Source organism: Planctomycetota bacterium, assembly GCA_016207825.1.
Classification (GTDB): domain Bacteria; phylum Planctomycetota; class MHYJ01; order JACQXL01; family JACQZI01; genus JACQZI01.
Map to the genome: position 1 here is coordinate 1 of JACQZI010000039.1, position 57,671 is coordinate 57,671.

Annotated in this window: 52 protein-coding genes (1 of these 52 running past the window's edge); 13 read left to right on the plus strand and 39 right to left on the minus strand. The window is 46.8% G+C overall.

Annotated elements, in window-relative coordinates; all coding sequences use genetic code 11:
- The 5 genes from HY811_11900 to HY811_11920 form a co-directional block, all read right to left on the minus strand.
- The coding region (locus tag HY811_11900; protein ID MBI4835505.1) for a putative Ig domain-containing protein at positions 1-1,003 on the minus strand (1,003 nt) is incomplete at its 3' end.
- Positions 1,004-1,067: 64 nt separating this feature from the next.
- Positions 1,068-1,478 (minus strand): response regulator, encoded by a 411-nt coding sequence (locus HY811_11905; protein MBI4835506.1) that lies wholly within the window; start codon positions 1,476-1,478, stop codon positions 1,068-1,070.
- 400 nt (positions 1,479-1,878) lie between these two features.
- Complete coding sequence (locus HY811_11910) at positions 1,879-3,093, minus strand: M48 family metallopeptidase (protein ID MBI4835507.1); 1,215 nt, start codon at positions 3,091-3,093, stop codon at positions 1,879-1,881.
- 100 nt (positions 3,094-3,193) lie between these two features.
- Positions 3,194-3,769: a LemA family protein gene (locus HY811_11915; protein MBI4835508.1), complete on the minus strand. Its 576-nt coding sequence runs from the start codon at positions 3,767-3,769 to the stop codon at positions 3,194-3,196.
- A gap of 58 nt (positions 3,770-3,827) precedes the next feature.
- On the minus strand, positions 3,828-4,220 hold the full coding sequence (locus HY811_11920; protein MBI4835509.1) for a zf-TFIIB domain-containing protein: 393 nt from the start codon (positions 4,218-4,220) through the stop codon (positions 3,828-3,830).
- Between the two features lie 170 nt (positions 4,221-4,390).
- Here HY811_11920 and HY811_11925 point away from each other — a divergent pair, with 170 nt between their 5' ends.
- On the plus strand, positions 4,391-5,767 hold the full coding sequence (locus HY811_11925) for a hypothetical protein (GenBank protein ID MBI4835510.1): 1,377 nt from the start codon (positions 4,391-4,393) through the stop codon (positions 5,765-5,767).
- A 48-nt stretch (positions 5,768-5,815) separates the two neighbouring features.
- On the opposite strand, the gene HY811_11930 is transcribed toward HY811_11925, so the two are convergent.
- From HY811_11930 to HY811_11960, 7 genes are all read right to left on the minus strand, one after another.
- The gene (locus HY811_11930; GenBank protein MBI4835511.1) at positions 5,816-6,376 is read right to left on the minus strand and encodes a CPBP family intramembrane metalloprotease; all 561 of its coding nucleotides are present in this window, start codon (positions 6,374-6,376) and stop codon (positions 5,816-5,818) included.
- Between the two features lie 222 nt (positions 6,377-6,598).
- Entirely contained in the window at positions 6,599-6,928 is a 330-nt protein-coding gene (locus tag HY811_11935) for a 4Fe-4S dicluster domain-containing protein (protein MBI4835512.1), read from the minus strand.
- A 17-nt stretch (positions 6,929-6,945) separates the two neighbouring features.
- Positions 6,946-8,025, minus strand: a complete 1,080-nt coding sequence (locus tag HY811_11940; protein MBI4835513.1) for a nickel-dependent hydrogenase large subunit — start codon at positions 8,023-8,025, stop codon at positions 6,946-6,948.
- A gap of 25 nt (positions 8,026-8,050) precedes the next feature.
- Positions 8,051-9,832, minus strand: a complete 1,782-nt coding sequence (locus tag HY811_11945) for an FAD-dependent oxidoreductase (GenBank protein ID MBI4835514.1) — start codon at positions 9,830-9,832, stop codon at positions 8,051-8,053.
- Positions 9,829-10,281 (minus strand): NADH-quinone oxidoreductase subunit NuoB, encoded by a 453-nt coding sequence (nuoB, locus tag HY811_11950; GenBank protein ID MBI4835515.1) that lies wholly within the window; start codon positions 10,279-10,281, stop codon positions 9,829-9,831. The genes HY811_11945 and nuoB overlap by 4 nt, the downstream gene beginning before the upstream one ends.
- 50 nt (positions 10,282-10,331) lie before the next feature.
- Entirely contained in the window at positions 10,332-11,189 is an 858-nt protein-coding gene (locus tag HY811_11955; protein ID MBI4835516.1) for an NADH-quinone oxidoreductase subunit H, read from the minus strand.
- 17 nt (positions 11,190-11,206) lie between these two features.
- A complete protein-coding gene (locus HY811_11960) occupies positions 11,207-13,132 on the minus strand; it encodes an NADH-quinone oxidoreductase subunit L (protein ID MBI4835517.1) in 1,926 nt (641 codons plus the stop codon).
- 324 nt (positions 13,133-13,456) lie between these two features.
- Between HY811_11960 and HY811_11965 the strand changes: the two genes are divergently transcribed.
- Together HY811_11965 and HY811_11970 are read left to right on the plus strand one after the other, a co-directional pair.
- On the plus strand, positions 13,457-14,722 hold the full coding sequence (locus tag HY811_11965) for a serine/threonine protein kinase (protein ID MBI4835518.1): 1,266 nt from the start codon (positions 13,457-13,459) through the stop codon (positions 14,720-14,722).
- Between the two features lie 36 nt (positions 14,723-14,758).
- Entirely contained in the window at positions 14,759-16,447 is a 1,689-nt protein-coding gene (locus tag HY811_11970; GenBank protein MBI4835519.1) for a YgiQ family radical SAM protein, read from the plus strand.
- A 128-nt stretch (positions 16,448-16,575) separates the two neighbouring features.
- On the opposite strand, the gene HY811_11975 is transcribed toward HY811_11970, so the two are convergent.
- From HY811_11975 to HY811_11985, 3 genes are all read right to left on the minus strand, one after another.
- The gene (locus tag HY811_11975; GenBank protein MBI4835520.1) at positions 16,576-17,814 is read right to left on the minus strand and encodes a peptidylprolyl isomerase; all 1,239 of its coding nucleotides are present in this window, start codon (positions 17,812-17,814) and stop codon (positions 16,576-16,578) included.
- A gap of 75 nt (positions 17,815-17,889) precedes the next feature.
- Positions 17,890-18,879, minus strand: coding sequence for a hypothetical protein (locus tag HY811_11980; GenBank protein MBI4835521.1), 990 nt, complete (start codon positions 18,877-18,879; stop codon positions 17,890-17,892).
- 65 nt (positions 18,880-18,944) lie between these two features.
- On the minus strand, positions 18,945-19,199 hold the full coding sequence (locus tag HY811_11985; protein ID MBI4835522.1) for a hypothetical protein: 255 nt from the start codon (positions 19,197-19,199) through the stop codon (positions 18,945-18,947).
- A 237-nt stretch (positions 19,200-19,436) separates the two neighbouring features.
- On the opposite strand from HY811_11985, the gene HY811_11990 reads away from it, so the two are divergent.
- The 7 genes from HY811_11990 to HY811_12020 all read left to right on the plus strand — a co-directional run bounded on the left by HY811_11990 (position 19,437) and on the right by HY811_12020 (position 26,010).
- The gene (locus tag HY811_11990; protein MBI4835523.1) at positions 19,437-20,855 is read left to right on the plus strand and encodes a HEAT repeat domain-containing protein; all 1,419 of its coding nucleotides are present in this window, start codon (positions 19,437-19,439) and stop codon (positions 20,853-20,855) included.
- Between the two features lie 53 nt (positions 20,856-20,908).
- Positions 20,909-21,448 carry a DUF502 domain-containing protein gene (locus HY811_11995; GenBank protein ID MBI4835524.1) on the plus strand — a complete coding sequence of 180 codons (540 nt, stop codon included), beginning with the start codon at positions 20,909-20,911 and terminating at the stop codon, positions 21,446-21,448.
- 131 nt (positions 21,449-21,579) lie between these two features.
- Positions 21,580-22,641 carry a 4Fe-4S dicluster domain-containing protein gene (locus HY811_12000; GenBank protein ID MBI4835525.1) on the plus strand — a complete coding sequence of 354 codons (1,062 nt, stop codon included), beginning with the start codon at positions 21,580-21,582 and terminating at the stop codon, positions 22,639-22,641.
- Positions 22,642-23,484, plus strand: a complete 843-nt coding sequence (locus HY811_12005) for an FAD/NAD(P)-binding protein (GenBank protein MBI4835526.1) — start codon at positions 22,642-22,644, stop codon at positions 23,482-23,484. It begins immediately after the preceding gene.
- Positions 23,481-24,224: an NADH:ubiquinone oxidoreductase gene (locus HY811_12010; GenBank protein ID MBI4835527.1), complete on the plus strand. Its 744-nt coding sequence runs from the start codon at positions 23,481-23,483 to the stop codon at positions 24,222-24,224. The genes HY811_12005 and HY811_12010 overlap by 4 nt, the downstream gene beginning before the upstream one ends.
- A complete protein-coding gene (locus HY811_12015) occupies positions 24,221-25,516 on the plus strand; it encodes a Ni/Fe hydrogenase subunit alpha (GenBank protein ID MBI4835528.1) in 1,296 nt (431 codons plus the stop codon). Before HY811_12010 ends, HY811_12015 begins: the two co-directional genes overlap by 4 nt.
- A gap of 20 nt (positions 25,517-25,536) precedes the next feature.
- A complete protein-coding gene (locus tag HY811_12020) occupies positions 25,537-26,010 on the plus strand; it encodes a hydrogenase maturation protease (protein MBI4835529.1) in 474 nt (157 codons plus the stop codon).
- A 97-nt stretch (positions 26,011-26,107) separates the two neighbouring features.
- On the opposite strand, the gene HY811_12025 is transcribed toward HY811_12020, so the two are convergent.
- Both HY811_12025 and HY811_12030 read right to left on the minus strand, forming a co-directional pair.
- Positions 26,108-28,159: a right-handed parallel beta-helix repeat-containing protein gene (locus HY811_12025; GenBank protein MBI4835530.1), complete on the minus strand. Its 2,052-nt coding sequence runs from the start codon at positions 28,157-28,159 to the stop codon at positions 26,108-26,110.
- A 165-nt stretch (positions 28,160-28,324) separates the two neighbouring features.
- Complete coding sequence (locus HY811_12030) at positions 28,325-31,033, minus strand: hypothetical protein (GenBank protein ID MBI4835531.1); 2,709 nt, start codon at positions 31,031-31,033, stop codon at positions 28,325-28,327.
- Between the two features lie 244 nt (positions 31,034-31,277).
- On the opposite strand from HY811_12030, the gene HY811_12035 reads away from it, so the two are divergent.
- Both HY811_12035 and dnaK read left to right on the plus strand, forming a co-directional pair.
- Positions 31,278-31,691 carry a MerR family transcriptional regulator gene (locus tag HY811_12035; GenBank protein ID MBI4835532.1) on the plus strand — a complete coding sequence of 138 codons (414 nt, stop codon included), beginning with the start codon at positions 31,278-31,280 and terminating at the stop codon, positions 31,689-31,691.
- Between the two features lie 25 nt (positions 31,692-31,716).
- Positions 31,717-33,636: a molecular chaperone DnaK gene (gene dnaK / locus HY811_12040; GenBank protein ID MBI4835533.1), complete on the plus strand. Its 1,920-nt coding sequence runs from the start codon at positions 31,717-31,719 to the stop codon at positions 33,634-33,636.
- Between the two features lie 845 nt (positions 33,637-34,481).
- Here the strand turns inward: dnaK and HY811_12045 are convergent.
- From HY811_12045 to purF, 8 genes are read right to left on the minus strand one after another with little or no spacing between them, the layout of a single operon-like run.
- Complete coding sequence (locus tag HY811_12045) at positions 34,482-35,096, minus strand: cyclase family protein (protein MBI4835534.1); 615 nt, start codon at positions 35,094-35,096, stop codon at positions 34,482-34,484.
- 8 nt (positions 35,097-35,104) lie between these two features.
- Positions 35,105-35,383: a hypothetical protein gene (locus HY811_12050; protein ID MBI4835535.1), complete on the minus strand. Its 279-nt coding sequence runs from the start codon at positions 35,381-35,383 to the stop codon at positions 35,105-35,107.
- 6 nt (positions 35,384-35,389) lie between these two features.
- On the minus strand, positions 35,390-35,857 hold the full coding sequence (locus tag HY811_12055) for an OB-fold domain-containing protein (GenBank protein MBI4835536.1): 468 nt from the start codon (positions 35,855-35,857) through the stop codon (positions 35,390-35,392).
- A 15-nt stretch (positions 35,858-35,872) separates the two neighbouring features.
- Positions 35,873-38,053 carry a hypothetical protein gene (locus HY811_12060; protein ID MBI4835537.1) on the minus strand — a complete coding sequence of 727 codons (2,181 nt, stop codon included), beginning with the start codon at positions 38,051-38,053 and terminating at the stop codon, positions 35,873-35,875.
- Positions 38,054-38,057: 4 nt separating this feature from the next.
- The gene (locus HY811_12065; GenBank protein ID MBI4835538.1) at positions 38,058-39,257 is read right to left on the minus strand and encodes a thiolase family protein; all 1,200 of its coding nucleotides are present in this window, start codon (positions 39,255-39,257) and stop codon (positions 38,058-38,060) included.
- A 21-nt stretch (positions 39,258-39,278) separates the two neighbouring features.
- Positions 39,279-41,204, minus strand: coding sequence for a trypsin-like peptidase domain-containing protein (locus HY811_12070; GenBank protein MBI4835539.1), 1,926 nt, complete (start codon positions 41,202-41,204; stop codon positions 39,279-39,281).
- 2 nt (positions 41,205-41,206) lie between these two features.
- A complete protein-coding gene (locus HY811_12075; GenBank protein MBI4835540.1) occupies positions 41,207-42,568 on the minus strand; it encodes a PDZ domain-containing protein in 1,362 nt (453 codons plus the stop codon).
- 34 nt (positions 42,569-42,602) lie between these two features.
- On the minus strand, positions 42,603-44,051 hold the full coding sequence (purF, locus tag HY811_12080; GenBank protein ID MBI4835541.1) for an amidophosphoribosyltransferase: 1,449 nt from the start codon (positions 44,049-44,051) through the stop codon (positions 42,603-42,605).
- A 128-nt stretch (positions 44,052-44,179) separates the two neighbouring features.
- On the opposite strand from purF, the gene HY811_12085 reads away from it, so the two are divergent.
- A complete protein-coding gene (locus HY811_12085; protein ID MBI4835542.1) occupies positions 44,180-44,536 on the plus strand; it encodes a DMT family protein in 357 nt (118 codons plus the stop codon).
- Here the strand turns inward: HY811_12085 and HY811_12090 are convergent.
- The 14 genes from HY811_12090 to HY811_12155 form a co-directional block, all read right to left on the minus strand.
- Positions 44,499-45,374, minus strand: coding sequence for a RimK family alpha-L-glutamate ligase (locus tag HY811_12090; protein MBI4835543.1), 876 nt, complete (start codon positions 45,372-45,374; stop codon positions 44,499-44,501). The genes HY811_12085 and HY811_12090 overlap by 38 nt on opposite strands.
- 323 nt (positions 45,375-45,697) lie before the next feature.
- Complete coding sequence (locus tag HY811_12095) at positions 45,698-46,015, minus strand: hypothetical protein (GenBank protein MBI4835544.1); 318 nt, start codon at positions 46,013-46,015, stop codon at positions 45,698-45,700.
- A gap of 248 nt (positions 46,016-46,263) precedes the next feature.
- Positions 46,264-47,667, minus strand: coding sequence for a hypothetical protein (locus tag HY811_12100; GenBank protein MBI4835545.1), 1,404 nt, complete (start codon positions 47,665-47,667; stop codon positions 46,264-46,266).
- 20 nt (positions 47,668-47,687) lie between these two features.
- On the minus strand, positions 47,688-49,427 hold the full coding sequence (ptsP, locus tag HY811_12105; GenBank protein ID MBI4835546.1) for a phosphoenolpyruvate--protein phosphotransferase: 1,740 nt from the start codon (positions 49,425-49,427) through the stop codon (positions 47,688-47,690).
- A gap of 4 nt (positions 49,428-49,431) precedes the next feature.
- A complete protein-coding gene (locus tag HY811_12110) occupies positions 49,432-49,701 on the minus strand; it encodes an HPr family phosphocarrier protein (protein MBI4835547.1) in 270 nt (89 codons plus the stop codon).
- Positions 49,702-49,707: 6 nt separating this feature from the next.
- Positions 49,708-50,178, minus strand: coding sequence for a PTS sugar transporter subunit IIA (locus HY811_12115; GenBank protein MBI4835548.1), 471 nt, complete (start codon positions 50,176-50,178; stop codon positions 49,708-49,710).
- 18 nt (positions 50,179-50,196) lie between these two features.
- Positions 50,197-50,571, minus strand: a complete 375-nt coding sequence (gene raiA, locus HY811_12120) for a ribosome-associated translation inhibitor RaiA (GenBank protein MBI4835549.1) — start codon at positions 50,569-50,571, stop codon at positions 50,197-50,199.
- 8 nt (positions 50,572-50,579) lie between these two features.
- Positions 50,580-51,365: a metallophosphoesterase family protein gene (locus HY811_12125; GenBank protein ID MBI4835550.1), complete on the minus strand. Its 786-nt coding sequence runs from the start codon at positions 51,363-51,365 to the stop codon at positions 50,580-50,582.
- A gap of 55 nt (positions 51,366-51,420) precedes the next feature.
- Complete coding sequence (locus tag HY811_12130; protein ID MBI4835551.1) at positions 51,421-52,593, minus strand: glycosyltransferase family 4 protein; 1,173 nt, start codon at positions 52,591-52,593, stop codon at positions 51,421-51,423.
- Positions 52,590-53,138, minus strand: a complete 549-nt coding sequence (locus HY811_12135; GenBank protein ID MBI4835552.1) for a CvpA family protein — start codon at positions 53,136-53,138, stop codon at positions 52,590-52,592. Before HY811_12135 ends, HY811_12130 begins: the two co-directional genes overlap by 4 nt.
- 5 nt (positions 53,139-53,143) lie before the next feature.
- Positions 53,144-53,953, minus strand: a complete 810-nt coding sequence (gene truA / locus HY811_12140; GenBank protein MBI4835553.1) for a tRNA pseudouridine(38-40) synthase TruA — start codon at positions 53,951-53,953, stop codon at positions 53,144-53,146.
- Between the two features lie 1,380 nt (positions 53,954-55,333).
- On the minus strand, positions 55,334-55,759 hold the full coding sequence (locus tag HY811_12145; protein ID MBI4835554.1) for an RHS repeat-associated core domain-containing protein: 426 nt from the start codon (positions 55,757-55,759) through the stop codon (positions 55,334-55,336).
- A 101-nt stretch (positions 55,760-55,860) separates the two neighbouring features.
- Positions 55,861-56,427 carry a hypothetical protein gene (locus HY811_12150; protein ID MBI4835555.1) on the minus strand — a complete coding sequence of 189 codons (567 nt, stop codon included), beginning with the start codon at positions 56,425-56,427 and terminating at the stop codon, positions 55,861-55,863.
- A 15-nt stretch (positions 56,428-56,442) separates the two neighbouring features.
- On the minus strand, positions 56,443-57,671 hold the 3' portion of the coding sequence (locus HY811_12155; protein MBI4835556.1) for a DUF2380 domain-containing protein. 841 nt of this gene lie beyond the right edge of the window; 1,229 of the gene's 2,070 nt are visible here — the last part of the coding sequence; the start codon falls outside the window, past its right edge; it ends in the stop codon at positions 56,443-56,445.

The window sequence follows — 57,671 nt, forward strand, 5'->3', positions numbered from 1 at the left end:
GAAGCCAGCCTGAGAAATGGTTATTTCCCTGGTCATACCAATCCTCTGCCGAACCGCTGGCGTTATTGGTAACCAATGCCATGGAAGGCGGAAGATTTCCCGCGGCAAGCTCCCAGCGATAACCCGAACCGGCTGACCAATTGCCATATTCTCCGTCCACCACGGTGGATTGAACCAATGTCCCATCGGCGGCGTTAACAACGGTTAAGTATGGCGCATAGATATAAGCTCCGGGTAATTGGTTCGCGGTGCTGATAGAAATGGTCGGCGCGATATAGATTGATAAAGCCTTAGTTGCGGTTTGGCTGTCGTTAGAAGTTACCTGGACGGTAAAGTTCGATGCGCCGGAAGCCGTGGGCGTCCCGGCAATTAATCCGGTAGAAGAATTCAAGGATAATCCGGCAGGCAGGCTTCCGTTTGTAATTGACCAGCTGTAAGGCGTAGTGCCGCCGGTGGCAACTACTGTTGCGCTATAGGCATAATTTATATCGTTTGGCGGTAAAGAAGCGGTGGTAATATTCAACTGGTTGGTGCCGACGGTAATAGCAAACTGTTTGCTTACATTTGCCCCGCCGAAACAGTGGGCGGTCAAGGTGAAAGTGACAACTCCGGTCTGGGTGGGCGAGCCTACTATTTTTATCTGGCCGGGCAAACGCGCGGTATAATAATTATAGCCCTGGTCATACCATTCAAAATCACCTGTGCCGTTCGGGTTGGTGGTTTGGAGATTCATCCCGGCAGGCAAAGCACCGGCGGAGATTGTCCAGTAATAACCTGAGCCCGCGGGCCAATCGCCGTATTCGCCGTCAACTACCGTGGCGTTAAACACTGTGCCGTCTGCGGCGTTAACTTGTGTATTATATGCAGTATTAAGCAAGGCATCAGGCAAGGGGGAATTTGTGGTGATGGTTGGGTCTGCAAAGGCGAGATTTACGGTGGCTATACATATTAATAAGGCGATGCCGAAAGCTCCTATGTTAACGGCGCGGTTGTTTTTCTGCATAACAATCCTCCTTATTTATTGTTTGATACTATAACTTTTATTAATCTCTTTGTCAAGGGCAAATTTATTTATTATCAATATTTCTTTTCAGCGACACAGTAATACTCTTTTCTAAATCGTTTAGATGAATGGGTTTTTCCAGGTAATCTGAAATCCCGTATTTCTTTAATGACTCGAACGTTTCCGAATCAGGCAGTCCGGTCATAACCAAAACTTGCAGGTTGGGCTTTAATTCCTTAGATAATTTAATTAATTCTATTCCGCTTATTTCCCGCCCATTAGGGCGAGGCTCGCCAACGGCGGCCGTCATGTTTAAATCTGCCAGCATCAAGTTAACCTGATTAGTTTTGAGGTATTCTAACGCCTTCTTAGGTTCGGCAAAACTGATTGCCTCATAATTCTTTTTCCCCAGGAATCTCGTTAAAAAGTTACCGACGGACTGGTCATCATCCACCACCATTATTTTAGGTATCATTTTCCCTGCGATAAAATGGAAAACCATTTCAGCGGTTGTCGTATCATATCAATCTATTTTCTATTTTTCGCTGCCTCCTTTTATCTAAACGGTTAAGATATAAAAGCAACATTTACTTTTCTTATGCCCAATAAAAAAAGGGCAAGGAACCACTTGCTGGGTTTATGCCCTTCGTCGGCTAAGACTCTTGACACGACCAGCGTCGCGGAACCCCGCCCCAAAGGCAGAGTCCACGCATCAAGAGTATTACATTATTAGCCGACGAAAGTACTTTATTTAACTTGACCTGATTTTATAAGTTTAGCTTAGACTTGTCAAGCGAAAAATGATAAGATAATTGGCAAAATATTTTTAATCGTAATGGCTGTTGTTTGATACAACATCAGCCATCGTTTTTAAGCTACTTCTGCGGCTTGGTGAGCGTGTTCATCCTGCCGCAGTGGGGACATTGGATTTCCGGACGGCTGAAGGTGGGCGGTATCTTCATCTTTGTCCCGCATAAACACGTGATAAATATATAGTTGCTCATCGACCATAAGAGGTCCGTAGTCTGCCTGACACGCTCTTTTTTAGTGGGTTCAGGTTTTGCTTCCGCACCAATGGCGCCGCGTAATGCCACGCTTTGGAGTGACTTAAGCCCCGAAGCAGGGATGATATTCGCCGTGCTCCTGGTAACCTTTTTCCAGGCGGCGTTGAAATCCACATAACCTGCCCCGCCTGCCATGCTCCTCAATATTTTCACACGTTCTTCAATCGGCGGATGCGTGGCGGAAAGAGAGGCCGCCTCGGCTTTCAATGGATTAATGATATACATCGGGGCGGTTGCCCGGTTGGCGGATTGCAGTTGATAACGCCCGGAAGAAGCGCCTATTTTTTCGAGAGCGCTAGCCAATCCTTCCGGATACCGGGTAAATAATGCCCCTGAGGCATCCGCCAGGTATTCGCGACGGCGCGAGATGGCAAAGTAAATCAATTGCGCGACGATGGGCGCCAGGATCGCCAGGACCAAGCCGATGACGAGTATGAGCGCCTGTGCCTGCCCCCCGCCGGAAGAGCGGCGGCTCCTGCCCCCGCCCCACCTTAAAGAGCGCAGGAAAATATCCGACATAAGGACTATGACGCCGAGCATGATGCCTATCATAATCATAAAAAGGATATCGCGGTTTTTGATGTGCCCCATTTCATGGGCGATGACGCCCTGGAGTTCATCGCGGTTCAGGATATTGAGAAGACCCGAAGTTACGGCAACGGCCGAGTGTTCGGCGTCGCGTCCGGTGGCAAAGGCGTTGGGAGAGGGGTCGTCTATGATATAGACATCCGGCGCCTTGGGTAAGCCGGAGGCGATTTTCATCTCCTCCACGATATTGAAGAGCATCGGGTGGTCGGCGTGCTCTATTTTCCGGGCGCCGCTTATGGCGAGCATGATATTGCCGCCCTGGAAATAGCTGATTAAAGAAAGGATTACCCAGAGTATTATGGCGGCGGCTATCCCAAGCGTTCCGCCTCCGGGCGCGATGAATTCTCCGAAGACCAGCCCGATAAGGAGCAGTATTCCCAGTATGAAAAACGCCAGGAAGATGGATTTATTCTTGTTTGCTCTGATTTGTTCCCACATAATCTAATGAGGGATTTAGAAGGGATAAGAAGGCTTAAGAGGGCGGCCTTTTGCCGTCTTTCTCTTCTCACCCCGTTTTAATCCTCTTAACCCGTCTTGTTCAAAAACTAACTTTCGGCGCTTCTTTTTCCGCCGCATTCGCTATTTCAAAGAAGACTTCTTTCTTAAATCCGCCCAGCGCGGCAACGATATTGGAAGGAATCTGTTCCACCAGATTATTCATCTTAAGGACGGTATCGTTATAAAACTGGCGGGAGAAGCCGATTTTATTTTCCGTGGAGGTTAGCTCTTCCTGCAAAGCGAGGAAATTCTGGTTTGCCTTGAGCTCGGGATATGCCTCGGCAACGGCAAAGAGGCTCTTTAACGCCTGGGTCAGGAATCCTTCCTGCTTGCCCAGTTCGCCGATATCGCCGGAGGCGGATGCCTTCATGCAGGCGGAACGCGCTGCGGCAATATTTTCAAAGGTTTTGTTTTCGTGCGCGGCATAGCCCTTGACCGTATTGACCAGGTTCGGGATGAGGTCGTAGCGGCGTTTCAGCTGGACATCAATCTGCGACCAGGCGTTTTTAACTTCGTTGCGGCTGCGGACGAGCCCGTTAAAGGCGCCGATAAACCAGAGAATCAGGATAAATGCCAGCACCCCGGCAACTATCAGGACAATTCCCGTTGTTCCCATGTTTCTTCTCCTTTGCCACAGATTACACAGATTATCTGCGAATCATCAGGCTATTATATTATTTAATGAAAATCTCACCGAGAAAAGATATCACCCTGTTCTGGTCCTGGCAGCCTTCCGGAAGGCATTGGGCCATGACTTTTCCGAGTTCTCCCCCGTCGAACCATAAGCCTTCCTTATTGATACAGCGGTCGATGATGATTTCCGGGTTTTTACCGAGGGCGATTTTATCCATTTTCCGGCGGCATATCGGGCAGGGCCGGAGTTGTTCCCGTATTTCTTTAGCCGGAAGCGCCATCAGGTCGTCCAGTTTTTTTAGGTCTACAGCTTCAAAGAGGAGTTCGAGCTCGCCCGAATCGAACCAGGCGCCTTTGCACTCGCTGCAGTAATCGAGTTCAACGCCTTTGTGCTCGACCACAATCATCGCCTCGTTGCAGACAGGGCATTCCATATGGTAATAAATAATCAAATATGTTTTTAGCGGTCAAGAAATATAGAAAGTAATACGATATAAAGCAGGGCGGCAAAGGGGGCAATTTTTTTACATATTATTTAACAAAAAGTTGACAGGGGAACAAAAAGAGGGTATATTAAAATCAATAGGTAATGGAGGCGTTTTTTATGAGTAAAATTAAAGTCATTACATTATTGTTAGTGTCAGCCATTGCGCTTTTTTCCCTGAATGCAAACAAGGGTTGCTGGGGACAGAAAATCATTGATTTCGAAGATGCCGAGGTAATAATGACCGGCAGCAGCGGAAGCGGCGGCGGCGGTTCAGGCGGCGGAGGAACAGTGGCGAGCGGATGGGCTATTTCCGCTTATTTAAATGCCGGAGACACCGGAAATGCTACAGATGTTACTTCAGATTCAACATATTTGTATATCACAGGCTGGTATCTGGCATCAGGAGGAACGGCTACCGTATGGAGAATAGAAAAACGGGAAAAGACGACCGGTGCGCTGGTAATAAATTTCGGCAGCAGCGGCGCCTTGACATCCACCGGAAACGCCGCGGCGATTGCATCTCCGATGGATATTGTAGCTGATGCCGATTATTTGTATATTGCCGGTTATGATACATCATCCGGGGCAGCGGTAAGTGCCGAGTGGCGCGTTGAAAAAAGGACTAAAGATACCGGCATTTTAGTGAGCAGTTTCGGGACAAACGGCGTGGTGGTAAATAATATTTCAGCGGCAAGCGATATTGCTTATGCGATAGCTGTCGACGATAATTTTATATATATTGCGGGACAGGCTTCCGGGACAAGCTGGAGAATCGAAAAGAGAAGCAAGATAACCGGTGCGTTGGATACGACCACCGGATTCGGGACGGGCGGGGTGATTGCAGGGACTACAGGGTCGCCTTCCTGCATGATTTTAGAGGGTAGTTATCTTTATATCGGAGGGTATGATAACGTTGGTGGCGGGCGCTGGCGGTTGGAGAAACGCAGCAGTACTACCGGGTCAACAGTCGGTGGATTTTTCGTGGGTGGAGTTATTACAGAAGATATAAGCGTCGGGGCGGACAGTATTAATAAGGTTATCAGCGACGGCGGATTCCTGTATATCGGCGGGTATGATAATACAGGCGGTAATAATCAATGGCGCGCGGAAAAAAGGGATACATTAGGAGGCTCTTTTGATGCTACTTTCGGACCGACGGGCATAATGACCAATAACCCCAGTTCCAGTGACGATACCATGTTTGCTTTGACTTCAGATACAACTTATATATACGCGGTCGGTTCAGATACCGCGGCCGGGCGCTGGCGCATAGAAAAACGATATAAAACTAACGGGGTCTTAGAATCAAGCTTTGGTTCGGACGGTTTAGTGGCGGAAAATTTTAGCTCCGCCTCTGACGAGGCATTCGACGTGCTCAGCGATGATAATTTTATTTACATCGTCGGGTATGATACCACAGGCACCGGCAGCGGTGCTACAACTGTGCAACAGTGGCGTATAGAAAAACGTTTTAAATCATCAGGCAGTTTTTAAGCCATCTTTTCTGGTGTATTGATTCGATATGCTAGGCATGTTTTAAACTTATCCCCCGATATATACCGCGATTAACCCCAAAAGATTAAAGAAGGAATGGATAATCGCGCTTGTCATCAGTGTTTTGGTTTTTTCAAAGATAATTGCACACGTTACCCCTACCATAAATATCGGTACCAACGAAGAAAGGTTTTGGTGCATAAGTGCGAAAACAAGTGAGCTTAAAATTATTCCCAAAAGAACGCCGAATCTCTTTTTAAGTGCCGAATAAAAACATGCCCGGTAAACTATTTCTTCCATGATTGGGCCAAATCCGCACACCATAAGAAACGCCATGAGTATTTCAGCTTGCGATTCTGTTTGAGATACCATGGTTACCACTTCCTGTTGCTGAAGTTCTATACCCAGGGCGGTCGAGATGATAACATACATCAAATTAAAAGCGTAAAGCCCGATTGTTGCTGCTATGATTATCAATAGCCATTTAGGTTTGAAAGGCGTTTGCAGCGCCCAGCCGCTTTTGACGCTTCCGAAATAACGTATGGAAAGCCAGCCAAGCCACGACAATATTAAAATGCCGGAAACTGCGTAACCGATAAATATTGACAAGGAATCCCCTAGTTTTAAGGGTAGTATGATTTGGTGTACGATTCCCATTAAGAATGGTGTTAAAAGGATTGATAATAAGACAATCAGGATGGGCCATCTATTTGAATATCCAGTTTGAGTTTCCATAAGAAGGGTATTATAGCCAAAGAGATATGATTGGCAATAAAATTATAAGGTAAAAACGCCGGACAGCTTTTGTAATTTCTATGTGATGATAAGAGCTTATTTCTTAACGACTATTTTTTCTTTTTTATAGTCAGGAGATTTATAGCCTTCCTCGGCTTTAATGGCTTTCTGCAGGCAGTTTTCCGCGCAGACCCAGCAATAAATACACCTGAAAGGGTCGTAGGTGATTTGTTTGGCCTTTTCTTCAACGAATATGGCACCAGCCGGGCATAGTCGCTGGCAATCGCCGCAATGGTCGCATTTAGTCTGGTCAAAGGTGATTTTGCCGCGGGAACCCTTAAACGGGTCGCGTTTTTCAAACGGGTATTTGCGGGTGGCCGGCTTGGAAAACAGGTTCTTAATAATTGTCAGAAGCATTTTACTCATTTTATTCTCCTTTTACGTTATCTTTCCGTGCAGGAAATGCACGGGTCAATGGATAAAACGATAACCGGTAAATCCGCCATGCTTGCGCCGGGAAGCATCACTAAAAGGGTTGGTATGTTGGCGAAAGTCGGGGTCCGGATTTTGAGCCTTTCCAGATTCCTGGTGCCGTTGCCTTTGATATAATAGAAAACCTCGCCCCTGGGCTGTTCGACTCTTTGAATCGCCTCGCCGTTCGGCCACGATTTTACCGGGACGCTAAGTTCTCCTCTGGGGGCGGCGTCAAGCGCCTTCAGGACTATTCCGATGGATTGGTAGATTTCTTTTGTCCTTACCAGGGCGCGGGCGTAACTGTCGCCGGCGGTTTCGGTAATCGGTTCGAATCCGAGCTCGTCATAGGGCAAATAATTAAGCGATCTTGAATCCTGCCGGACTCCGCTGGCGCGAGCGGTCGGGCCGACTGCGCCGAGGGTCATGGCCTGCTCCTTGGAAAGCATTCCAGCGCCGACAGTCCTGGCTTTAAGCGAATAATCCTCCAACAGAACCGGGAGCATTTCATCAAGCGCTTCTTTTACGGATTGCAGGTCTGTTTTTATCTTCGAGGCCATCTGGTCATCAATATTCCTTCTGACTCCGCCGATGATACAGGCGGATTGGATGACCCGCTGCCCGGTGGTTAATTCGAACAAATCCAGGATGCTTTCCCTGATTTTCCAGAACTGCATGAATAGCGATTCGAATCCGATGGCATCCGCCAGAAGCCCCAGCCACAAGAGGTGGCTGTGAATCCTGGAAAGTTCAGACCAGGCGACCCTCAGGTATTTCGCGCGGGGCGGAACTTCCATTTTCAGGAGGTCCTCGATTCCCTGGGAATAAGTCAGGGCATGGATGAAACTGCAGATACCGCAGGTCCGTTCAATCAAATGAAGGGTCTGCTGGAAATCCTTTATTTCTCCGCCTTTTTCTATTCCGCGATGGATATATCCGATATTGGGAATGACCTCAACTATTTTTTCCCCTTCGCAAACCAGTTTCAACTGGATCGGTTCCGGAAGAACCGGATGCTGGGGACCGAACGGGATAACTGTGCGATGGCTCATATTTATCTCCTATCTAATAATCCGTTTAACATTCAGTCCAATTGCAACGCCAGCAGCGCATGGCTTCTGTCAGTGCCATGTCTTCGGTCAGGCCGCATTCAACTTCCTTGAAATTATCCGACCGTTTATCGGCCTTGAGGCAGGGATTTCCGACCTGCTTACATCTTTTTAACCTATCTTCAAGGTCGATGCGTTTGATAAATTCAGGATTGCCGGTTTTAGTTTCTTTCAGTATGACGCCGTCACCGCCGAGGAATTTATCGATTGACGCGGCGGCTTCACGGGCGGTCCGGATTGCCTCGACCACCGAGGTCGGCCCGGTCACCAGGTCTCCGGCGGCGAAAACGCCATTCTTATTAATCTTATCGATTTTACCGCCTTTAGCCAGGGTGATGCCCATCTGGGGAGAAAGTTCCGCAGATTGCCCGATAGCGGCGATAAGGGAATCGGCTTCGATAGTGAATTCGCTGCCCGGAATCGGTTCCGGCCTGGGGCGCCCGCTTGAATCCGGCGCTCCGAGTTTCATCCGGATATTGGTTATTTGCAGTTTGTTATTAGCGCGGCTGATTTTAGTCGGCGCGCAGAGCGCTTCCAGTTTTACGCCTTCCTCAAGCGCTTCGTGTATTTCTTTTGGAGTAGCGGGCATTTCTTTTTGCGTCCTGCGGTAAAGCATGGTCACTTCCTTGGCTCCGGCGCGCAGGGCGACCCGGGCGGCGTCTATGGCGGAGTTTCCGCCTCCGACGACAAACACCTTGCTGCCCAGGTTTACTTTCTGTCCCAGATTGACTTCCCTCAAGAATTTGACGCAATTCAGAACGCCTTCGACCTCTTCACCCGGAACGCCCAGCGGCATATTTTTGTGGGCACCGGTTGCTACCAGAACGGCGTTAAAGCCCTGCTGGAATAATGTATCAACGTTATCTATCCGGGTATTGGTCTTTATTTCCACGCCCTGGTCCTGGATAATTTTAATTTCTTTGGCGAGAATGTCGCGCGGCAGGCGGTATTCCGGGATTCCCACCCTCATATATCCGCCTGGTTCGGGCAGCGCTTCGAATATTGTTACCGAATGGCCTTTGCGGGCCAGGTAAAATCCGGCAACCAGTCCGCCCGGTCCTGAACCGATGATGGCGACTTTCTTGCCTGTTTTCGGGGCATTGGGCTTCGGAATGCCGATGCCGACTTTATCCGAGACGAATCTTTTAAGGAGACGTATCATGACGGCCTCATCCTGTATGGTCTGGCGGCAGTTTATCTCGCAGGGCGCAAAGCAAACGCGGCCGCAGATTGCCGGCAGTGGATTATTTTGATAAATGACTTCAAGCGCTTCTTTGTATTTGCCGTCCGAGATAAGGCGCACGTAATTAGGGACATTAATGCCGGCCGGGCAGGCATCGTGGCAACGGGCTTTTTTCTGGACGGTGCAGATTCCGATATCCGTGGTTAGTTTATTAAGCGTAAGCCTGGGAGAATCGCCCGTTATCAGGAATTTCTGCTCGTAATCAAGCGCGTTTCCGGTGAATTCCACTCCGAACTGGTCGTGAATTTCGTTTTCAATCAGCGTGGCGGCCAGGTATATCTGCGAAATCGAAGGGATAACTTCGCCCTTTTTCGTCAGAAGCCGGACATTGGACAGCTTGCTTGACTCATCGGCGAAATGGTAAATGATTTCGGTCTGGTCTTTCCTGTCTATGCAGGTGGCGGTGGTAAAGCGCATTTTAGCCTGCATCATTTTCTGGATTCCGGAGATAAGTTCGGCTTTGGTTACATTAATTTCAACCACATCTTTCATAGAATTTGATTTCATGCTCTAACTCCTTCTTTTGCCTTAGCTTTTTTTTCGGCCAGTTTACCCAACGCCAGGACCGCCCCATCAATGATTGCCTCCGGTTTAACGGCGCAGCCCGGGATATAGACATCGACCGGGATGACTTTATCAACGCCGCCCAAAATATTGGGGCATTCGTTAAATACACCGCCGGTGCAGGCGCAACTTCCGATGGCGATAACGACCTTTGGTTCAGGCATCTGTTCGTAAAGATTTTTCAAGACCCTGGCATTACGCCGGTTAGCCGAGCCGGTAACGACCAGGACATCGGCGTGCTTGGGGTTTCCCATATTGACCATGCCGAATCTTTCGATATCATACATCGGAGTCAGGCAGGCCAGTATTTCGATATCGCAGCCGTTACAGCTGCCGCAATCGAAATGGAGAATCCAGGGAGATTTAACTCTTGAATTGGTCACTAATCCCATAATCACCTCCTCGCCTCGCTTCCCCGCCTTTGGCGGAGAGCGGGCAATCATCATTTACGAAGCAGATAAATACCCAGAATATTGAGAATTACCAGCCCAATGCCGAAAGTCCAGGTGAATTTTAAAAGTATCGGCCAAGTAAGTCTGGCAAAAACGTTATCTATAATCAAGACGATGAAATAAACCGCCAGCGCGAGAATGATTCCCGCCCAGAAAGGCATAGCCCAGAACATGGCCAATATTGCCAGGAGCAGGACCATTTCGTACCATTCCGCCAATTCAATCAGCGCGAGGTATTTGCCGGAGAATTCCGTAACCGGGCCGCGCACGATTTCCTGGTGGGCATGGTGCGAAAGCGAAATATCAAACGGGGATTTCCTCATCTTTATCACCATAACGATTACCATGGCGATAAATGCCAGCGGCAGTGAGTATATCAAAGGCGTCCCCGATGCGATAATTACATTTACATTAAAACTGCCCGTTGACAGGAATACCGCCAGGGCGATGAGGAAAAGCATCGGCTCGTAAGCGAGCATCTGGATGAGTTCCCGGTTGCCGCCCAGATGGCTGTATGGGGATTTAATGCTTAACGCTCCCAGGACCAGGCATACCCCCGCCAAAACCAGGACGAAAAGCATCATCAGTATATCCCTGCCCAAAGCGAACACCAGAATGCTGGTAATGATAAACCCGAAATACCCGTAAGCCCAGATTAATTGGTTTTTATGGGTGATATTTTTTTCCTTGTTCCATAATTTAATCACGTCATAAAACGGCTGGAGAATCGGCGGCCCGATGCGGCTTTGCATCCGGGCGGTCATTTTTCGGTCAAATCCTCTCAGCAATCCTCCGATAATGGGTACCGCTAAAATACTGGCAATCGCGATTAATATCTGGTTTGTCATACTTTTTTATCCTTTACTTATCTTAATATTATCCAAAACAGGGCGACCAATATAAAAACACCTATGGATGTGCATACTTTTTCCATGGTGCTTTCGCATATAATATCCATAAAGTACAATCCGCCGGTTTGTAACGGCTCGTTTTTATCGGCCATGGTGCAGAACGCGCAATCGTCGCCCGGGGCGTTTTCGCCGCACATATAAACCGGCACCACGCTTTCCTTAGGCGCTTTTAATAGCAATAAAGGCAATACCAGGGCGAATCCGAAGAGGATAAACAACGGCCAGGTGGCGAAAGAACCGAACTCGGTGAACAGGCTGGCGCTGCCCGCGGTAAGAATCAAGTCGTAATTAAGCTGTTTGACCGCCGGGATAATTATTGCATTATAGAATGGAATGACCAGAACGCTTAAGGAAATCGCCAGAATAACCAGCGAAATCAACGGGAATTTGTAAAGGAAAGCCAGCGGCGTCGGGGCGCTTTCCTTGGGCGCGATGGGCTTGTTAATCAGGCGTCCCAAGTATTTAGTCCAGAATACCGTGGTGGCCGCGCTTCCCAGGACGAGCATAATGACCGCGATAAAGGCAGAGGTGGATTTTACGCTCATCAACCCTTCGGTTGCCGCCCATTTGCCTACCAGCAGCCCGAACGGCGCCAGGAACATGGTGAATATCCCGATGACGGTTATATTTGTAAGCAACGGAAGCCGGGTAATCAATTCGGCCATGCGTTCTATCTCGCGGCTGTGAATAAAGGTTTCTATTGTGCCGACGCACATGAATAAAAGCCCTTTTGATATGGCGTGGAAGACCAGCAATATCAATGCGGCGGTAATGGATAGCGGAGTATTAATGCCGGCGCACATGATAATCAGGCCGAGGTTGCCGATGGTTGAATATGCCAGGAGACGTTTGGCGTTATCCTGGGTCAGGGCGATGATTGCCGTAACCACGAAACTGAAAGCCCCGACCAGCATGACCATTTTAGAAAGCGCCGTGCCCTGGAATGCCGGAGCAAAGCGTAGAATGAGGTATACTCCGGCTTTGACCATGGTCGAAGAGTGTAGCAAGGCGGAAACCGGGGTAGGCGCCACCATCGCGCCGAGCAGCCAATTCTGGAACGGCACTTGGGCGGATTTGGTGAATCCGGCCAAACATAATAATGAAAGCGGGATTAAAATAGCCGCGCCGGACGGGTTCTTAATGATTTCTTTAACCGATAATAAATTAGGGTCGATATTGAACAGAAATATTATAGCGAATATGAAACCGACCCCGCCGACCAGGTTCATCCACAATGCCCTGATGGCGTTAGCCTTGGATTCCGTATTAAGGTCGTGGCGAATCAACTGGTAGCAGCAGAGCGTGGTTACTTCCCAGAAGAAATACAACCACAAGAGATTATTGGAAAATACCAGCCCGTTCATCGCGCCCAGGAATAGTATGAAGAAAAAGAAGAATACCGGCTGGCGTGATTTGGAAAGCTTAAGGTGTTCTTCGTGGTCTTTCATATATTGAACCGCGTAGATGGCGGTCAGCGAACCGACGATTGAAATAATCAGGCACATGATAATTGCGGTTTGGTCTATCATGATTGACGGGGTTACGCTGAGCGAATGGCCCTGGGTATATTCGAAATAAGCCAAAGGCCCTATTTGTAAAAGGCTTAATACGATTATTGCGACATGGCCGGTGCGCAGCCCGATAAAAAGGAAATAGAGAAGTATTGCGAAATCGCAAATGGTAATTGCCTTGTTCCAAGATTCAGAAGGCGTAAACTCAAATCCGCCGTTTTTAAGTAAGAATACGGAAGCTATAATTAAAAGCAGCGCATTAAAAAGTATAATAAGCGAACGGAAGGTTTTTTCTCTTATGAGGTAACATAAAATTCCGCAGAAGATAGGCATTAAAATGAGAATGGTCAGCATGGTTTGTTGTGTCATATTATATTCTCCTTACATTATCATAATATAATAGGGACGTTTTGATGAAAATGTATATATGGGCGGCATTTATTCCGGAGCCGTTTGGTGTTGCGCGGCAATTTCCCGATAAGTTTCTGCCGGTTTTCTTAAGCATTTCAATATCTTTCAAACACAGACGCATTAGTTTTATATCGAACCAGCGAACCGCGTACCTTAGCATTAATTTACTGTTTTGTCCAGAAATTACCGTATATTAAAATAAAAATATTTTCCATCCTGCCTAAGCATGTCTTCTGTCCATATTTTCTTGCCTAATAGTTTAAAATAAGCTTAATTTATGCCATGCAAAAAGAGAAAAGCGATTTGGTAGGCGTTTCTTTCCATTCAACATCAACTTATACGCTCGTTGATGAAATAGGCCGGGGCGGGATGGGAATAATCTTCCTGGCGGAAAAGCATACCGAAGGGGTAGAGGATAAAGTCGTCCTAAAGACGGTCAAGGCTCTTTCTACGGAACATGAAGAGCGTCTTAAGGAAGAAGCTAATGTGGCGACCAGCTTGCGGCATGAAAATATCGTTAAGACATACGGGCTGGAATCACTTCCCTTGCACCTGCTTCCGGAAGCGTTCCGCCAGGAAATAGATTCGCTTTCCTACGCAAAGCCGCACAGGCGCTACGAGCATTATTCGCCGATTGCAAAGCTTTTGCATAAGAACAGAAATTTAATTATGGTGTCTTCGGTAAAGCCGGAATTGCATAAAGACCAGCGGAAGCTGTTTTTTATCGCTATGGATTATATCCAAGGGCCTGATTTGAGCACTTTGCATCATGAGCATGTTCGCAAAGGCCTGCTGATTCCGAATGAATTGATTGGCTTTGTCATCAGCCGGATATGCCGCGCGCTTGCTTACGCCCACAAATACATCATTCACCGTGATATTTCCCCGGAAAATGTTTTGATTGACCATCACGGCGTATGCAAGCTTTCGGATTTCGGCGTGGCCGCCCGGACAAAAGAGGAAATGCAGATGCTTGCCGGCAAACTCTCCTATATGTCGCCGGAACAAATCAGGATGGAAGAAATAGACAAGCGTACGGATATATTTGCGCTTGGACTGGTGGCGTATGAGATGCTAACGGGCATCCGTCTTTATTCTCATCCGTGGGATTTGCCGTTTGGCGAACAGCGTATGCATGTTCTTAAACAGATGGAAAAAGAAATCATACCGCCCCACCAGTTCAGGACCGATATACCGGAAATATTATCGTTGATAGTCATGAAAATGCTTGCCAAAGACAAAAACCAGCGTTATGAAAATATGTATGATGTCGGAGATATGCTTGAACAAAAATACCTTTATGCCAAAGGATTTGGTCCAACTAATAATAGCCTTGCTTCTTATATAAGCATGTTTTACAGCAATTTTGAGAAATATACCAATGAACAGCTCCGGCAGTTGAACTTTCTCAAAGGGGCGGAAGGCAAACTGGTCTTGAAACGCAAGATTGAAGCGCGTTTTTATACTCCCAATGGCTTGAAACTAGTTATGTCCCGCCCGGAATCAACGCTTGCAAAGCATATTTCCAAGCAAATGGCCGGCATGTAATAAGATATTCCTGGAATATTACCAGGCTAAAAATGTATGTTTTTACCCACCACCGCTGAAGAAATTGCTCAATTAGGATGGAATACGCTGGATATTATACTTGTTACGGGCGATGCCTATCTAGACAGCTCGTTTATCGGCGTATCTGTCATTGGAAAAGTACTTTTGGATAAAGGCTACAAAATCGGCATAATCGCACAGCCGGATGTTAAAAGCGGAACTGATATCATGCGCTTAGGCGAGCCGGCTCTGTTTTGGGGCGTAACCGCCGGCGCGATTGATTCGATGGTCGCCAATTACACCGCTTTAAAGAAAAGAAAGAAGCAGGATGATTTTACCGCTGGTGGAAGTAATATTGCCAGGCCCGACCGTGCTTCCATAGTTTATACTAATCTCATCAGGAAATACTTTAAAAACACCAAACCGATTGTCCTGGGCGGAGTGGAGGCAAGCCTGCGGCGTATTGCTCATTATGATTACTGGGATAATGCCATACGACGTTCAATCCTCTTTGATGCCAAAGCGGATATCCTGGTCTATGGGATGGGCGAAAAGGCAACACTTGAACTGGCTGAAAAGCTTAAAAACGAGAAAGATTACCGCGATATCCGCGGCATATGTTATATCGCGCCTGAATGTAAAAATGGTTTTATAAACCTGCCTTCTTACGAAGAAACCAAAAAGGACAGGCAGAGCTTTGCCGGAATGTTTAAGCTCTTTTATGAAAATACTGACCCGATTACCGCCCACGGATTATGCCAGAAACAGGATACCAGATATTTAATCCAGAATCCGCCGGCCCAACACCTGACCATTAGTGAGTTGGACAACATTTATGAACTTGATTACGAAAGGAATGTGCATCCTTATTATCTTGATAAAGGCATAGTTAAGGCGTTGGATACCATAAAGTTTTCCATAACAAGCCACCGCGGTTGTTACGGTGAGTGTAATTTCTGTTCCATTACCGTTCATCAGGGAAGAACCGTAATTTCGCGCAGCGAGGATTCTATTATCAGGGAAGCTAAAAAACTAATTGCCGCTAAAGATTTTAAGGGATATATTACAGATATCGGTGGGCCAACCGCGAATATGTACGGAATAGAATGCGCCCAAAAGATGAAATCCGGCGCCTGCCGCGATAAACGTTGTATTTATCCGGACTATTGCCGGGCTGTGGATATCAGCCACAAGCGCCAGATTGCATTGCTTGGAAAACTGCGCCGCCTTAAAGGCATTAAAAAAGTTTTCATAGGCTCCGGCATACGCCACGATATGGTTCTGGAGGATAAATTATGCGGCATGGCTTATCTGGAAGAGCTGATTAATCATCATATTTCGGGCCAGTTGAAAATAGCGCCTGAGCATGTTACCCCGTATGTCCTTGATTGCATGGGGAAACCAAATAAAGAATATCTTCAAAGATTCAAAGAATTATTTAATAAGCTTAATAAGCAATCCGGCAAAAACCAATTCCTGACTTATTATTTTATTGCTGCACATCCCGGATGCCGTTATCAAGACATGGAAGAGCTTAGAGATTTTATCAGGAAAGAAATACGAATAAATATCGAGCAGGTACAGATATTCACTCCGCTTCCCTCCACCTACTCCGCCCTGATGTATTATACCGGGCAGAATCCGTTTAATAGAAGGCAGTTGATTGTGGAAAAAGACCTACGCGGGAAAGAAACACAGAAATTCCTTGTTGTGGCAGGAGAATAATCAAGATTTTAATAGATACCCACGCCTGTAAAGGCGTGGGTATCTATTTTTTCGTGATATATTTGGTCTGTTGATGTCAGTAATATATAGGGGCTTTATTTCAGCGGCTTGCCGACCATGGCTCCCGGCTATTCCGCCTTTTTTATCACGGTCTTTTCCGTCAGGTTAATGTCGCCGGATTTAAGGCCGGAAATCTTTGCCGTAAAGATTGCTTCCCCGCTTTTTTCGGCCTTGGCAATGATTATCCATTTGGCTGATTCCCCCTCTTTAAGGTTGCCTAAAGGCTCGAAAATCAGCTGGCGCGTGTTTTTGGAATCTTTTGGTTTTGTCCTTCCCGTGGAATTTACAAAGGTCAATTCATCCGGCAGAGTGCATTCAAGCTTGATATTTAAAAGCGGTTTGTCAGACTGATTGGAAAGCGAGAGAATATATTTCACTTCCCCGCTCTTCTTGACCGTGTCGAAGAGGTCATAAAACTCTATTTCCGCATTGCCGTTTTTTACAATTGTCTTTTCCTTATAAAGGCGGATTGACTTTATTTTTATATCGGTTTCCGGTTTGCAAGCTTGGTTTACTTTTGTCTCGCCTGCTTTTTCCACCACTTCTATTCCCTTTATGACCTTGCCGAAGACCGTATGTTTTCCGGCAAGCCAGGGAGTATCCTTCATGTTAATGAAAAACTGAGAGCCGTTAGTATTAGGTCCGGCATTTGCCATGGCGAGTGAGCCTTTTACCGGTTCGTGTGATTTAAACTTGTCGCTGTATTTATAGCCCATGTTTTCGTAGCATTCCTTGATAGTTAGCTCGCTGATTCTCTTGTTTATTTCTTCTTCTCTTTTTTTAAGTTCTTCATCGCTTGTAATTCCCATGCGTCTAACAAGCGGTGCGGCAACTAGCTGCAGAAATTCTTCCTGCGAGCGTACCATTAGCCTTGGATCGACATTTCCGGTTTTAGAATCTATAACCTTTATTTTATCAAGGCCTAATAACGCGGCGTTGATTTCATCCTCAAAGTGATATCCCGGCCCGCCCGTACCGTCGCCGCTCGGGCAGCCGCCCTGCATCATAAAATCCTTGATTACCCGGTGGAAAATAAGGCCGTCATAAAACGGCCGGGTAATTGATAAATTAGTTTTAGGGTCTTGAAATTCCTTTGCTCCTTCGGCTAGCTCTATAAAATTACTAACGGTCTTGGGTGCTTCATCGGCAAAAAGCTCGATGTAAATATCCCCCATTGAGGTGGAAATTATGCAAACAGGGTCGTCCGGGTATTCCTTTTCAAATATTTCCATTTTATTTTCATCCTTTGCTATGGCTAAGGCATAACCGGATAAAATCGCTATACATATAAATAATGCGCTTTTCATGATTTGCTCCTATAAATTAGGTGGCCATATGGAAAGACAGTATAATATGAATTGATTGATGTCAAGTAAACTATCTTATTTTCCATTGTTCGGGATATTAAATATTTTAAAAGCGTCTTCTCTGCTGGTTAGGATAAATTGGTAACTGTATCCCTGGGCGTTTATTTTTAAAGCGTTCCGGCTGCTATCAAGCCATCCGCATACTTCGCACTCTGAAACCGTTCCGGTGAACTTGTTGCATTTGATTTTATTCCCTTTGTAGGAAATCGCATCTTCTCCGATGAATCTGACCGGAGTAGTGGACAGCATTTCAAAACCATGGACAGGACAAAGGTAAAAGATGGTATATGGAAACGTTTCGTTTTCATCCATAGGGAGAGCCGTTGCCCACATAAACCCGGTTTCCCATGTGATGGTGTTCTCAGGGATATCCACCACTTGGTTAAAAGGAACTGTTATGCCTAATTTAGTTACGTTAAGCGTTACCGAGCCTCTGCCGTCTTTGACCTTCATATTAAAATCACAATTTGCTTCACTGCTTGCTATCTTTGCTTCCTCATAGATCGGGGAAAGGTATTTGTTCTTTTGGGTATAAGCGGTCAGGTGCATTTCTCCTTCAATCATGTCATTGCTTATCCATTTGGAAGTTACTTTAAAAACTGGTTGTTTTTCGTATTCCGCATCCTCAATTTTTAAGTGCATATAACCTATTATGTCAGTTCCTTTTACCCATGTATAATACCGCTCATCGAAAGTTTTGGGCAGGTTGTAAATGCGTTCAAGCCATTGGATATCCTTTATTGCTTTCTTAGCACGTATCTTGATTTCCGGGTCTGTGGATGTTTCAACCGCGGTGCTTAGGGCATCTAAAGCCGTGGTGCCGATTTCTTCGAGTTCTTTTTGGGCTTGTTCCCTTTCTTGCCAATCCTTAGCGCCTAATTGAGCAATTAGGTTATCGATTTTTTGCTCTGGTTCTGTTCTAACAGTTTTTGGCTCTGGTAGAGAACTGCAGGCAAGGCATGTAACTATTAGGCATCCGATCAAACCTAAAAACAGTTTATTCATTTTAGGCGAACGATATTTAAAGTGGTTTATTCTCAGAAAGTTTTGTTAATCCGTGTAATCCGCGGTCAGTTATTCTCCGGGTCGTTTCGATACTCCGGGTTGTTGTAAAGGTCATCCAGTGCGGCAAAGACTTGCCTGATGATTCCCTTTCCTACCCCGAACATGACTTTGTCATCCATTTTATAAGCGGCTTCCACGGCCTCTTCGCACGACCCGCCCAGGATATAAGCAAGATAAAGATTCTTCGCTTGTTCAAACGTCAGTACAAATCGCTCGGCTAATACCTTAACGACTTTGTTATCGATTTCCGGTTTGTTCATAATATTTTATCTCCTTTTCGTTTTAGCCCGCTTGATCGGCTGATTGCTGCAGTCTATTCGTATTTGATTTTATTATACTATCCTATTCCCAGATGTCAAGGGAATAATTTACAGGGAGTTTTATCAAAGAGTCACAGAGAACGCTGGAAAAACTATTGGCTCGTTTTTTCTGCGTTTCTAGAACAAAAAGATATTGACAAATAGCAGCCTACTATGTTACAGTCAGTCGTAACATAAATGAGCATCAAATTTGCCTGTCTTTGCGGCAAGCCTATTGAAGTCTTGGATGAATTAGCCGGTACTTCTTACAAATGCCGCGCCTGCGGGGCTAATGTCAAGGTGCCTTCTTTCAAGCAGGCGTCTTCCACGGCAAGTGCGTTATCAGAAAAGAAATGTTATCTTTGCAAGCAGAATATGCCGGCTGATGAAATCGTTTGCCCGCACTGCGGATGGGATAGCAATAAAATGGAACGCACTTGCCATGCGTGCGGCGGAAAAATCGCTCTTTTACCCGGTAGCGGATTAAACGCGCCGCTATTAAACTCAGCCGTTATTTTTGCGAGTTTAATCTGTGGGTTTCTTTTTGGATTTATCGGCGCAATGGCTTTCGGATTGGCTATCCTGGCTTTTGTTAACCTGTATACGGCGCTTACATTGGGATACCAGTGCAAAGGTTGCGGGATGGATATTCCCGTACCGTCCGTTTTGGAAAATAAGATCGAGCAGGATTCACGCCGGTTCAAACGGGCTGCGCATTTTATCGGGGTTGGCGCCGCCGCCGTTGGCTCGTTGGTTTTTGGCATTATCTGGATTGTCAGCGTCCTTTCCTTTTCAGGGATGGATTTAAAAGGCGCACTGCCTGATATCAAAGCGCTTGAGGCAAAAGGGCTTTCCGCCCTACCGGAGCTTATTCAGGCACTTAAAGATGACCGGGTTCGTGTTGAGGCTTCTCAGGCAATTCAGAAAATGGGATGCACGTTAACTCTCGGCCAACTTAGTGTTGCCTTAGAAGATAGCGACCGTAAGTTACGGTACGATGTGGCAAACATTATCGGTTTTTACAAAGAAGAAGCCGCGGCAGCCGTGCCGGAACTTCTCCAGGCGTTAAAAGAGGAAAAAGAATATACCTATCCGTTTTCCGAGGCATTGCAAAAAATCGGCTTACCTGCTGTTAAGCCGCTGGCCGGTGCTTTAAAAGATGAGGATAGGAAATTCCGCGCTAAAGCGGCATATGTCCTGATGCACCTCGGTAAAAAATCCGTGGATGCCCTTCCTGCGCTTACCGAAGCGCTTAAGGATAATGATGAAGATACCCTTGCATATGTTTTAGATACCTTGGGCAGGCTTGGTTCTGGTGCATCCGCGGCAATTCCTGAGCTCTCTTTAGTCTTAAAGCATAAAACAGCTCTTATCCGTTCACTGGCCGCCAAAGCAATCGGTCGCATCAGGCAAAACGCATATTCGGCAGTGCCCCATCTTATAACCGGGCTTAAAGATGCGGATGCAGGAGTTCGCCATGCTTGTGCCGAGGCGTTGGGCTCTCTCGGACCGGATGCCAGTGAATCGATTCCGGCTCTGACCGAGGCATCAAATGACCTTGATGAATCCGTCCGCCGGGAAGCCAAACAAGCTTTGAAGGCAATACAAAAGCAATGAGACAGACGAGTCGTTTAAAAGTGATATGAGTTGAAAGGAGCTGAAAACGGTCTATGAAAAAATTAGCCGGTTATTTCCTGAAAGGGTTGCTCTTCACTATTCCACTGGTTATAACTATTTATGTCGTCTATGAATTGTTCCTGAAAATCGACGGTATTTTAAATATCCCGATTCCAGGATTGGGATTCATTGTAACGCTTATTTGTATAACTATTATTGGTTTCATGGTTTCTACTATCCTTACAAAGGGATTATTGTCTTTTATAGACAGGATATTTTACCGGCTTCCTTTTATCAAATTGCTGTATTCTTCCTTAAAAGACCTTATGAACGCCCTTGCCGGCGATAAGAAAATGCTCGATAAGCCGGTCATGGTTAAATTGTCAAACCCGGATATCAAGGTTTTGGGGTTTATTACTGCTGAAAGTCTGGATATTATTAACGTCAAGGATCATGTGGCCGTTTACCTGCCGCAGGCGTATAATTTCGCGGGGAATCTTATCATTTGCCCGAAAGAAAATGTCATTCCCATAAATAAGGACGGCGCGGAAATGATGAAATTTATCGTTTCAGCCGGTATAAGCGGGAAATAAACTGCCTAAAGTCAAATCAAAATCCTATTCATCCCCCGGACGGTCCATAATTTTCCCGAATTAGTTTGCATCATTTTACAATAATCATCATAATACTGAGTTCTTTAGTTCTAAATATTTAGGAGAATGACATGTCAAAATCCGAATCCGGGAAATTCAAAATCATCACCAAACCCAATTTCGCCAAATTCGTCAACGCCCTGATTAAAGGCGCCAAATACCGGGTTGTCGGGGTAAAGGAAAAAGACGCCGGATACAAAAAATACGCGTTTGATGATTTGGAAAACGCCTCTGAACTGAGGCTTGATTACGATTTAACGGTCCTGCCGCCTAAAAAATATTTCTATCCGCCGAAGGAATCATATTTGAAGTTTAATCTGGGCGGCCCGGCCGCACCGACACCGATTCTGGAAACCAAGCCTGTTGCCATAATCGGCGCGCATCCTTATGATATCAGGGCAATCGAGCTTATGGATAAGGTGTTTTCCGAAACTTTCCCCGACCCTAATTATTTATCCAGGAAGGAAAATTCGGCCATCATCGGCATCCATTGCCTTAATCCGTACGGAAAGTCGTTTGCCAAAAGCATGGGCACCACTACGGTTGAACGCGGATTCGACCTGATGTTGACCGATCTCGGCGCGAATTACCTGGTCGAAATCGGCACGGTGAAAGGCGAAAAACTCCTGGAAAAATACGCCACGGTGAAAAAGGCCGCAGAAAACGATATCTCTTCAAAAGATAAAGCCATGGCCAAAGCCGCCGGTAAATACAAATTATCAATAGATGGCGGTGTCAAGGCGTTTTCTTCGCTCGTCGAAAAATCTTACGACCATTCTTACTGGGCGGAAATTGCCGAAAAATGCTTTGCCTGCAGTTCCTGCACCATGGTCTGCCCCACCTGCGTTTGCTTTGATGTCCGCGAAGATGTCGGCATCAACCTTAAGGAAGGAACGCGGTCCCGCAATTGGGACAGCTGCCTAGTCGATGATTTCGCCAAGGTCGGCACGGGCGAGAATTTCCGTGAGAATAAAAGTTCGCGCACCCGCCACCGGATGCTGCGCAAGGGGAAATATATGCTCGACCGCTTCGGCATCCAGGGATGCGTCGGATGCGGACGCTGTATAACGGCGTGCCTGCCGGATATCGCCAGCCCGGTCGAAGCTTATAAAAGATTAAAAGGAGAAAAATAAATGCTTTCAGAAACTAAAATCGATAAGAACCTTTACGCACCGCAGATTGGCACCCTTAGCCGTGTCTGCAACCTGACGGAAAAAGAAAAGCTCTTTGAAGTGAAATTGAATAACGGCAAAGAGCTGGGCCACCAGCCCGGGCAATTCGTCGAGGTCTCCGTTTTCGGCATAGGCGAAGCGCCGATTTCTATCTCATCCTCCCCGACCAAAAAAGGAAGCTTTGAGCTCGGCATCCGTGCGGTCGGCAACGTGACCAACGCCATACATAAGTTAAAAGAAGGCGATACCGTCGGCATACGCGGCCCATTCGGCAACGGATTTCCCGTGGATGAACTTAAAGGCCGGGATATCCTCTTCGTCGCAGCGGGCATCGGCTATTTTCCGCTGCGTTCGCTTATGAATTACGTTTTGGATAAAAGGGATTCATTCGGCGAAGTAACTGTTTTCTGCGGGACCAAAAGGGCCTGCGACCGCCTGATGCCGGATGAATGCAACCAATTATCCTGCAGAAGCGACGTAAGATTCCATGAGACCGTGGACGTGGGCGATGACAGCTGGAAAGGCAATGTTGGCTTAATCACCACCCTTTTCCAGAAAAATATAAAATTCAATCCGGCAAAGACCACGGCCATAATCGTCGGCCCGCCGGTCATGTATAAATTCGCCATCGCGGCCGCCCAGAAAGTCGGCATACCGGATAAGGAAATAATCCTTTCCCTTGAACGCAAGATGAAGTGCGGCGTGGCCAAATGCGGACATTGCCAGATGAATAATATCTATGTATGCAAGGAAGGGCCTGTATTCAGGTATAATGAAATTAAAAATATCAGGGAGGCATTATGAGCAATAAACCCAAACTGGCGTTTTTTGATATCACCAGCTGTGAAGGCTGCCAACTGGAGTTTCTCAATTGCGAACAGGAGCTGCCCCATATCATCGCGAATACGGAAATCGTCAATTTCCGGGAAGCCTCCAGCGACCGGCGCGATGATTACGATATTGCCTTTATCGAGGGCAGTGTCACAACCGAAGAAGATATGGAAAGGGTTAAAGACATCCGGGCGAAAGCCCCGGTTCTCGTTGCCTTCGGCGCCTGCGCCTCTATCGGAGGCGTTAATTGCATGAAGAATAAATATTCCATGGAGGAAGTCAAACAAATCGTCTACGGGAAAGACGCCAAATTATATTCGACCATTCCCACCCGCCCCATCAATGCCGTGGTTAAGGTGGATTATTATATCCGCGGTTGCCCGCCTTCCAAGAAAGAAATCCTTAAAGTGGTCAAGGCGCTGCTTCTGGGTAAAAAACCGGAAATCCCGAATGTGCCGGTGTGCTATGAATGCAAGCTCGCGGAAAATGTCTGCATGTTCGAAAAAGACGCCTTCTGCCTGGGTCCGGTTACCCTGGCCGGATGCACGGCAATCTGCCCCACCAATAACGAAGGCTGCTGCGGATGCCGGGGTCTGATGGATAAACCCAATATCAATGCGGAAAAGGGCGTCCTGGAAAAATACGGCTTGACCGCCGATGAAATTATCGCGCAATATAAAAAATATAACGGATGCACGGAGGTGATAAAATGACAGTGACGAAAGACTTGAATATTGATGTCCACAAAATTACCCGTGTTGAAGGCCATGGTAATATAACCGTTAACGCCAAAAACGGCCGGATAGAAAAAATCCTGTGGTCTGTCCCGGAATCCCCAAGGTTTTTTGAGGCAATGGTCCGGGAACGTTCCTATAAGGAAGTCTGCTCAATCGTTTCCCGGATATGCGGTATCTGCTCGGTCGGCCACCAGATGGCTTCTTTGGAAGCAACCGAAGATGCGTTCGGCATTACCCCATCGGAACAAACCGTGATGCTGAGGAAACTCATCCTCCACGGGGAAACTATCCAGAGCCATGTCCTGCATTATTATTTCCTGGCCGCGCCGGATTTCCTGGGCGTCAACAGCGTATTTCCCCTGGTCAAAACGCATCCGGATGTGGTCTTAAGGGCGCTCAGGCTTAAAAAACTCGCCAATGATATCGTTATAACCATCGGCGGGCGCGCCATCCACCCGATTAGGCTCGTGGTAAAAGGATTTTCCAAGCTTCCCACGGCAAAGGAATTGAAAAACCTGCAGGCAGAAATTAAATCCGCATTGAAAGACTTCGATGCGACGGTCAAATTATTTGCCACCCTGAAGCTACCGGATTTCCAGAGGGAAACCGAATATATTTCCTTGAAAAACACCAAGGAATATGCATTTTATGACGGCAAGATTTGTTCCTCGGATACCGGTTTGGTTCCGGCCGGCCAATACCGGAAAATCACCAATGAATATTGCGTGTCCCAGTCCACTGCCAAATACACAAAGCATAACCGCGAATCGTATTTTGTGGGTGCTTTGTCAAGGTTCAATAATAACTTTAAGCAGCTTTCGCCTTTGGCGCAAAAGGCCGCCAAAACTTTGGGCTTAAAAGCGCCCTGCCATAACCCTTATATGAACACCATCGCCCAGGTCGTGGAATCCATCCACGCGGCTGAGGATGCCATCCGCCTTATCGATAAGATTCTTAAAAAAGGAATCAAGGCGGAAACGCCTAAGGTTAAGGTGAAGGCCGGCACCGGAGTCGGCGCGGTAGAAGTGCCCCGCGGCATTCTCTTCCACGAATATACCTACGATAAAAAAGGCATCCTGGTGAACGCCAATTGCATTATCCCAACCAACCAGAATCACGCCAATATCCAGAAGGATATGGAAGGTCTGGTCCCCAAGATTCTGGATAAATCCAAGGAGGAAATAACACTTGGCCTGGAAATGCTTGTCCGGGCATATGATCCTTGCATCTCCTGCTCTACCCATATGCTGAAAGTGGAGTTTGTATAAATCCCGCGGCAGTTTGGAATATGCCTAAAAAGAAACCGGTTACCAAGCATCCTGTCCTGATTCTCGGCATAGGTAACACCCTTCTTAAGGATGATGGGATTGGGATTCATGTCACGAGGAAACTGGAAAAACTACCACTCCATAAAAACGTGACGCTTATGGACGGCGGAACCGGAGGCCTTAATTTATTTGAGGCGATAACAACACACAAAAAAATCATTATCATAGACGCGATAGATTTGAAATCCGTTCCCGGCACGATTAAAAGGATAAGCCTGGATGAAGCCCGCCTTATCCTGGATGAAACGCACAGTTCAATGCACCAGAACAGTATTTCCGAGGTCTTTAAGCTGGCGGAATCATTAGGGAAGCGCCTGGATGTGGTCATATTCGGGATTCAGCCCAAGGAGGTAGCGGCGGGATTGGAACTGACACACGAGCTTAAAGCCGTTATTCCGGCTGCCATCCGGCAGATATTGGCGGAATTAAGATAGAGGTCTTAATCTACCGCGGTTCTTTTCCCCCCACTCCGCCCCGCAAGGCGGGACTGCGGGGGCGCCCAAATCTATTTTTCTTGTTGGGCACCCTCCATTATTTATTTTTAATTATCCCGATTTTATCGATCGGGATTGGTTCAAAGCCGAGTTTTAAGGCCGGGGATTTCGGGTTAAGCGTAAAATCGTATTTCTTGGGATTAACAAAGAGCGGGTTTTCGATTAGAGAGTTTGTGTCCATTCCTTTTCCCTGCCAGGCTTCCCATGGAAATCCGCCGAAAACGAATTTCCCTGCGTTTTCATTCCAGTAGATATTTTTGTCAAAGGCGAATTGGAAATCGCTGATATTGCCTTCGATAAGCTTGCCGCCATTCCAGTAAATGATGTTCTTTTCAAAGGTGAATCTCAGGTGCGGCTCCGGCCGGGTGAATTGCAGTTGCTGGTCGCGTCCAAAAGCGAATATATTGTTTCGTATGATGTTTTCTTTTCCGTAATGCTGGTGGAATCCGCCGTGCGTGGTGTTATAAACGATATTCTTTTCTGCCACGATGCCGGTGCTTCCTTCATCAAAGTAAATGCCCCAGCCGCCATACTGAAGTGCGCCGATATCATGGAACAGGTTATTTCTTATTACGGTGCCGGGCTGGATACCGAGCGTGTAGATGCCGGCCATATCGCTTAAGATGGGTGTGGCTTCTCCTGATTTGATGCCGATATTGTGCACATGGTTAGACTCCACTTTGTTATTGTTAGCCAGTGATTTGCCATAACCCCATGTCCATCCGATGGAGATGCCGGAATAATAAAAATCGTGAATCAGGTTATGCTTAAGCGTGTTATTATAACTTTGCCCAATCCATACGCCGATAGCGCTGTGGAAGATTACTCCCCCATCATGGATACGGCAGTTAGAGATTCCAGTATCATGGGTCTGTTCAGCAGGGTTTTCCCGGCAACCACATTCGCCTATTTTTATTCCGCCTGCGCCTAAATCAAAAATATCACAGTTTGTGACTACGTTATTCGCATTACCGCGGGAGAATTCCAGCCCATAGGTTCCGATATGTGATATCTCACAGTTTTCAAACCCGCAGTTCTGCATTCCTTCCGCGTAAACGGCGCCGGGCACACCGAAAGCCGCTTGGCAGAAGCCGCTCGTTTCCGGCGCCAGCCGCCATTCCGTATGGCTGAAAGTCAAGCCGGAAAAGGTAATATGCCGAATAAATTTGCCGGATTCTGGATTTCCCGACAATTTAACGAGTTGCGGAATGACCGGTGCAATCACCGCAGCATTATTAATGTCTTCGCCGGGCAAGGGATAATAGTAAAGAATTCCTCGTTCGCGGTCAAGATACCATTCGCCCGGAGAATCCAGTATGTCAGGAGAGTGTTCGACATAATAGAGGTCGTTTACATCCGGCAGGAATACGGTTCGGGCGGTAAAAGTGATTAGGTTTTTCTCATGGTCAATGGCTGAAACCGGTAGATGGGATTCTATCCAGCGGTTCATCAGGAGTACTTCAGTATCCTTGGTGTTTTGGATGGTTTTCAGGTCGTCGTGATGGAACCCGAAGGAAATTTGCCCGTCTGTCCACTGTGACTGGGGAGTTTTGTTCGGGACGGACGCTAATTTAAGGTAGCCCTTGTCCGGATAACGCGCGCGGGAGCGGCGTTGGCCATTTATCCAGAGTTGATGGAAAAACCATTTGCCGGATTTGACGTCGGGAATTTCTGTCATCGAGATATCTTTTCCGTTTAAGGCGGCTTTCTTCCATCCGGTAATAATCCGCCCGCCGCTTATTATAGGCTTTTCATCCATGTAGGCATTGAATGTAACCGGTGACTCATCAGCGCCGGAATCTTCCGGGCTGAAAACCAAAGGTTCGGATAGGAAGTAGGTTCCGTTGCGGATTGATATGGTAACAGGGGAATCCTGGTTCTTTTTGGTTTCGCGCAGGGCATTGCATGCCTTTTGCAGGGTGGCGAATGGGCCGTCTGTTTTTTCCTGGTTAGGAGAAGCAATTTTACCGGACCAGGCGTCATTGCCGTCCTGTGCCACGTAGAATGCCACAGTTGCCGATTTAGGTTTATCCGCTATTGCCAGGAGTATAATACAGAAGGTCAACACGCTCCAGATAACTTTTCTCATCTTTAATCCTTAAATCATCACGCGAGTAACCGTATTTTATGAATGGTTTAATGATTAGTCAATATATAGTGCTAATGCTGATGCGCAAACGTGTTAAAATCCCGGTTATTCATCGGGGTAAACCTGAGTTAGCCAGAGCGCCTTGCGAGATAAAGTAAAGAGGAGTTATTCTTCCTCTTCTTCCATATCTTCTTCATCATCGTCTTTAGGCTGCGGCCTTCTTTTCCGGCCCGACCCTTCACCGCCGCCCATCATCTGGCTGCCGATTTTCAAAGCCCCGTGGATGACTTTAGATATTTTCAGGTTAGACCAGAAGTTGACATTAATTTCATCCGGCTTATCCAGTCCAATCGTGCCGACGACAACCGTATCTTTTTCTACCCCGAACATCATTGCCTCAAGAGGGACCGGCAAGCGCATGCCGAAATCTTTCAGCATCCCCAATATGGAATGCAGGTTAAGCACGATTAAAAGTGAGGCGTTATTGACCGCCTCCGGCTTCAGCCCTTCTTTTTCCAGGGACGCCAATAATTTGTCCATTGTTTTGCCTTCTTTAGCGGTATCAATCATGTTTTTCAGGGGCTCGCAGTGCCTTTCAAAACCCATAATAAAGTTATTATCAAAAAAGGAATAAGGGGTTTCTTTGTCTTCCCCGTAGATTTTAACCCCGTTGTGTTCTGTTTCTTTATATTGGCCGAACTTGCCTCTGTCAAACCCCTTGACTGTTTCTTTCGCCTTCTCCGCGTCTTTAGCCGGGAAGATTACAAATCCGGTTGGTCCCCGCCGCCCTATTGTAGATAACGATACGCCGGCTCCCTGGTTAACCTGCCCGAAAATATCTTCCGGTTTGCTTCCCATTTCATTGGTCATTTCTTCGATTATTTCTTCCTCGGTATCATCTTCTCCGAAGTCATTCGCTTTGCTTAAAATATACTTAAATCCTTCTTCCCATATCTTGGCGGAATCTTTGCTAAAAGACCAGGTGGCGGTGAAGAAACTATCCGCCGGCATCATTTTTAAGAGCGATTTTTGGTCAGCCTGCTTGGAGCAGATAATCTTATAGAAACCGTGGCCCGGGTCAAGCCGGATGATTTCCGTGTCGCTAAACCGGTTATCCTTAATCGTTACTCCGAAGCAATAAGATTTAATCCTGGTCAGGTCCGTGGCGGATTCAAATTGCAGGTACCCCCTCAATGAACCCCGTCCAGTCGGGGAGAATGATGAGGCAATCAAATCTCCCGGCAGCATATATCCCCATAAATAGCTTTCGTTTCCCAGCCGTTCTTTGGCAAAGCGGTAATGCTCTTCATCCTGCATGCGTTTTTCCAGCCCGCCCGAGATTATCATTCCCTTAAATATTTCTTTATCCATTCCCAGTGCCAGCCCCCGCTCGTTAATCCATGCCCAGATGCCCGGCTTGATGCAAAAGACATCGTTGCCTTCGAGTTTTTCCTTTAGGAAAACATATTTTGCCAGCGGACCGGCAAAGAGTTCTTTGAGCTGGTCGGGTTTGTCAAAAGCTATTTCAGCAAACACATTCGGGATAGTCTGTTTATGGAACAGGTCGTCTTTTCCTTTGAGTTCGGCTTCGCTTGAGCCGTAATAGGCGATTTGGATGCCGTTAACGGAATCAATCAGCTGCCTGGCAACTTCCGCCGGAATGCCGGTTTCCTGGGCAATAATCGGCAGGTACATTTCATAGAGCTGCGTGGCGGTATTTTTAAGCTCACTATCCTCTTCCCAGCAAGGCAGTGATAAGAAAGCATCCTTGATTTTCTGGACATTCCGAAGGGCCAGATATGCGGAAATCTTAGGAGGTTTTAATGCGGCCGGTTTTGTATTTTGCTCCTCAATCCATTTTTGCCAGCATGCGACGGCCGCGGCCCGGCTTGGCTTGGAATCATACGGATTATAGCCGAAACGCTCGCCCGAGCTAATCCGGCTCAAACTGCTGCAGGCAGTGACCCGGACCATCGGGTTGTCATCGGACAAGCCTTTCAACAGGAAGTTGGTCGCTTCTTTAGTCCGGTAATTGCTCAAGCCGCCATAAGCCAGAATGCGCATATTTTCATCAGAGCTCTGCCCCGCTTTAATAAGTTCCGGAACGGCGTTTTCATCTTTCAGTTTGCCGAGCGCGTCCAGGGCAAGGTATTTGACGGAGTCGTTGCTGTCGTTAACCATTTTGGCGACTGCCGAAGTGGATTCTTTGGAAGGCAATTTGCCGATGATGTAGAGAAGTATGGCTTTGTTAATAGGTTCTGTCGTCGTTTCCAGATTCTTAACCAGTGCGGGGACGACTTCGCTGCCGGCGGATTTAAGACCCTTGTATAAATCTGCCGTGGCGCGCTGCAGCTGGTATGAGCTTAAAGCGCCGTAATACCGCAATGACCAGCTATCCACCAGATACTCGGGCCGCAAATCTTTAGTATCTATTTCGCTCAAGAGCGCCCTGATGCGCTCTTCGGCAAGCGCCGGGATTCTTATCCAGCCGCCGGTGGTATTAAGGATTTTTTTCGCCCGCATTTTTACTTCCGGTTCGGAGCTGTTATATGCCTCGATGGCAAAGGGAATGACCATCTTGCCCATCTTAATAAGTTCTTCCATGGCATTTTCACGGTCCTGCCATTCTTCGGCATTGAGTTGGGGAATAAGTTCTTTGATGCGTTTTTCCGCCGCCGGGGTAAGCGGTTCGTCTTTAATCTCAGGAACGGCGGCATCATCATAGTGGCCATCCCATGAGGGGCCCATTCCGACCACTAAAAAATTCGGGATGGCGATGGAAGCAAAACCCATCCCCATGCATCCGGCAAAAATTACCGCCATGGAAAATATCAGGGATAATCTTACAAGCATTCCTTTTGGCAGCCTGTTCATTTTTTATCCTCCATATTGTTAATTAACTGAGAACGCGATTTTGGCAAATAATAGATTACTATCGTTTTAAAGCGTTCCTGTCAAGTAATTGTCAGGTGATTTAAATTCATAATCAGCGTTATCCGCTCAATCGGCGTACTGATAATAGCGAAAATAATATTTCGGAAAGCGTAAAAAATATTACGAAAAACTTGACAAATCTTCACGAATTTGATATATTGCTTTTGTGAGGAAAGGAGAGATTATGGAAAAGAAGAATGCTAAAATCATCAAGAAACCCAGGGAAATCTTTCCCCCGGTGCCGATAAACCGCACCGAACCCGTCTTCACGAGCGGCGTAATCTCGCGCCTTCTCGATATTCCGGTCTGGGTCTTGAAGCAGCTTGACCGGGAAAAACTGGTCTCCCCTGACCGTAAGAAAAGCAAGGTCAGGCTTTACTCACAGGAGGAATTGAATAAACTCAGCCACATCTGGTACCTGATGAAGGAGCGCAAGGTCAAGGTGGACGGGGTCAAGGTGATACTGGAAATGGAAGAGACCATGTACACACATGGATTTTCCGCGCCCGGGATGGTCGGTTACAGCTCAGGGCGCTCGATTACGATTGTCTCGCGTAAAAGCGAGGGGAAAAACCTTAAGAAGTCCAAACAACAATAAAATTAAATATTGAAAGGAGCAAAATATGGGTAAGATAATAGGGATAGATTTGGGCACGACACTTTCTGTCGTCGCCGTCAGGGAAGGAGATGAAACCACGGTCATAACCAACAAGGAAGGCAGCCGTCTGACGCCCTCTGTCGTCGCGTTTACCGACAAAGGCGAGCGGCTTGTCGGGAATTTGGCCAAGAGGCAGGCGGTGATTAACCCGACCAACACCATTTATTCAATCAAGCGCTTTATGGGACGCCGTCGTTCGGAAGTCGGCCAGGAAGAAAAGATGGTCCCCTACAAAATAGTCGGCGGGCCTGATGACCTGGTCAAGGTGGAATCGCGCGGCAAGCAGTACTCCCCTCCCGAGATCTCCGCCATGGTCCTCCAGAACCTCAAAGAAACCGCGGAGGCGTATCTGGGCGAAAAAGTCACCGAGGCGGTCATAACCGTTCCGGCGTATTTTAACGACAGCCAGCGCCAGGCAACCAAGGATGCCGGCAGGATTGCCGGGCTTGATGTCAAGCGCATTATCAATGAACCGACTGCCGCGGCGCTTGCCTACGGGCTTGATAAAAAGAAGGCCGGAAAGATTGCCGTTTACGATTTAGGCGGAGGCACATTCGATATCTCCATCCTGGAAGTGGGCGATGGCGTGGTGGAAGTCCTTTCCACAAACGGAAATACCCATCTGGGTGGCGATGATTTCGACCAGCGGCTGATTAATTACGTGGCGGATGAATTCAAAAAGGAACAGGGAATAGATTTACGTAAAGACCAGATGGCGCTCCAGCGCCTGAAAGAAGCCTGCGAGAAAGCCAAATGCGAGCTTTCCAGCTCCATGGAAACGGAAATCAATCTTCCCTTTATCACGGCGGATGCCTCCGGACCAAAACACATGGTCATGAAGATTACCCGCGCCAAATTCGTCCAACTGGTGGATGATTTACTGCTCTCCAGCCTTGCGCCGTGCAAACAGGCATTGGCGGATGCGAAACTGAGCGTGGAAGAAATCAAGGAAGTGGTCATGGTCGGCGGCTCGACCAGGATTCCGAGAGTTTTGGAAATCGTCAAGGATTTCTTTAAGAAAGAGTTGAACAGAAGCGTCAATCCGGATGAAGTGGTCGGCGTCGGCGCGGCAATCCAGGGCGCGGTTCTGAAAGGCGATATCAAGGACGTCCTGCTTTTGGACGTCACCCCGCTTACCTTGGGCATAGAAACCCTGGGCGGAGTGCGGACGGCTTTAATCACCCGCAATACGACCATTCCGACCTCCAAGAAAGAGATATTCTCCACCGCCGGGGACAGCCAGACCGAGGTGGAAATCCACGTCCTGCAGGGCGAGCGCGAGATGGCCGCGGATAACCGGACTTTGGGCAAATTCAGATTGGCCGGCATTCCTCCGGCACCGCGCGGAGTCCCGCAAATCGAGGTCAGCTTTGATATCGATGCCAACGGAATACTCAACGTGGCGGCAAAGGATATGGCAACCGGCAAGAAGCAGTCGATTGTGATACAATCCTCTTCTGGACTGACCGAAAACGATATCAAGAAGATGGTGGATGAATCCAAGAAATACGAAGAGCAGGATAAGAAGAAGAAGGAGCTGATTGACGCCCGTAACCAGGCGGACCATTTGATATATGTAACGGAAAAGTCGGTGAGCGACATGGGGGATAAGATAAGCGCCGATGAAAAATCCAAGGTCACTTCCGCCTTAGAGGAGTTAAAGAAGGCGAAGGACAAGGATGACGCCGCGGATATCAAGAAAGCGATTGAAGGGGTGACCAGGGCGAGCCACACCTTTGCTCAGCGGATGTATGAAGAAGCGGCAAAGGCAAAGGGCGGCGCGGGCGCTCCCCCGCCCCAGGGAGAAGCTCCGGGAGAAGAGCCCAAGGGCAAGGAGAAAAAGTCAGACGAAAACGTCATCGACGCCGAATTCGAAGCCAAGTGAAGTGTGTTACATCAATCCGCCCTCGGATAAAGTATCCGAGGGCGGGTTTGACCAAGCCATCTGTCCCATCCTTAACAACAAACAGCCCAAACCGGCGAATGAAAGCATAAAAATACAGTTATCGTATTGTCAACAGAGAAGGTTTAGTGTATAACAAGGTGGAGTGAGGACCGTAGGGGTGGATTATGGGATGCAGGGGTAATAGGTATGGGATACACGGGTCAGTGGCATGGGATACACGGGTGAGTGGTATGTAATATATGGGTAAGTAGCGTGATATCCTGGGGTAGGCAGTATGGGATCCACGGGGGTGAGGGGGGTATATCCAGGGGGTAGGAGGGGGTACCCCACGGGGGGCAGGGGTGGCAGGCGGATATATATAGGAGGGGATTCTCTTCCCTGTTTTCTTAGCCGATCAGGAGCTTGCGTTTGGCCTGGTATTGCTTATCCAGCCGCTCTATCCTCTTATATAGTGTTTGGATTTCAATCCCCAATTCCATGGATAATTCGGGGCATCCCATCGGCATAACTCTTTTAACACAAGAATATTAGGACGACGATTTTTCACTTTTCCGTCTTTTCTTCCGGTCCACCTGAAGTCAGGGCAGGCGGGAATATTTTATTAACCCAGAGCGAAGCCTCCCATTCGGGATAGTTTTATTTATTTTCCGTTGGTCTAAAATAGCAGTATGACAATAAATTAACGATTAATCCCTCCACTCTGTATGTTCATTAGTTCAGTATGCTGTCCACTACAATAATATAATAGATTTAGGCGTCCCCTTTAGAGGGCTCTCCCCTGAATTCCGGAATTCTCATCACGGGCGCTATGGGATTACCGGGGTTTATTCGGCGCCGAGACGCGCAATCACCCGGCAAGGCGCCCCGTCTATTCGGTCGTATTTTATCGGCATTATGTAAATGGTAAATTCCGGCCGGTGTATCTTATCCAGGTTAACCAGGTTCTCCAGTATCAGGATATCCTTCCGGAAGAATATCTTGTGCAGGTCAAAGGGCGCGTTGTCCGGGCTGCAGCTATCCAGCCCAATAATGCCGATGCCTTTCCGCGCCAAGCCTTCGGCCAGCTTACGGCTGATGACCGGATTAGTCCGGAAATAATCGGCATCATACGCCTTGCGGCTATGGTCGGTCCGCAATAACACGATGTCATTGCGCCTTATGCGCGCTAACGGAATATCTATTTCCTTCTGCCCTTTGACATTGAATAATTTGGCCGTGCCGATAAAGCGACGGAGCGGGAACTCGGTCAGCTTCCTGCCCTTGGCCAGCATGTGCCAGGGCGCGTCAATGTGCGTGCCGAAATGGGTGTTAAGGGAAATCAGGTGCTTGGTATAACCGTCTTTCCGGATATTGGCCAGCTGGCGGAATTCCGGTTTCGGATCGCCCGGCCACAAGGGCGTTCGGGCATTCAAAGGCATGGTTAAATCTATCAGCTTCATATAGTTAATTAGCTAACTTTGCTAGGCTTTTTCTTCCGGGCGGCAATGCGCCTGATGACATTCGCGATAAACATTGGTGTGGCAACCGCGAACATGGCGAATCCGCCCCACCTGATCCATTTTAAGGCTTCTATCTCCTTTTCCATTACCTTGGCGGAGTAAAAGGCAATCAGGCAGATAAACCCGAGCGTAAAGATAAGCTGGTATAAATGCCGCTTCCTAATAAAAAGCCAGCCGAATACCACGGTGTGGATGATAAAGATAATAAGCAGAATAAGCGGCCACATCAGAGTTTATTTGTCAATCACAAACTTATATCCATACATCCAATTGCCGCTTTCCTCGCGCTTGTGCTTCCGGAAGACCATCTTTACGCGGGTGCCTGGTTTTTTCTCCGTTGGCCGGGCAGGCTTGACCTCATCCTCGGCGCAATCCATTACTTCGCTGATAATATGTATGCCGTCATCAAGTCGTATCAGGCAGATATTGCGCGGGGCGAGTTCGCCGTAACCCATGGCGGGATAGCCCATTATTTCTTTCTGCAGTGAGATGACCTCTCCGGTCCGAGCGCATTCGTACGGTTCCATATTAGATTTATGGCATTTGGGGCAGGGAAGACCGGTGCGCGGAGGGAACCATTTTTCCCCGCATTCCTTGCAGCGTGTGCCTTCCAGGCGGTAACGGCCTGCGCGTTCGCGCCAGGTTTTTATGGTCGAATAGCTTTCCAATCTTGGGATGAGTTCCGGAAACTGGCTGTTCATATTATGACCCTTTCTCTATCTTACTTCTTTTATTTTGCCGGTCGTGGTATCAATACCGATACTGAATGTTTTATCGGGATTGCCTTCCTCGCCTTTTGTCGACGTTATTCTTTTCCAGGCCGTATTATTCCCGACTTTTCCCCATTCGCGCAAGTCATCCGGCGGATTATTTTTGAGGTCGTAATTATCTTTTCCGCCCAGGTCTATAAACATCGCGATATTATTTATATCATACCTCCATGAAGATGGTGGTGCTCTGTGTAAACACCAGGCAAAGCTATCCTTGCTGTAAAACCGGTAAGTGTCGTTGCCTTCGATATTGAGATAGATGGCGATTGAGGTGGTGATGGCGGAGCCGATAAGCGTGCCGCCGCCTTCGTCTTTTATCCCGCTTTCTTCCAAAGTCTGCTCGCCTTCTTTATCCTTCCATTCCCAGGAGGAGGTCGTATCATCGCCGCCTTTATCGATAAACCAGGAAACGGATAAATCGTGCGCGCCGGCCAGGGAGATGGCGTGCCAGACGTGGTAAGTATCATTGCCTTCCTCATCCAGGAACATGGTCAGTCCCATATGGGCGGTGCCGGACTGGACGAAGAACGAGCCTTCGTATTTATCATTTCCTTTTTTATCGTGTAGGATGCCCGTTCCATACCAGTAGCCGGTTGCCTGCCCATAGACCCCGCACTGGTAGGAATCATCGCCTGATAAATCCTGGAGTATTCCGGTGCCGCCGGCCATGGAGTGGCCTCCGCTTAAATCCCCGCGCTGTCCCCAGCCGGCGCCCTGGCAGAAATTATAATTGCGCATATTATCGTGCCCGCCTTTTGCCGGGCTGAAGAGCTTGTAAGGCTCGGCAATATATGTATCGTTACCGTCGCGGTCGATGAGGAATCCGTAGCCGCCGGTAAATCCGAAGCCCTGGCTCGTGTAACAGGCATAGTATTTATCACTGCCGCCTGATTTAACCAATCCCGCCACGCCGAAAGAGGCGGAGCCTTGCGCGGCATAACGCCCTTCAAAGGAGTCGTCTCCCCCATCCACCCAAAGGAAGCCCACGCCAAAATAGCACATTCCCTGGGCATTATCAAAAGCGCGGAAGGTATCGTTGCCGCCGTGGTCAAAGAGGAATCCGTAGCCTAAAATGCCGGCGCCCTGGGCGCAAGGAGTTTTTTCATCGGCGAGGTAGCTATCATCACCGGACCAATCTATAACCGTGGAAACAGGGTGTTCCAGCTTCCAGGAAGCCCCGGCACTGCCGTTATAGGTATCTTTGCCTGCCAAATCTATGATGAGGAGATAATCGCTTGCGTTGTAGGTATTATCCTCCTTCTTCCCGCGGAATGCGACCTTGCCCAAAGGCGTATCAAATTCCATATCAATCAAATCAATATCAAGCTCGATTATTTGCTCGTCTTTAGGCTTCATTTCTTTTATTGCTACCAATTGCTGGTTTAGGAATTTTTCCATCTGGAGTGAGGCGGTAAGCGGGAAAAGTCCGCCGGTATAAAGGTCGTCGAAATCTATTTTAAGCCCGAAATCCCAGTTGATGATATCGCCGCCTTCGAATTCCGACTTTGGGTTAAATGCCTGCTGGGCGAATTCGAGCGCCTTTGGCCAGCGTTCTTTTGGGATATCGCGCAAGGCGCGGTCGCGGTAATATTTCGCCTCGCCGGCGGCGTAAACAAGTTTTGCCAGGGCGAGCTGGATTTCCGCTGGTGTATTTCTTATAAGGGCTTCGACATTCTCTTTTTCCGCCTCGCTTAATGTGGTTTCGCAACGCTCGTAAAGCATGCCGAGCGCCTCGATGAGCGGGTGTCCGGTTTTGGGCTCAAAGACAGGAGCGAAATCCTGTATCCCCGTTACACGGTGACCGGTCCTGATTGTGCCGATGGTAAATAAATCGTAGAGTCCGCCGACTTTTTGTGAGACGCTTTCGTTTGCATCGGCCAAGCCGTATACAAATTTTGGGAATTCCCACGGGCTTTTCCAGTAACGCTTAAAATGCGCCTGGACGAGAGCCTGTTGGGCGAGCATGGGGTCAACCAGGTCTTTATCAAAGCAGGCGGTTTCCCTGGTCTGCCCGCGTGAGTGTAACAGCGCGCCGATAAGGTCGGTCTCGGCAGCCGGTGCGGCCGTATTATTCCCGCAACCTGTAAGCATTGCGCCAAATACGAGCAAGCAGAAAACACGCTTCATCCGGTTATCCTTTCCTGACGACTCCGACTACATCGAGTGAATGATGCGTGCCGTAGGCATGCGCGACGGTGACTTTTGGGTTTTTTACCTGGCGCTCTCCGGCTTTGCCAAGAAGCTGGAGCCAATTTTCATACGCCTTGGACTGGAAATCGCCTCCGGCGGATGAATGGGCAAAGGCAATCGCTCCCCCATCGGTATTGGTCGGGCATTTGCCTTCTATGGCGGTCTGTCCATCCAAAACGAAGTGCCCGCCTTTTCCGGGTTGGCAGATGCCTAGCCATTCCATTGCCATGATGCCGTCGTAAAGGGAAAGGTCGTGCACCTGGGCGATATCGATATCTTCAGGCTTAATGCCGGCGATTTCATAGGCTTCTTCGGCGGCCAATTTTATAGCCGGCTGGTCAGCCATATCATACTTGGAGAAATTGCCGTTTTTATCCTGGAAGAAATAATGGTTGCCGATATAAACCGGCCTATGCATGTATGAGACGTTGATATAAATCTGGGGAAGTCCGAGCTTTTTGGCTTTTTCCTCGCTCATCAGGATGAGGCAGGTGGCCATATTGCGCCCGGTGGCGGTGCGCATCCGGTATCCGGCCGGGGATTGCTCATTGAGTTCATCATCGGTCGGCAAGGGTCCGGAATTATGCAGAGCCATCGGGTTTTTGCGGGCATACCAGTGGCACTGGTAAGACCATTTGGCGGCGGCTTTATCGTCGTAGCCGTATTTAAGCTTGTAATATTCTCCGCGAAGAGCGCCGTAATTTTCGTGGGTGAAGCCGAGCATATAATCAAAATCACACCAGTTGCCGATCGGGCCCATGGCATCGCGGAAATCGAAGTTATCAGGTTTATTAATTCCCAGGACAATGCCGACGTCGTAGCGTCCGGTGCCGATATAATTCCAGATGATATCGGCGCAGATGCCGCCGGCCGGGCATGCCTGAGAGAGAGAGACAAAAGGAATCGGGCTCATTCCAAGCGCGTCCGCGACGACGCTGCCTAAAGCGCCTTCGGTGATATTGCGTTCGTTATAGGAAATGGCGCCGATTTGGATATCAGCCGTGGTAAGATGCGCGGTGGCAAGGGCGTCTTTGACGACATTTGCCAGGTATTGCCGGTAGGATTGCCCCAAGACCGCCCTTTCCGGCGCGGAAGCCGAAGCGCCTGCCAGGACCACGTTGCGGAACTTCTTATTTGCCATCAGTCATCTCCTTAAATTCAGTTACTCATTGCCTTTTATCGCGTTTCGAAATTCGCCCAGGAAATATTTTACTATTTTCTTTTCGAAGGCGGTGGTGGTCACCAATAAGCCATCCTGTTCGACGGGTTTACCGGTATATTTCTTGGTTTTTTCCATAATCTGCTTGGAAAATGTTTCGTCGGTGGTTATTTTCTTGTCGGCCAGGGAAGTATCCGCGTAGAGCGCCGCGATAGACGCCCCGCCGATTGCGCCGATTACTTTTTTCTGGTCAACGGCCTGCTTCAATATTTCCAGGATGTTTTTATCCGACCAGAGGCTTTCGACGCCTTCTCCATTGGCCAGAAGCACGGCATCGAATTCCAGCTTGTCCAGTTTTTTATCGCCCGGCGTAATATTGATTAAGAAACATCCGTTCGTAATCAGGAACCGGTTGACCAGCTCCGCGTATTCGGATTTTCCATCCGGAGAAATGACCACTATTTTTTTCTCGGAAAGCTCGTAATTAGGCTTAAGCGCGGTCTTGACGGTATCGTTCCCGCGCTGAAGGGTGATCAGTATATATTTCTGGGTCTTAGCTAAACGCTTTTCCAGCTCCGAGCGGAAGTCATCCAATCCGTTAACCGGTTGTTCGTCGATATGGGTGATGATATCTCCCTCGGCAAGGCCGGCTTTTTGGGCGATGCCGTCTACCCTGACCACTCTTACGCCTTTTACGGTCGGGATGCGGTAAATCAGGCTGGTCGCAAGAGTCATCCTTTTGACGCCTAACCCGATATCATCATATCTAAGTTCTTTGAGTTCCCCGAACTGGTAGGCATATTCAACGGCCGGTTCATCTTCAAGGAGTTTACCGGTGATTAAATGTTCACCGTAACTTCCTTTTTTACCGCGAAGCACCTTTAGCTTAACCGTTGAACCGATTTCCATAGTGCTTAGTTTCCAGGTAAAATCGCGCATTTGTGCCTTATCCTTGGCGGAAACCGCGTTTCCGTTAAGTTCAACCAGGATATCGCCGTTCATCAAGCCGGCCTTGGCAGCCGGTGAATCCGGAATCACATAATCAATCAGGATTCCATCGGAGACCCCGAATATCTGTGCCAGTTCATCATAGATTTCACTGGAGATAAAATAAGGGAAATCGGCACGTTTAAAATATCCGTATTTCAGGTAATGGTCCTTAAGAACAAGGACAAAATTAATGGGGATGGTGAATCCCTGGCCGCCCCTTCCGCCGTAGGTATTGATTCCAATTACTTCGGCATCTTCGGTAAGAAGCGGGCCGCCGCTGTTTCCCGGATTAATGGAAGCGTCTGTTTGCAGCACCTTTGTGAATGTGGGCAAATCCGTCCGTTCGGTATTGCTGACGATACCGGCGGTAAGAGTTCGTTTCATCCCGCCGGGAGAACCGTAGGCGTAAACTTTCTGCCCGCTTTTTACGTTATCCGAATTGCCTATTTTTACCGGTGTCAAAGGCTCGCGAGGGTCTATTTTGATTAATGCCACATCCGGGTCGAGCGAATGGCCTATTACTTTCGCCTGGTAGCGCGTATTATCAAAAAGCGTAACGGTTATCTTTTTCGCGGTTGCTTTCGGGTCGTCTTCCTCACGGTCATAAAGAACTGAGGCAACTACGTGGCCGTTGGTCAGGATGTAACCATCTGCGGAGATGATAAAGCCGCTGCCGATGGCCTGTTCATGCTTTATTTCGACCACGCCCGGGTCGATTTTCTTTATAAGGGTATCCTCGGCATTAGGCGCGGGAGGCTGTTCCTCGACCGCGGGCGGTTCTATTTCCGGTTCCGTGGTCGGTTCTTCCTCTGGCGGAGAAATTTCTTCTGTTTCCTCCATAACTTCTTCCGATTCTTCCGCCATTTCCTCAGCTTCCTGCGCAAAAAGGCAAACGCTGCCGGCTAAAAAGAGAACGATAATCAATAATTTACGAATCATGTTTATTTCCTCCCTATTTTAAGATTTAACGCCTGCATTGTTTGGAAAGTTCCGCGCCACAGTTTTACCAAAACGACGTTTGGTTTTTCCCTGCGCACGGTTTCCACGGCTTTAATGAAATCTTCCAGGTTATTAATCGGCATAAAATTGAATTCCATTATAATATCGCCCTGGTAAATCAGGTATTCATTGGCCGATTCGGCAGTTGCGGCCGGGCTGCCCGGCATTACGGCGGTCACCAGGACACCTTCGCGGCGGGTCAGTTTCCAACCACGGTATTCGGCGTCGGTTATATTCTGGACGTTAAGGCCGATATCTTCTGCTTTGAATTCCTTGGGTTCCGGGCGTTCCTCGAATTTGCATTTGACTATTTTGGTTTCGCCGCCGCGTAAAACCTTAAAAGTGATTTCACGGTTCATTTCGGCATCCATGTATTTATTGAATTGCTCCGCCAATTGCGGCCCGCTTTTGGTCAGTTTTTGCCCGTCGACTTCGATAATCAAGTCGTCTTCTTTCATCCCGTTCTTATCGGCCGGGCTGTCGGCAATCACCGCTTCTACCAGCATGCTTTCCTTGGGGAATCCTTTTACCGTTGCATAATCTTCATTAATGGGCGTAAAATATATTCCAACCCATGGTTTCTTTTTCTCGTCTTCAAAGGAAGGCGGGTTCTTGGCTTTCGCGAAGATTTTATTTACAGCCCGTTTTATATCGTTCGCGGCAATCAGCTGCCCTTGCATTCCGATTCCGATGAGTTCGCCTTTAAGATTAACCACCACCGTTCCGGTGCCGATGTTCAATCCATTGACCAGCACCTGGTCAAAAAAGCCTTCCTGGGTTCCCCTGACCATCCCCACCTCGGAGAGTTTTTGGTAATCGAGGTCTTTTCCGGAAGTGTTAATTCCTATCAGCCATTCGCCTATGCCCGCCTGGGCGATTTTTTCCAGTGAAATCGGGGTGATTTTAACTTCGGGCGGCAATTTAACCTTAATGATAGACATATAACGCTTATCATCTGATTGGACGAGTTTTGCCGTATATTCCTCTTTGTTTATCCAGACGGAAATTTTCCTGATGGTATCTTTTTTCAAATAAGCCGGTATAAACATATTATTTTCCGCATCAATGAATATGCCGGTCATACGATCCGGATCACGGTCGCCGGTAAGAGCAATTTCCACGTAAGCGACGGACGGTCCAACCATCCGGCTGATATCGTTGACGGAATTCTTAACCGCGGATAAAACCCGAACCCCTTCCGGGACATTCGGCTCCCCGGCCTGTTTGTTTCCCGGCGCGGTGCAGGCCGGCATCAAAGATGCCAGTATAACGCACCCGCACAATACCTTTCTTATTGCTTTCATGTGTTTCCTTTCATTTATATATATGTAAAATCAATCAACAGCCCATCTTCAATCCCATGCGTTCATTTTCTATCATGCTGAACAGTTTTTCCGGGACCCTGGTCGGGTAATTTCCGGTGAAACAGGCGGTGCAAACAGAGTCTCCGAATTTGATGCTTTTTATCAGTCCTTCGACGGTTTGGTAAATCAGGGCATCCACCCCTATTTCCCGGGCTATTTTTTCTTCGCTTTTATTGCGGGCGATGAATTCGCCCTTGGTCTGCATGTCGATTCCGTAAACGCACGGATGTCTTAAAGGAGGGGAAAAGACCCCGAAATAGACCTTTTTCGCGCCGGCGCTCCTTATCATATTGACCAGCTCCCGGGAAGTTGTTCCGCGGACGATGCTGTCATCCACCAAAAGAACGTCTTTGCCGTTTATTTCCTCGCGTATCGGGTTTAGCTTTTGCCTGACCGATTGTTCCCGCTTGGTTTGGTCCGGCATGATAAATGTCCGGCCGATATAGCGGTTTTTGATTAAGCCTTCGCGATGAGGTATTTTAAGGTATTCGGCAACCGCGGACGCCGCCGGGCGGGATGTATCCGGAATCGGGATGACCACATCCGGTTTTACGCCTAACTGTTTAACCCTTTTGGCCAGTTCCAAGCCCAGCCTGAATCTGGCGGAATAGACATTAATTCCTTCTATGACAGAATCCGGTCGGGCAAAATACACCCATTCAAAGATGCATGGCGTGTGCTTTGCGGTTACCAGCCTTTTACGGTAAAGTTTTCTTCCTTCCTTAAAGAATCTCGGGGTTTCTTCGATATAAACGACTTCGCCTGGTGCGATATCCCCCATAATATTGTATCCGAGGATATCCAGGGCGGCGCTTTCGGAAGCGAAAGCGTAATCATCGTCCTTTTTTCCCATAACCAGCGGTTTTATGCCGTGAGGGTCCCGGAACGCCACAATGCCGTGCCCGGCAATTACCGCCACGGCAGAATAGCTTCCCTCAGCCCGCTTGTATACACGTTTAACAGTTTGATAAATAGCGTCCACGGAAAGCTTGCAAAGATTTTCCGCCATAAGCTCATCGGCGAAAACATTCAAAAGAGCTTCGACATCGCAGCCTGAATTAAGGTGGCGGAAATCCTTGCGGAAAAGTTCTTTTTTAAGCTCGAAATAGTTTACCAGATTGCCGTTATGGACCATGGCGATTCCAAAAGGCGAGTTTACGTAAAAAGGCTGGGCGTCATCCGCGCCGCCGCCGCCCACAGTCGGGTAGCGCACGTGGCCGATTCCCATATTGCCGGTCAATCTGGAGAGGTTTTTGGAATTGAAAACATTCTGGACCAGGCCGTCGCCTTTTTTAAGGTTGAATTTCTCTGAAAATGTCGCGATACCAGCGGCGTCCTGCCCCCGGTGCTGGAGCGCATTTAAGCCCTGATATAATTCCAGAACCACGTCTTTACTGCCGCAAATCCCTAATACGCCGCACATTCTTTATTATGCCTCAATTTGCAAAACAGAAACCATACTCTATACTTTAAATCAAAGATTTTGTCAAGATAACTTTCATAATGATTTATCGAAAACTTACCGATAATATAGATGTTAATAAATAAAATATGAAAGAGATGCTAATTGCCGGAGGGTTGCTCCTTCTTTCCAATATTTTCATGATTACCGCCTGGTACGGGCACCTTAAATATAAAACATCGCCTTTATTTATTGCCATTGCAGTCAGCTGGGGAATTGCTTTTTTCGAATACTGCATACAGGTGCCGGCAAACCGCATAGGTTATAAAAGCTGTTCCGCCTACCAGCTGAAAGTAATGCAGGAGTGCATTACGATACTTGTTTTTATGGCGTTTGCCTGGCTTTATCTTAATGAGGGCATTAGCTGGCGTTATTTGGTGGCCTTCGGGTTGATTGTCCTGGCAGCCGTTATCGCTTTTTATCCCGCTTCGAAACTCCCGTGCTGAAGTCGATTATTTCCTTTGCGATATCCTTACCGGTAACTTTTTCCAATCCTTCGAATCCTGGCGAGGCATTGACTTCAATGATTAGCGGGCCGCGTTTCGATTCCAATATATCCACTCCGCCTATTTGCAAGCCCAGCGCCTTAACCGCCTTTTTAGCCAGCGTTTTGTAAAGCGCCGGAAGTTTTATCAGTTCTCCCCTGCCGCCCTGATGAATATTGGAGCGGAAATCATTACGCGGTGCGTATCTCTTCATCCCGCCGATTACTTTATTCCCGATAACCAGTATCCGTATGTCTTGCCCTTTCGATTCCGGTATATATTCCTGCAAGATTGCATCGTGGTCGGCATCCCAATTTGCTTTAAGAAGGGCGTATAATTCTTTCATCGTTTTAGCCAATGCCACGCCTATTCCTTGAGAGCCGCGCAAAGGCTTAATTACAATCGGTAAGCCGCCCAATTGTTTAACCGTTTTGCCAAGCGACTTCCGCGAACGCAGCATTACGGTTTTTAGCACCGGCAACCCTTTTGCTTTCAGCACCATTAATGAAACGAATTTATCCTTGGCAAGGTAAATAGCAGCAGACCCATTGACCGCTGGTATTCCGGAAAGCTCAAAATATTTAACCAAGGCGAGCGAATATTCAATCGCAACATTTCCAATTCTGGGGAGAATCAAATCGAATCTTGGTCTGGAATTTTGTATTTGTTCTTTGGAGTTTGTAATTACATATTTAAGCGGATCTATCACCGTGACAGAATGGCCCGATTCCCGACAGGTCTCAACCAAACGCATTGTGGCATAATAACGTTCCCGGCGGGAAAGAATCAGTATATTCATATCGGTTTTTATTTTGGAGGGTTACAAACTTTACAGGGCAAATAATTTTTCTTGGCGTTTTCCAATCTTAGCGCGGTTTTATTTTTACCTAAATCGGCACATCCTTCTTTATGGTATTTCGTTCCGGTAGGTGATATATATACGATTATCTTTGTTAGGGTGGTTCGGCTGGTTGAATTAACCGGAGTAATTGAGCGTTTCCCTGGGACAGAAATCGTCTGTGAATCGTCATGATTTTTACCGCAGCCGTAAACCAAGGTTAGAAGTATCCATATTATTGTTGCGAGTGTTTTATGCATCTTTTTGAATCGGCTTTTTTACGGTTATTTCGTAAGTTTAAATGAGTTGAAAAACGCCAGTATTTCCGGTTTTTCTGCCGCATCCTTGCTGTTATTCAAATGAACAATTTGGTAAATCCTGTTTTTTACCAAGAGGAAAACAGCCTGGCCATAAAGCTCCAGTTCCTGGTGTTTCCCAGAGAAGTAAATTTTACGCCCCTGATTGCCATCTATTGAGTAATGCTCTTCTTTTTCAAGTTTACCCCCGGTATTTTTCATGGCGTTGTCACGCTCATTGTTTAGGATAGTTTCGATGCTCATTTTTGCAATAGCTTCTTTGGGGTAATCGCAAAAACTGATCATGCATGCTCCTTCAGGTGTTTCAGATAGGTACGTAGTCATTATAACATTAGAAAGATTGTCAGGGATATTTTGCGTCTTTTTCTCCGCCGAAGGGTATCCTGAAGGGAAAGTGATGCTGAATTTACCTTCAGGTGATGTCAATGTTTCCCGGGCGTCGTGACTGCATCCCCATACTATGACGCATAGGGCAAGTGCTAAAGACAAAGTGTATCTTTCCCGTTTTATCAAGTTTTTACGTCGTCTTTGTTTTAATAGTATGTTATATAAAGATCCTGCATGCACCCCTGGCATCGTGTGCATAATTCAAATGACTTTGATGACTTACGGGTGATTCCTTCTCCGCGGCAATTCGGGCAGAATTCGGTTTTTCGGTCGACTCCTTTGCCCTGTCGTTCGCCGAAATATGCAAGTAGCCAGTCTTTTTTAGATGATGCCGTAGCGTTTTTCCACCAGGTATCTGAATTAAGCAGTTTCTTTTTCTGGGAAGCATCGCTTTTTGCTTGGTTTATCAGAGCCATTTTTTCTTCGTAACGGGCATATTCGCTTATATCGGAAGGGTCTGGAGCTTTCATTGACGATGCTTTAAGGAATGAACCATCGCCGTATGATATCGTGCGCTTTTTGCTTTGCTCCAGAGTGCGTGTTTTCCACATCTTATCAATTTCCGCTTCTTCCATGTCCATTTTCTCGGCGACTTTACTGGTAACTTCTTTAAGAAGATAAGTATCCGCATATTGAGTGACTATCGAATATGAGAGTTTATTATCAAATGCTATTTTTGACACAGAGGCTTCAACTGTTTTATAATACTCACCAATAATGCGTTTTACCAAGTCGTTTGTTACATCCTGCGTGTTTTTCTTTTCGTAATCGGTTATTTTTTGCTGGGTTTCCTGAAAGATTTTTTGTGCATCAGGATTGTTTTTAAATTCCGGCATTTTTTTTAACTTATCCAGTGCGGTGGCCGCATCCTTTGTTTTCCCTTTTAACAGGACATTTTCGATTTTCTGTATTTCCTGCTTAAGTGCAGCGAGATTCATTTCAGCAACTCTTTTCTCGACTTTTTCTTTGTAGCTGGCGTCTAAGCTAACTGCTTTATCGAAGTGTAAGCGGGCTTTGTCCAGGGCGACTAAGGTTGCAACACAGTATTCCGCCAGTTTGTAATTATCTTCAGCTTTGGCCAAATCATATTTTTTGACTTCCATGTCGTAAGCTTCCTGGGGGGTGTAAATATCAAGAATAGAAACCTTTGTCTTTTCGGAAAGCCAGATATTGTCCAATGGAATTATTTTTTCTCCATCTTTGGTTTTAATGGTCAATTCTTTGTCTGTTTCGGAGATTTTTATTCCAACCATGGTTTTGCCGCTTTTAAGGTAAATACGCTCGGCTTCCACCTGATTTCCTTGGATTTTTATATCGAGAAAATCGTAGAGCCGGGTGATTTCTTCCTGTGGTAATTGAGTCCATTTAAACCGGATAATAGCCTCCGACCCCCATTTTTTAAAGTCAAAGCCGTTATCATCCCAATCAGTAATTTCACCCTGAACATATGAGCCGTCGCGTAACTTGATGCTGACGGCGTGCAATCCGGTCACAGTTGAGAAAGTCAGGATAAGAATGAGCAAGATTAACAACCGGTTTTTAGTTGGCATAAATCGAGCCCTCCGTATTATTAAAACAACTGAGGTATAACCTGTTTGGTATAATCCAACAGGTAATTTGCGGCAGTTTGTGCGTCTGTGAATTCAAGAGCGTGTTTCGCTACCTGCCTGGCTTCGTCCATGGAAACCGAACGAATGACTTTTTTTATTTCCGGAACAACTATCGGCGCCATGCTGAAGACTTTCAAGCCCAGGCCCAAAAGCAGTATGGTATAAACTACATTTCCGGACATTTCGCCGCACATAGCTACTATTTTACCATTTTCTCCGCCAATATCAATAACTTTTTTGATTAATCTTAATACTGCCGGGTTGGTTGGTTGGTATAAAGACGCGACGCCTTCGTTACCGCGGTCTACCGCTAGGGTATACTGGATAAGGTCGTTGGTCCCGATGCTGAAAAAATCCACTTCTTTTATCAGGATATCCGCAATGACGGCGGCCGAAGGGACTTCGATCATTATGCCGATTTTAACATCAGGGTTAAAAAGTATCTTTTCTTTTCTCAATTCATTTTGCACATCTTTTAAAATGGCTTTTGCCTTAATCACTTCTTCCAGTGAAGAAATCATCGGGAACATTATGCTGATGTTGCCGAATTCAGAGGCGCGTAAAATAGCGCGTAGCTGGGTTTTAAATAAGTCAATATGGCGCAGGGAAAAACGTATTGCCCGGATGCCCAGGTAAGGGTTTTGTTCAGTGGATTGTCCGTCAATAGGCAATTTATCGGCGCCTAGATCGAGCGTCCGGATGACTATTTCCTTGTCATCCATTTGGCGTATTATTTTCTTGAAAACTTCCAGCTGTTCCTGCTCGCTTGGTAATTTTTCTATCGAGGGGTAGAAAAACTCAGTCCTTAATAATCCGATGCCGGCGGCGCCGTGCTTTACGGCTGTAGGCACTTCATCAGGCAAATCAATATTAACATAAAGGTTAATGCGATATCCATCTTTGGTTTCAGCAGGTAATTTTTTGCTTTCTTCGAGCAACTGGCGTTCGTAGACTACAAAATTACGTTCTTTTGCGGAGTATTTTTTGATTGTTTCGGAATCCGGATTTATTATTACCACGCCGCTGTTACCGTCAATGATAATGGTGTCTCCACCGGAAATATCCAAGGTGATGGTGTTTAACCCGACTACGGCCGGAATCCCTATAGACCTGGCAATAATTGCTGTATGGGAAGTAGTTCCCCCTGCGTCCGTAGCAAATCCTTTTACCTTGCTGCGGTCAAGAAGAATTGTTTGTGATGGTGTTAAGTCGTGAGCGACCACAACGACTTCATTTTTAAGGTCACTCAATTCATCGCTTTTCGTTTTAAGGAGTTTTTGGAGGAGTCTGCGTTCAATATCATAAATATCCTGAACGCGGTTGGCAAAAAACGCATCATCTGCGGAAACAAGCGCCTTGGCATACTTTTTAAAAGTGAGCGTGACGGCATATTCCGGGAGATATTTATTTTCCTTGATAAGTTTAATCACCTGTTGGTGCAGGTGTTTATCCTGCAGCATTTGTATGTGAGCGCTGATAATCGGATCGGTCTTTTCACGCAGATTAGGAGAGAGCCGTCTTCTAATGTCATTAAAACTGTCAATAGCTTCAGTGACCGCTTCGGAAAAACGGTTTATTTCGTGCGCTATATTTTTCTGCTCGACCCGGTGTTCCGGTATCTGATATGCTTCCGTATCTAAAAGGAACGCATTCGCGATGCAAATGCCGGGTGAAGCCGGAATCCCTTTTTTGATCAGCATATGTTTACTCTTCGCCGAATTTTGAATTAATAAGTTTTTGGATGGCATCAATAGCCGCTTCGGCATCCGGTCCATCCACCTTTATTGTCAGTGACGTCCCGCCCGTAGCGGCCAGCGTCAATAAATCCATAATGCTTTTTGCGTTTGCCTGAAGGGATTCTTTGATAATTATAACATCAGATTTATATTTTGACGCCAGTTCCGCCAGCTGCGCCGAAGGCCGGACATGCAAACCCAGTTTATTTTCCAGGCGGATTATTCGCTCAACTGCCATTGTTCGCTATTTGAGTAACTCATCTGCTTCATTGAGCACGTCGGCAATTGCTTTTATATCTTTTGCGCTTTTAAGGAATTTGCAAAAATTCTGTTGCTTGATAGCGCGCGAGATATGTTGGAGCGCCGCTAAATTAGCCTCAGGCTTTTCAGCAGGAGCAAGTATTAAGAAAACTAAGTGTACCGGCATGCCGTCCACTGCGTTAAACTCTATTCCGCTTGGTGAGCGCCCGAAAGCACCCACTACTTTATCCAGTCCCTCAAGTTTTGCATGAGGAACGGCTATCCCGTTGCCGATTCCGGTGCTTCCGATTTTTTCACGCTTAATCAAAAGTTCAACAACATCGTTAACTTTAAATCCGGGAAGCCCGAAAACATCTTTTATTTTTTCGACCATTTCTTTGATAACGTCTTTTTTACCAGTGGTTTGCAGTTCTTTAACGACCGAGGTGCTCGGCAGAAATTCGCTGAATTTCATGATTTTAACTCCTTCTATTTAATACCAATCATTTTGCTTGAATTCATTGTCTTTTTTACGCTTGGTTTTCTTCTGTTCTTTCAGTGCATCTTTAAACCCTTTGCCGTGATGTCCTTTGATTTTGTCTTTTTCCCGGCCCAACTGCTTTTCTATTTTTCCAAATACTACGTCAATCACGTTTATAAGATTACGCTCGGTGGAATGTGCTACCATGGTGACACGATGAGGTCCTTTTGCTATTACCTCGACTTCATAGATATTCTTGTTGAAATTAACTATTACGTCAATCCTGCTTATACGGTCAAAATATCTGATAAGCCGGTTGCATCTGTCCTCGATAAATGCTTTTAAGTCCGCGGTGATTTCTAAATGTCGCGCCGTGATATTTATCATATAAAAAGTTATCTCCCCAAAGCCAGGCGTTCGCCGAAATAGCGTTCCAACCCGGTTTCTTTGAAAATTTTCTCTGCCGTAATATTAAAATCGTAAGGGACCCGCCGGAAGCTTATGGTTTTACCGTCGAAAATAACGTAACAGGCACGATTGTCCCCGTCGCGGGGTTGTCCGACTGACCCGTCGTTAACGATGACTTTTACTCCTTCCTTGATTTCGTACGTATAGTTTATTTCATCAGGGGCAAGGAATTTATATTTTCCGTTATCATCCTCTTTTGGGATAATTCCCGGGTCATGGGTATGCCCGACAAAGCACACGTGCTTTATCATGCTGAAAATCTCGTCCAGTTTGCCGGCCCCGCCGAACTGGTCATCGCAATCCGTTCGTAAAATATACTCGGTGGTAGGCTGGCGCGGAGAAGCATGGACGTATAGCACGTCTCCATCCTGATGGATATTGGGCAGCGTTTCGATGAATTTCCACCTGTCCTTTTTTATTTTAGGGCTAAGCCAGTTAGGCTTAAGCTGGTTACGTGTCCATTCCAGTGCTTTTCGCGCCCTCAAGGTAAATCCGACCGGCTCTTCAATGAGTCCTTCATCATGATTTCCCATTAAAACCATCTTGAAATTTCTTACTATGTCTATGCACTCACCCGGGTTCGGGCCGTAGCCGATGACATCGCCAAGGCAGATGATATCCTTGATATTCTGGTCCTGGATATCTTTGACTACTGCTTGGAGTGCTTCAAGGTTGGAATGTATGTCAGAGACAATGGCAAATGGGTCAGGCATATTTTCTCGTTTGATTACTTGTTATTTCGGCTAAACGCTATCATATATTATCGGCTTATTCAAGTAATTTCTGATATAATTTGTGGACTTTCTCGACCATGGTTTTACCGTCAAACCAGTCTTTGACCAGTTCATATCCCCGGTTTCCCATTTTCCGCGCATTGGCATCGTCAGACAATAACGTTTCCACCGCGCTATAAAGGGCGTTGGCGTCTTTTGGGGTCACCAGGAACCCGGTTTTTCCGTTAATAATGACCTCCCCTGCCCCATCCAACTCGAATGATACGGCCGGCTTTTTCATGATTAATGCCTGTGGTAAGGCGCGTGCCAGCCCTTCCCTCAATGACGGGTGAACCAGGACATTCATCAGGCGTATGAGATGCGGAATTAATTCCGGTTTGACATGCCCGGTAAAGACAAAGTGCTTTTCCATGCCTTTGCGTGCAATTTCATCCTCTATCTGTGTCCTCAGGATTCCGTCTCCGACAAGCATAAACTTTACGTCCGGGAACTTCGCTATCAGGCGCGGGGCAATCTCCAGCAAAAACTCATGCCCCTTTAAAGGGAATAAACGCGCCACCGTGCCGATGACTTTATCCGTTTCGGCAATTCCATATTTGGTGCGCAGTTCATCCGTCCTATCCGGCTCGCCGAGGAAGTTTTCCAGCTCTATCCCGCTCCGGATGGTTTCAAACTGTTCCCTGCGGCCCACCCCAGCGGCCAGCGATTGCCTGGTCATGGCGTCCGCTATGCTTATGAGTTTCGTGGTAAAAGGCGCGCAAAACCTTTCCGCCAGTATATAAAACAGGTTCACCAGCTTATTCTGGAACGGATGGAACGGCAATCCGTATATGCTGTGGACGATTGTTTTTACCCCGGCCATCTTGGCGGCTAATCGTCCCAATATGCCTGCCTTTGAGCTGTGCGTATGGACGATATCCGGCCTCATGTTGCTTATCAAGCGGTAAATTTTTATAAAAGCGATAAAGTCCCTTATCGGGCAGATGTTGCGCCGTAGTTCCGGTATGAAAAGCAGGTTGATTTTATATCCTTTGGCGCGGGTGACGAGTTCCCCTTCTGGACCGATTGCCGGCCCGGTTGCAAGATAAATCTGGTATTGCGGCTTTTTCTGGAGGCCGTTAACGAGTAATAATGTATCTTCCTGTGCCCCGCCGAGAATCAAACGGGTGATTATATGTAATACTCTCGTCGGCTTGGCCGGTTTCATTTAGCGGTTTCCTTTTGTTCCGGTTTGTCAATATTGTTTTTGGTGATCCTGACGAAATATTGAATTTTATCCCGGTAGGTTTTCGGCATGAAAAAGATTACATTCCTGGTGTATTTTAAGACAGGCACGGTTAGGAACGAGTTCTTCAGCGTTGCAATCCCGAAAGCAGGGTAATATATAAGTCCCAGCAAAACAAAACCGCAGATAAGAGCGCTTTTTAGAAGCCCGAAAATCCCTCCGAATATCTGGTCGGCAAGCTTCAGCTTCACTTTCTCGACAGCCTTTTCCACGAACCAGCTGATAAAAAACATGATGAGATACATTATCAAAAACACAAAGAGGTATATAATCAGCTGGGCGACAAACTGGCTGTTAACCTTATCGGAAAGCCAATCCGCCAAAGGTTCGTGGATAATCAAGGTGATATAAACCGCAAGGATTAAAAACACAAAGCGCGAAAATTGCCAGATAAACCCGCTGAAAAACCCTAAAGTGATTCCGCCAAGCAGAATCACAATAAGTATAATATCAATTGCCCAGCCCATATTTTTTAATACTCTATCTTCAAAAGGCACAATCCGTGCGCCGGCATGGTCGGCCCGGCTTTGTTGCGGTCGCGCGATTTCAATATCTTCTTGATGTCCTCCGGGCTTATTTTCCCTTTGCCTGCCAGAAGCAGTGTACCGGCAATCGTCCTGACCATATTGTAAAGGAATCCGTTTCCTTTTACCATTATTTGGATGATGCGGTTTTCCCGTCCGTAAATATCGCGGATGCTGAGCCCGTTGAACATCGTAGTCGCCTCTTTAACGCTTATGGAATAAATGGTTCTGATGTTGTGGTATCTGCGGTTACGTTCAGAAGGCGAGCCGAAGGCACCGAAATCATGTTTCCCTTTTAAATACCGCGCGGCTTTCATCATCGCTTTTATATCCAGCCCGCTATCTTTGGAGTAATAGGCGAAGTTACGCTGTAAAGCCGATGATGTCGCCCCGTTGATTACAGTATAGCAATATGTCTTTGATTTCGCCTGGAATTGGGCGTTGAATTTATCCGGGGCTTGTTCAGCCCGGCGGATGATAATATCGCGCGGCAGATAGGCGTTAATGGCGGCGCGCAGGCGCTCCGGCGGTAATTTGGTTTGAGAGCTGAAATTAGCCACCTGGCCGAAGGCATGGACTCCGGTATCCGTCCGGCTGGCGCCGTAGAGTATCGGTTTTTCCCCGGTCGCTTTTTGGATAGCCTTTAGCACGGTTTCCTGGATAGTGGCGTGGTGGCCGTTTTGGCTTTGCCACCCGAAGTAGCCCGATCCGTCGTATTCGATAGTCAGTTTTATGTTTCTTTTCACTGTAGCATCCATTTATACCAATTATTTTTGATAGGGTCAAGAAATGATTATGCTGGGCAATGCCGGAGAAAAGAAAAGGTGGAGTCCCGATAAATCGGGACGACATTCCCGAGCCTCTACCATAATAAAACATAATAAGGCGTCCCCCGCAACGTAGTGAAGAGGGGAAATAAAATAAAGGGGGGCGGCCATCCCAAAACCAATCATGAGACCGCCCTCTAACTCTTTAGACTCCAAGAACTCTTTCGACTCCACGGACTCTATTATACTTGGTTCATTTTCACCGATAGATACAACTGCGGAACGTCTTTACAAAAGGGTCCGTTATCCTTCATAACGTCACTTGACTGCGCAATTTGGAGTAAGATGATTCAGCTCCAAGGCATTACTTATCATTACTGAATATGCTAATTATCCGAAGTATTTACTGCGGAAAGAATCATATCAATCTGAGTCCAATAAACTTTGGAACGGCTAAAGACTTCGCACCCTACCAGATAAGTAATCTACCCCCTCCCTACCCGTATACCCTATACCCCCTGCCATACCCCTATCCGGAGTATCCCGAACCCGGAAAGGGAGTATATAGATTTTCTATCCGGAGGGAATAAAATAGCCTGAACCACCCGGAGCCGGTATCACCACCACCTATACCCACCTACCCTATACCTCCCTCCCTACCCGCATCCGGAGCGTCTAAAGCACTTAGAGGGTATGTCCGACGGAAAATAAGATTAACAAGACGTTTTGCCTGTCCCACTTATTTAAAGCGGCATTTTATGTTAAGAATAATTCATTCGTAGTCGTTGATTTTGTTGGGGTTGGCAAGAGTGTCCCAGCTCCCAGACACTATGTATATACGGCATGGTAAGCAAAAAGGGACAGGAAAAATTTGAGCATTTTGAAAATAGTTTCCAACCCCAGATAAATAAAGATGTTGGAAATACATAAATTTTCGCTTTACAAAATTTTGTAGGGGGGAGGGGTGGCAGTGGGGAGTGGTATGGCATGCACTCACCCGGCATATAGCGTGCACTCTCCCAGCGTATGGCATATACTCCCCCCGCATAGAGCATATACTGCCCCGGCATTCGGTATGCACCCGCCCCGCGTATAGCGTGCCCCCTTCCCTCATAGAGCGTATACTACCCCCTGATTCGGTATACACTCCCCTCGCATAGGGTATGCACCCTCACCGCGTATAGCGTGCACTCCCCCTCAGTTCGGTATACACTCCCCCGGCATATGGCATGCACTCCCCCAGCATACAGTATACACTCTCCCCGCACAGAGCATAAGGTGTCTACTTAACTTTCCTTACCGACAGGAAATGTTCATCGTTAATGGCAAGGCAGGTTTAACCCGCCTGTTTTGGTGTGGTACAGATACTACTTAACAATTACACTCCAGTTGCTTAATATCTAATAGAGCAAAAATAGGGTATTCTTGAACTGTTGCTCCTTCAACTGATTTTTTAGCAGATTCGGCAAGCATATCTAAGTTTTCTAAATCTGAATATTTAAGCTCTCTGCTAAAGCCAATAATAGGACCTTGTTGCGTTCCGGGAGTATTAGTTTCTGTTAGTTTTTCTCCTCGTGATCCTCCTCGTGCTCTTGTTCTTTTCAACCCAAACGAATCTATAAAATCAATCGAATTGTTGCCACAATACGTATATAGATTAAACAACTCGTCATCACGCTCAGGGTCGGTTTGGAGGAATCTACCTAAAGTCGTGCTGTAGGTTCTGGCTCTATAGAAATACAAACCAGTTTCTGCGTCAAGTTCCCTGCCGGTAAACAAGAACCTATTCCCTATCACGGATTCTGTCCGTTCAGTTGTTCCATCCGGAGCATAAATCTTTGTCTTGCCGTAAGCTTCGTATTTATCAAATTGTCAAAGAACAGTAATTGTTTCTATTGCTATTTTAATTCATTAGAAGGAATTAATCTCGCGCCAGTCAACTCATTGCTAATGATTAATTCTTTCACTTTTTCAGCAACCAATATAATTCTCGGATAGCCGACAACGGTAAATACGTCACTTCCATCCCAAGTTCTCTCGTTCACAATTATTCCATGTTTAAAGCCAGAATATATTTTTAATCCACAATAGTCGCATTTTTCTTTGAGGGAAATACCTGATTTTTTATCAGCATCCCCACCCTTTCCAGTCACGGTGAATTCCCATAGTTTATAAGATAATTTTATTTTAGCCTTATTAACTTCAACCGGTTTAAGTTTATATCCAGTTATTTTATTCTCATGTAATATCTTTGCAATTTTATCTGTAATTATACATTCACTTAAAAAAGTCCACAAAAAATCACCAGTTGTCTTGCTTGGGATATCAATTTTTAACGTTCCAACTCTATCGCCATTCCTTTGGTGACCTTTATATCTTGGGCATTTAATACTTTTCCAATCCGTATCCAACGCATAATCAATATGTTTAAATCGATGGTCATTCCACATATGATAGAAATTCATAATTTCTCCTTCCTGTTAAATACCAAATTTTTTCCTCATCGCTTTCAATTGGTTTAATATTTGTCCGGACGTGGCATCAGGATTCCTCAATATCCATTCTTCCCAGACCTTGTTCCAGTTCCCACCTAATAAAGTATGAATGCCTTTGCCGGATTTCAATCTATGTTTTGCTCGACTTAATAAAACCGTGAATTCTTCTACATCTAATCCTTTACTTGCAAAGAATTTCTTAAGTTTTTTTGCTTTTGGAAGCAGATGATGAACCTCAAGTATTTCCTGTGCTTTCTTAAGTTTTTTTGCAAGTCTTGCGATTTTCGCAACAGCCCTACCTCCCTTAGCCGCAATTTTTGCGGCGGTTTTTTCTTGTCCTAATCCAGGAACATAACTAAGCGCTGCATCTACTCCAAACGCGGCAATCGCAACCACCGCGATTGCTTTTGCATACCATGCTCCGCCTTTATAATATTTAGTTGCGGTTTCGATATCTGATTTATTTGTGGCGACATCCGCGACAAGTTCAGCTATCGCTGAAGATAGAGCTTCTTCTGCTTGTTTTTCCTCCTCTAACGCTTTTATTAATTCAGGATTTTCCAATGCAAGAATCATCGCATCTATCGCATCTAAAAAATCTTGCCGCGCTTGTCGTTCCCTCTGTTCTTTTCGTGCTTGCTCCATTTGGGAGGGGAGAACAGGAAATAATGTATTAAATAGCAAGTCGAACCCTGATTTTGGCGGCTTATATTCTTTTTGACCTCCTATTATATTATCAGGATCAATAATAATCGGCCCTTCCGGAATTATCACGTCGGAGCCTTGGAATATTGAGGGATCTACATATAGTGTTATTCCCTCCGATAAACCTGAATCTCCTGCTGCCGCTTCTGCTGCTGCAGCCTTCTTTGCATTTATATCCTGCAATGCTCGTCCCAATTCATGGCTAAAATCAGTGTTTCCTACTTCATAAGTGCCTATCTCTTGATTATAATTATATCCATTAAACAATATAGTGTTGCCAATTGCAGATTGCGCGATTGAATTACCATTTGCATCAAAAAAGCTTGGCTTTCCATAAGCGCTATATTTATACCTTTCAACAATATTCCCAGCGGAATTAGTAACAGCATATATTGAACCGGTTTCGTTTTCATGGAAATAAAATAGTCCCGCAACAGGGAATTGCGTGCTTGGAGCGGGAACTTCCATCTGCACTATTTCATTACCGTAAATAGAATATGCTAAAACGA

What these genes read in the sequence shown, in the direction of transcription:
- HY811_11905 (MBI4835506.1), bottom strand. Translation starts at nt 1,478, where the DNA reads ATGATACCTAAAATAATGGTGGTGGATGATGACCAGTCCGTCGGTAAC.
- HY811_11910 (MBI4835507.1), bottom strand. Translation starts at nt 3,093, where the DNA reads ATGTGGGAACAAATCAGAGCAAACAAGAATAAATCCATCTTCCTGGCG.
- HY811_11915 (MBI4835508.1), bottom strand. Translation starts at nt 3,769, where the DNA reads ATGGGAACAACGGGAATTGTCCTGATAGTTGCCGGGGTGCTGGCATTT.
- HY811_11920 (MBI4835509.1), bottom strand. Translation starts at nt 4,220, where the DNA reads ATGGAATGCCCTGTCTGCAACGAGGCGATGATTGTGGTCGAGCACAAA.
- HY811_11925 (MBI4835510.1), top strand. Translation starts at nt 4,391, where the DNA reads ATGAGTAAAATTAAAGTCATTACATTATTGTTAGTGTCAGCCATTGCG.
- HY811_11935 (MBI4835512.1), bottom strand. Translation starts at nt 6,928, where the DNA reads ATGAGTAAAATGCTTCTGACAATTATTAAGAACCTGTTTTCCAAGCCG.
- HY811_11940 (MBI4835513.1), bottom strand. Translation starts at nt 8,025, where the DNA reads ATGAGCCATCGCACAGTTATCCCGTTCGGTCCCCAGCATCCGGTTCTT.
- HY811_11945 (MBI4835514.1), bottom strand. Translation starts at nt 9,832, where the DNA reads ATGAAATCAAATTCTATGAAAGATGTGGTTGAAATTAATGTAACCAAA.
- nuoB (MBI4835515.1), bottom strand. Translation starts at nt 10,281, where the DNA reads ATGGGATTAGTGACCAATTCAAGAGTTAAATCTCCCTGGATTCTCCAT.
- HY811_11955 (MBI4835516.1), bottom strand. Translation starts at nt 11,189, where the DNA reads ATGACAAACCAGATATTAATCGCGATTGCCAGTATTTTAGCGGTACCC.
- HY811_11960 (MBI4835517.1), bottom strand. Translation starts at nt 13,132, where the DNA reads ATGACACAACAAACCATGCTGACCATTCTCATTTTAATGCCTATCTTC.
- HY811_11965 (MBI4835518.1), top strand. Translation starts at nt 13,457, where the DNA reads ATGCAAAAAGAGAAAAGCGATTTGGTAGGCGTTTCTTTCCATTCAACA.
- HY811_11970 (MBI4835519.1), top strand. Translation starts at nt 14,759, where the DNA reads ATGTTTTTACCCACCACCGCTGAAGAAATTGCTCAATTAGGATGGAAT.
- HY811_11975 (MBI4835520.1), bottom strand. Translation starts at nt 17,814, where the DNA reads ATGAAAAGCGCATTATTTATATGTATAGCGATTTTATCCGGTTATGCC.
- HY811_11980 (MBI4835521.1), bottom strand. Translation starts at nt 18,879, where the DNA reads ATGAATAAACTGTTTTTAGGTTTGATCGGATGCCTAATAGTTACATGC.
- HY811_11985 (MBI4835522.1), bottom strand. Translation starts at nt 19,199, where the DNA reads ATGAACAAACCGGAAATCGATAACAAAGTCGTTAAGGTATTAGCCGAG.
- HY811_11990 (MBI4835523.1), top strand. Translation starts at nt 19,437, where the DNA reads ATGAGCATCAAATTTGCCTGTCTTTGCGGCAAGCCTATTGAAGTCTTG.
- HY811_11995 (MBI4835524.1), top strand. Translation starts at nt 20,909, where the DNA reads ATGAAAAAATTAGCCGGTTATTTCCTGAAAGGGTTGCTCTTCACTATT.
- HY811_12000 (MBI4835525.1), top strand. Translation starts at nt 21,580, where the DNA reads ATGTCAAAATCCGAATCCGGGAAATTCAAAATCATCACCAAACCCAAT.
- HY811_12005 (MBI4835526.1), top strand. Translation starts at nt 22,642, where the DNA reads ATGCTTTCAGAAACTAAAATCGATAAGAACCTTTACGCACCGCAGATT.
- HY811_12010 (MBI4835527.1), top strand. Translation starts at nt 23,481, where the DNA reads ATGAGCAATAAACCCAAACTGGCGTTTTTTGATATCACCAGCTGTGAA.
- HY811_12015 (MBI4835528.1), top strand. Translation starts at nt 24,221, where the DNA reads ATGACAGTGACGAAAGACTTGAATATTGATGTCCACAAAATTACCCGT.
- HY811_12020 (MBI4835529.1), top strand. Translation starts at nt 25,537, where the DNA reads ATGCCTAAAAAGAAACCGGTTACCAAGCATCCTGTCCTGATTCTCGGC.
- HY811_12025 (MBI4835530.1), bottom strand. Translation starts at nt 28,159, where the DNA reads ATGAGAAAAGTTATCTGGAGCGTGTTGACCTTCTGTATTATACTCCTG.
- HY811_12030 (MBI4835531.1), bottom strand. Translation starts at nt 31,033, where the DNA reads ATGAACAGGCTGCCAAAAGGAATGCTTGTAAGATTATCCCTGATATTT.
- HY811_12035 (MBI4835532.1), top strand. Translation starts at nt 31,278, where the DNA reads ATGGAAAAGAAGAATGCTAAAATCATCAAGAAACCCAGGGAAATCTTT.
- dnaK (MBI4835533.1), top strand. Translation starts at nt 31,717, where the DNA reads ATGGGTAAGATAATAGGGATAGATTTGGGCACGACACTTTCTGTCGTC.
- HY811_12045 (MBI4835534.1), bottom strand. Translation starts at nt 35,096, where the DNA reads ATGAAGCTGATAGATTTAACCATGCCTTTGAATGCCCGAACGCCCTTG.
- HY811_12050 (MBI4835535.1), bottom strand. Translation starts at nt 35,383, where the DNA reads ATGTGGCCGCTTATTCTGCTTATTATCTTTATCATCCACACCGTGGTA.
- HY811_12055 (MBI4835536.1), bottom strand. Translation starts at nt 35,857, where the DNA reads ATGAACAGCCAGTTTCCGGAACTCATCCCAAGATTGGAAAGCTATTCG.
- HY811_12060 (MBI4835537.1), bottom strand. Translation starts at nt 38,053, where the DNA reads ATGAAGCGTGTTTTCTGCTTGCTCGTATTTGGCGCAATGCTTACAGGT.
- HY811_12065 (MBI4835538.1), bottom strand. Translation starts at nt 39,257, where the DNA reads ATGGCAAATAAGAAGTTCCGCAACGTGGTCCTGGCAGGCGCTTCGGCT.
- HY811_12070 (MBI4835539.1), bottom strand. Translation starts at nt 41,204, where the DNA reads ATGATTCGTAAATTATTGATTATCGTTCTCTTTTTAGCCGGCAGCGTT.
- HY811_12075 (MBI4835540.1), bottom strand. Translation starts at nt 42,568, where the DNA reads ATGAAAGCAATAAGAAAGGTATTGTGCGGGTGCGTTATACTGGCATCT.
- purF (MBI4835541.1), bottom strand. Translation starts at nt 44,051, where the DNA reads ATGTGCGGCGTATTAGGGATTTGCGGCAGTAAAGACGTGGTTCTGGAA.
- HY811_12085 (MBI4835542.1), top strand. Translation starts at nt 44,180, where the DNA reads ATGAAAGAGATGCTAATTGCCGGAGGGTTGCTCCTTCTTTCCAATATT.
- HY811_12090 (MBI4835543.1), bottom strand. Translation starts at nt 45,374, where the DNA reads ATGAATATACTGATTCTTTCCCGCCGGGAACGTTATTATGCCACAATG.
- HY811_12095 (MBI4835544.1), bottom strand. Translation starts at nt 46,015, where the DNA reads ATGATCAGTTTTTGCGATTACCCCAAAGAAGCTATTGCAAAAATGAGC.
- HY811_12100 (MBI4835545.1), bottom strand. Translation starts at nt 47,667, where the DNA reads ATGCCAACTAAAAACCGGTTGTTAATCTTGCTCATTCTTATCCTGACT.
- ptsP (MBI4835546.1), bottom strand. Translation starts at nt 49,427, where the DNA reads ATGCTGATCAAAAAAGGGATTCCGGCTTCACCCGGCATTTGCATCGCG.
- HY811_12110 (MBI4835547.1), bottom strand. Translation starts at nt 49,701, where the DNA reads ATGGCAGTTGAGCGAATAATCCGCCTGGAAAATAAACTGGGTTTGCAT.
- HY811_12115 (MBI4835548.1), bottom strand. Translation starts at nt 50,178, where the DNA reads ATGAAATTCAGCGAATTTCTGCCGAGCACCTCGGTCGTTAAAGAACTG.
- raiA (MBI4835549.1), bottom strand. Translation starts at nt 50,571, where the DNA reads ATGATAAATATCACGGCGCGACATTTAGAAATCACCGCGGACTTAAAA.
- HY811_12125 (MBI4835550.1), bottom strand. Translation starts at nt 51,365, where the DNA reads ATGCCTGACCCATTTGCCATTGTCTCTGACATACATTCCAACCTTGAA.
- HY811_12130 (MBI4835551.1), bottom strand. Translation starts at nt 52,593, where the DNA reads ATGAAACCGGCCAAGCCGACGAGAGTATTACATATAATCACCCGTTTG.
- HY811_12135 (MBI4835552.1), bottom strand. Translation starts at nt 53,138, where the DNA reads ATGGGCTGGGCAATTGATATTATACTTATTGTGATTCTGCTTGGCGGA.
- truA (MBI4835553.1), bottom strand. Translation starts at nt 53,953, where the DNA reads ATGGATGCTACAGTGAAAAGAAACATAAAACTGACTATCGAATACGAC.
- HY811_12150 (MBI4835555.1), bottom strand. Translation starts at nt 56,427, where the DNA reads ATGAATTTCTATCATATGTGGAATGACCATCGATTTAAACATATTGAT.